General features: G+C 51.3%; 49 protein-coding genes, 1 tRNA gene and 3 pseudogenes (2 of these 53 running past the window's edge). 25 read left to right on the top strand and 28 right to left on the bottom strand.

All coding sequences use genetic code 11. The features are described from left to right. From E6P06_RS07080 to E6P06_RS07065, 4 genes are all read left to right on the top strand, one after another. On the top strand, window positions 1-215 hold the 3' end of the coding sequence (locus tag E6P06_RS07080) for a DUF445 domain-containing protein (protein WP_048233973.1). 1,066 nt of this gene lie to the left of the window's left edge; the window shows 215 of its 1,281 coding nt (coding positions 1,067-1,281); its start codon lies off the left edge, out of view; the stop codon is at window positions 213-215. A gap of 13 nt (window positions 216-228) precedes the next feature. Beyond that, window positions 229-693 carry a GNAT family N-acetyltransferase gene (locus E6P06_RS07075; RefSeq protein ID WP_003845592.1) on the top strand — a complete coding sequence of 155 codons (465 nt, stop codon included), beginning with the start codon at window positions 229-231 and terminating at the stop codon, window positions 691-693. A gap of 97 nt (window positions 694-790) precedes the next feature. Further along, entirely contained in the window at window positions 791-1,978 is a 1,188-nt protein-coding gene (locus E6P06_RS07070) for an MFS transporter (protein WP_139935068.1), read from the top strand. A gap of 190 nt (window positions 1,979-2,168) precedes the next feature. Beyond that, window positions 2,169-2,387 carry a hypothetical protein gene (locus tag E6P06_RS07065; RefSeq protein ID WP_044713035.1) on the top strand — a complete coding sequence of 73 codons (219 nt, stop codon included), beginning with the start codon at window positions 2,169-2,171 and terminating at the stop codon, window positions 2,385-2,387. A gap of 46 nt (window positions 2,388-2,433) precedes the next feature. Here E6P06_RS07065 and E6P06_RS07060 read toward each other — a convergent pair whose 3' ends face one another. The 5 genes from E6P06_RS07060 to uxuA all read right to left on the bottom strand — a co-directional run bounded on the left by E6P06_RS07060 (window position 2,434) and on the right by uxuA (window position 8,218). After that, a complete protein-coding gene (locus tag E6P06_RS07060) occupies window positions 2,434-3,441 on the bottom strand; it encodes a porin (RefSeq protein ID WP_008322158.1) in 1,008 nt (335 codons plus the stop codon). A 191-nt stretch (window positions 3,442-3,632) separates the two neighbouring features. Then, complete coding sequence (locus tag E6P06_RS07055; protein WP_044713039.1) at window positions 3,633-3,836, bottom strand: hypothetical protein; 204 nt, start codon at window positions 3,834-3,836, stop codon at window positions 3,633-3,635. 648 nt (window positions 3,837-4,484) lie between these two features. Further along, window positions 4,485-5,258 (bottom strand): Uxu operon transcriptional regulator, encoded by a 774-nt coding sequence (gene uxuR, locus E6P06_RS07050; RefSeq protein ID WP_003033268.1) that lies wholly within the window; start codon window positions 5,256-5,258, stop codon window positions 4,485-4,487. A gap of 221 nt (window positions 5,259-5,479) precedes the next feature. Then, the gene (locus tag E6P06_RS07045) at window positions 5,480-6,955 is read right to left on the bottom strand and encodes a fructuronate reductase (protein WP_003837172.1); all 1,476 of its coding nucleotides are present in this window, start codon (window positions 6,953-6,955) and stop codon (window positions 5,480-5,482) included. A gap of 78 nt (window positions 6,956-7,033) precedes the next feature. Then, on the bottom strand, window positions 7,034-8,218 hold the full coding sequence (gene uxuA, locus E6P06_RS07040; RefSeq protein ID WP_003837169.1) for a mannonate dehydratase: 1,185 nt from the start codon (window positions 8,216-8,218) through the stop codon (window positions 7,034-7,036). Between the two features lie 259 nt (window positions 8,219-8,477). Here uxuA and gntP point away from each other — a divergent pair, with 259 nt between their 5' ends. Then, on the top strand, window positions 8,478-9,821 hold the full coding sequence (gntP, locus tag E6P06_RS07035; protein ID WP_139935067.1) for a gluconate permease GntP: 1,344 nt from the start codon (window positions 8,478-8,480) through the stop codon (window positions 9,819-9,821). 54 nt (window positions 9,822-9,875) lie between these two features. Here gntP and E6P06_RS07030 read toward each other — a convergent pair whose 3' ends face one another. From E6P06_RS07030 to E6P06_RS07020, 3 genes are read right to left on the bottom strand one after another with little or no spacing between them, the layout of a single operon-like run. After that, complete coding sequence (locus E6P06_RS07030) at window positions 9,876-10,571, bottom strand: lactate utilization protein C (protein WP_003837166.1); 696 nt, start codon at window positions 10,569-10,571, stop codon at window positions 9,876-9,878. Beyond that, window positions 10,564-11,991 carry a LutB/LldF family L-lactate oxidation iron-sulfur protein gene (locus tag E6P06_RS07025; protein WP_003033254.1) on the bottom strand — a complete coding sequence of 476 codons (1,428 nt, stop codon included), beginning with the start codon at window positions 11,989-11,991 and terminating at the stop codon, window positions 10,564-10,566. Before E6P06_RS07025 ends, E6P06_RS07030 begins: the two co-directional genes overlap by 8 nt. Before the next feature lie 10 nt (window positions 11,992-12,001). Further along, window positions 12,002-12,721, bottom strand: a complete 720-nt coding sequence (locus E6P06_RS07020) for a (Fe-S)-binding protein (protein ID WP_003845579.1) — start codon at window positions 12,719-12,721, stop codon at window positions 12,002-12,004. 581 nt (window positions 12,722-13,302) lie between these two features. On the opposite strand from E6P06_RS07020, the gene E6P06_RS07015 reads away from it, so the two are divergent. Then, on the top strand, window positions 13,303-14,856 hold the full coding sequence (locus E6P06_RS07015) for an L-lactate permease (RefSeq protein ID WP_046670860.1): 1,554 nt from the start codon (window positions 13,303-13,305) through the stop codon (window positions 14,854-14,856). 494 nt (window positions 14,857-15,350) lie between these two features. On the opposite strand, the gene pdxY is transcribed toward E6P06_RS07015, so the two are convergent. From pdxY to E6P06_RS07000, 3 genes are all read right to left on the bottom strand, one after another. Next, window positions 15,351-16,208, bottom strand: coding sequence for a pyridoxal kinase PdxY (gene pdxY / locus E6P06_RS07010; RefSeq protein WP_106902675.1), 858 nt, complete (start codon window positions 16,206-16,208; stop codon window positions 15,351-15,353). Window positions 16,209-16,219: 11 nt separating this feature from the next. Next, window positions 16,220-17,485 (bottom strand): aromatic amino acid transporter, encoded by a 1,266-nt coding sequence (locus tag E6P06_RS07005; protein WP_139935066.1) that lies wholly within the window; start codon window positions 17,483-17,485, stop codon window positions 16,220-16,222. 190 nt (window positions 17,486-17,675) lie between these two features. Beyond that, window positions 17,676-19,046 carry a tyrosine phenol-lyase gene (locus tag E6P06_RS07000; protein ID WP_003837154.1) on the bottom strand — a complete coding sequence of 457 codons (1,371 nt, stop codon included), beginning with the start codon at window positions 19,044-19,046 and terminating at the stop codon, window positions 17,676-17,678. Window positions 19,047-19,823: 777 nt separating this feature from the next. On the opposite strand from E6P06_RS07000, the gene symE reads away from it, so the two are divergent. After that, window positions 19,824-20,186: an endoribonuclease SymE gene (gene symE / locus E6P06_RS06995; RefSeq protein WP_139935065.1), complete on the top strand. Its 363-nt coding sequence runs from the start codon at window positions 19,824-19,826 to the stop codon at window positions 20,184-20,186. A 52-nt stretch (window positions 20,187-20,238) separates the two neighbouring features. Here the strand turns inward: symE and E6P06_RS06990 are convergent, their stop codons facing one another. Then, window positions 20,239-20,874, bottom strand: a complete 636-nt coding sequence (locus E6P06_RS06990; RefSeq protein WP_139935064.1) for an HNH endonuclease — start codon at window positions 20,872-20,874, stop codon at window positions 20,239-20,241. A 140-nt stretch (window positions 20,875-21,014) separates the two neighbouring features. Here E6P06_RS06990 and E6P06_RS06985 point away from each other — a divergent pair, with 140 nt between their 5' ends. Further along, window positions 21,015-21,887, top strand: coding sequence for a phosphorothioated DNA-binding restriction endonuclease (locus E6P06_RS06985; RefSeq protein WP_139935063.1), 873 nt, complete (start codon window positions 21,015-21,017; stop codon window positions 21,885-21,887). Window positions 21,888-22,046: 159 nt separating this feature from the next. Here E6P06_RS06985 and E6P06_RS06975 read toward each other — a convergent pair whose 3' ends face one another. From E6P06_RS06975 to E6P06_RS06935, 9 genes are all read right to left on the bottom strand, one after another. Continuing rightward, window positions 22,047-22,844, bottom strand: coding sequence for a helix-turn-helix transcriptional regulator (locus E6P06_RS06975; RefSeq protein ID WP_110249216.1), 798 nt, complete (start codon window positions 22,842-22,844; stop codon window positions 22,047-22,049). Window positions 22,845-23,076: 232 nt separating this feature from the next. Beyond that, window positions 23,077-23,910, bottom strand: coding sequence for a DUF4942 domain-containing protein (locus E6P06_RS06970; RefSeq protein WP_110249234.1), 834 nt, complete (start codon window positions 23,908-23,910; stop codon window positions 23,077-23,079). Between the two features lie 114 nt (window positions 23,911-24,024). Continuing rightward, window positions 24,025-24,363 carry a TA system toxin CbtA family protein gene (locus tag E6P06_RS06965; protein ID WP_110249215.1) on the bottom strand — a complete coding sequence of 113 codons (339 nt, stop codon included), beginning with the start codon at window positions 24,361-24,363 and terminating at the stop codon, window positions 24,025-24,027. A 35-nt stretch (window positions 24,364-24,398) separates the two neighbouring features. After that, complete coding sequence (locus E6P06_RS06960; RefSeq protein WP_126957115.1) at window positions 24,399-24,701, bottom strand: type IV toxin-antitoxin system YeeU family antitoxin; 303 nt, start codon at window positions 24,699-24,701, stop codon at window positions 24,399-24,401. 32 nt (window positions 24,702-24,733) lie between these two features. Next, window positions 24,734-24,955, bottom strand: coding sequence for a DUF987 domain-containing protein (locus E6P06_RS06955; protein ID WP_110249213.1), 222 nt, complete (start codon window positions 24,953-24,955; stop codon window positions 24,734-24,736). A gap of 8 nt (window positions 24,956-24,963) precedes the next feature. Then, window positions 24,964-25,440, bottom strand: a complete 477-nt coding sequence (locus E6P06_RS06950) for a RadC family protein (protein ID WP_126957113.1) — start codon at window positions 25,438-25,440, stop codon at window positions 24,964-24,966. A gap of 15 nt (window positions 25,441-25,455) precedes the next feature. Further along, the gene (locus tag E6P06_RS06945; protein ID WP_139935062.1) at window positions 25,456-25,938 is read right to left on the bottom strand and encodes an antirestriction protein; all 483 of its coding nucleotides are present in this window, start codon (window positions 25,936-25,938) and stop codon (window positions 25,456-25,458) included. Between the two features lie 91 nt (window positions 25,939-26,029). Then, a complete protein-coding gene (locus tag E6P06_RS06940) occupies window positions 26,030-26,893 on the bottom strand; it encodes a GTPase family protein (protein WP_110249206.1) in 864 nt (287 codons plus the stop codon). A gap of 103 nt (window positions 26,894-26,996) precedes the next feature. Then, entirely contained in the window at window positions 26,997-28,184 is a 1,188-nt protein-coding gene (locus E6P06_RS06935) for a hypothetical protein (protein ID WP_110249205.1), read from the bottom strand. A gap of 595 nt (window positions 28,185-28,779) precedes the next feature. Between E6P06_RS06935 and E6P06_RS06930 the strand changes: the two genes are divergently transcribed. From E6P06_RS06930 to E6P06_RS06890, 8 genes and pseudogenes are all read left to right on the top strand, one after another. Beyond that, window positions 28,780-29,367, top strand: coding sequence for an inovirus-type Gp2 protein (locus E6P06_RS06930; protein WP_047359072.1), 588 nt, complete (start codon window positions 28,780-28,782; stop codon window positions 29,365-29,367). 102 nt (window positions 29,368-29,469) lie between these two features. Next, window positions 29,470-29,676 carry an AlpA family transcriptional regulator gene (locus E6P06_RS06925; RefSeq protein WP_047359073.1) on the top strand — a complete coding sequence of 69 codons (207 nt, stop codon included), beginning with the start codon at window positions 29,470-29,472 and terminating at the stop codon, window positions 29,674-29,676. A gap of 485 nt (window positions 29,677-30,161) precedes the next feature. Beyond that, window positions 30,162-31,286, top strand: a pseudogene (locus E6P06_RS06915) (IS3 family transposase). 266 nt (window positions 31,287-31,552) lie between these two features. After that, the gene (locus E6P06_RS06910; RefSeq protein WP_099530855.1) at window positions 31,553-32,476 is read left to right on the top strand and encodes an aminoimidazole riboside kinase; all 924 of its coding nucleotides are present in this window, start codon (window positions 31,553-31,555) and stop codon (window positions 32,474-32,476) included. A gap of 165 nt (window positions 32,477-32,641) precedes the next feature. Next, window positions 32,642-34,159, top strand: a complete 1,518-nt coding sequence (locus E6P06_RS06905) for a carbohydrate porin (RefSeq protein WP_110249103.1) — start codon at window positions 32,642-32,644, stop codon at window positions 34,157-34,159. A 137-nt stretch (window positions 34,160-34,296) separates the two neighbouring features. Next, entirely contained in the window at window positions 34,297-35,667 is a 1,371-nt protein-coding gene (locus tag E6P06_RS06900; RefSeq protein ID WP_000345204.1) for a sucrose-specific PTS transporter subunit IIBC, read from the top strand. Next, window positions 35,667-37,067, top strand: a complete 1,401-nt coding sequence (locus E6P06_RS06895) for a sucrose-6-phosphate hydrolase (protein ID WP_110249104.1) — start codon at window positions 35,667-35,669, stop codon at window positions 37,065-37,067. Before E6P06_RS06900 ends, E6P06_RS06895 begins: the two co-directional genes overlap by 1 nt. Before the next feature lie 29 nt (window positions 37,068-37,096). Continuing rightward, the gene (locus E6P06_RS06890) at window positions 37,097-38,101 is read left to right on the top strand and encodes a LacI family DNA-binding transcriptional regulator (protein ID WP_139935060.1); all 1,005 of its coding nucleotides are present in this window, start codon (window positions 37,097-37,099) and stop codon (window positions 38,099-38,101) included. A 165-nt stretch (window positions 38,102-38,266) separates the two neighbouring features. On the opposite strand, the pseudogene E6P06_RS06885 reads toward E6P06_RS06890, so the two are convergent. Both E6P06_RS06885 and E6P06_RS06880 read right to left on the bottom strand, forming a co-directional pair. Beyond that, window positions 38,267-39,137 (bottom strand): annotated as a pseudogene (locus E6P06_RS06885) (IS3 family transposase); the annotation flags it as partial. 67 nt (window positions 39,138-39,204) lie between these two features. Further along, complete coding sequence (locus E6P06_RS06880) at window positions 39,205-39,711, bottom strand: toll/interleukin-1 receptor domain-containing protein (RefSeq protein ID WP_226807884.1); 507 nt, start codon at window positions 39,709-39,711, stop codon at window positions 39,205-39,207. Between the two features lie 289 nt (window positions 39,712-40,000). Here E6P06_RS06880 and E6P06_RS06875 point away from each other — a divergent pair, with 289 nt between their 5' ends. From E6P06_RS06875 to E6P06_RS27940, 4 genes and pseudogenes are all read left to right on the top strand, one after another. After that, window positions 40,001-43,414: a DEAD/DEAH box helicase family protein gene (locus E6P06_RS06875; RefSeq protein WP_110249105.1), complete on the top strand. Its 3,414-nt coding sequence runs from the start codon at window positions 40,001-40,003 to the stop codon at window positions 43,412-43,414. Between the two features lie 60 nt (window positions 43,415-43,474). Next, complete coding sequence (locus E6P06_RS06870; RefSeq protein ID WP_110249106.1) at window positions 43,475-45,109, top strand: class I SAM-dependent DNA methyltransferase; 1,635 nt, start codon at window positions 43,475-43,477, stop codon at window positions 45,107-45,109. Then, a complete protein-coding gene (locus tag E6P06_RS06865; RefSeq protein ID WP_199991792.1) occupies window positions 45,106-46,320 on the top strand; it encodes a restriction endonuclease subunit S in 1,215 nt (404 codons plus the stop codon). Before E6P06_RS06870 ends, E6P06_RS06865 begins: the two co-directional genes overlap by 4 nt. 213 nt (window positions 46,321-46,533) lie before the next feature. Beyond that, window positions 46,534-46,785, top strand: a pseudogene (locus tag E6P06_RS27940) (5'-nucleotidase); the annotation flags it as partial. 119 nt (window positions 46,786-46,904) lie between these two features. On the opposite strand, the gene E6P06_RS06855 reads toward E6P06_RS27940, so the two are convergent. Beyond that, window positions 46,905-48,170 carry an integrase arm-type DNA-binding domain-containing protein gene (locus tag E6P06_RS06855; RefSeq protein WP_110249107.1) on the bottom strand — a complete coding sequence of 422 codons (1,266 nt, stop codon included), beginning with the start codon at window positions 48,168-48,170 and terminating at the stop codon, window positions 46,905-46,907. A 186-nt stretch (window positions 48,171-48,356) separates the two neighbouring features. Continuing rightward, window positions 48,357-48,441: transfer RNA gene (locus E6P06_RS06850), tRNA-Leu, on the bottom strand. 220 nt (window positions 48,442-48,661) lie between these two features. Between E6P06_RS06850 and E6P06_RS06845 the strand changes: the two genes are divergently transcribed. Together E6P06_RS06845 and E6P06_RS06840 are read left to right on the top strand one after the other, a co-directional pair. Continuing rightward, window positions 48,662-49,681: an NAD(P)-dependent alcohol dehydrogenase gene (locus tag E6P06_RS06845; RefSeq protein ID WP_040230316.1), complete on the top strand. Its 1,020-nt coding sequence runs from the start codon at window positions 48,662-48,664 to the stop codon at window positions 49,679-49,681. Between the two features lie 147 nt (window positions 49,682-49,828). Then, entirely contained in the window at window positions 49,829-51,331 is a 1,503-nt protein-coding gene (locus E6P06_RS06840; protein ID WP_003839633.1) for a helicase HerA-like C-terminal domain-containing protein, read from the top strand. A gap of 101 nt (window positions 51,332-51,432) precedes the next feature. Here the strand turns inward: E6P06_RS06840 and lptG are convergent, their stop codons facing one another. From lptG to E6P06_RS27935, 3 genes are all read right to left on the bottom strand, one after another. Then, complete coding sequence (gene lptG, locus E6P06_RS06835; RefSeq protein WP_003025875.1) at window positions 51,433-52,515, bottom strand: LPS export ABC transporter permease LptG; 1,083 nt, start codon at window positions 52,513-52,515, stop codon at window positions 51,433-51,435. Then, complete coding sequence (lptF, locus tag E6P06_RS06830; protein ID WP_003839630.1) at window positions 52,515-53,615, bottom strand: LPS export ABC transporter permease LptF; 1,101 nt, start codon at window positions 53,613-53,615, stop codon at window positions 52,515-52,517. Before lptF ends, lptG begins: the two co-directional genes overlap by 1 nt. Window positions 53,616-53,677: 62 nt before the next feature. Continuing rightward, on the bottom strand, window positions 53,678-53,728 hold the full coding sequence (locus E6P06_RS27935; protein WP_212723231.1) for a hypothetical protein: 51 nt from the start codon (window positions 53,726-53,728) through the stop codon (window positions 53,678-53,680). Window positions 53,729-53,881: 153 nt separating this feature from the next. Between E6P06_RS27935 and pepA the strand changes: the two genes are divergently transcribed. The 3 genes from pepA to E6P06_RS06815 form a co-directional block, all read left to right on the top strand. Then, the gene (gene pepA, locus E6P06_RS06825) at window positions 53,882-55,393 is read left to right on the top strand and encodes a leucyl aminopeptidase (RefSeq protein ID WP_003025870.1); all 1,512 of its coding nucleotides are present in this window, start codon (window positions 53,882-53,884) and stop codon (window positions 55,391-55,393) included. 118 nt (window positions 55,394-55,511) lie between these two features. Continuing rightward, window positions 55,512-55,955 (top strand): DNA polymerase III subunit chi, encoded by a 444-nt coding sequence (gene holC / locus E6P06_RS06820; RefSeq protein WP_003025862.1) that lies wholly within the window; start codon window positions 55,512-55,514, stop codon window positions 55,953-55,955. After that, window positions 55,955-57,671, top strand: the 5' portion of a protein-coding gene (locus E6P06_RS06815) for a valine--tRNA ligase (protein ID WP_139935059.1). The gene runs 1,139 nt beyond the window's last position; only the first 1,717 of its 2,856 coding nucleotides appear in the window; the start codon lies at window positions 55,955-55,957; its stop codon lies off the right edge, out of view. The genes holC and E6P06_RS06815 overlap by 1 nt, the downstream gene beginning before the upstream one ends.

Below are 57,671 nucleotides of genomic sequence, written 5' to 3'. Positions count from 1 at the left end.
AGGTAGCGCCAGAGTTCGCCACCTTCCTGACGCGCCATATTAGCGACACGGTGAAAAGTTGGGATGCACGCGATATGTCGCAGCAAATTGAGTTAAACATCGGTAAAGATTTGCAGTTTATTCGCGTCAACGGCACGTTGGTTGGCGGTTCAATCGGGCTGGTGTTATATCTGTTGTCGCAAATTCCGTCCCTGCTGACGCTGGCGAATTTTTAAGGAGAAAGATTCAATGACGATGAACATCCGCATTTTTTCCCTGCGCGAAACACCTGAAAAGCTGCACGAGATCACCGCTTACTTTCAGCAGCAATGGGCCTCAGAAGACTCCATGGCGGTATACGAGGATGCATTGCGCCGTTGTATTGGCGCAAAGAATCCGCTACCGCAGTGGTACTGGCTACAGGATGGCGGCAGCATTGTTGGCTGTGCTGGATTGATCACCAATGATTTTATTAGTCGCGGCGAACTGTGGCCGTGGCTATGCGCGCTCTATATCGATCCTCGCTATCGTGGTCACGGCCTGGCGTTTCGCCTGATCGAACATATTGCACAGCAGGCCAGACAGCTGGGTTTTACGCAGCTCCATCTGTGTACTGACCTGGAAGGTTTATACGAGAAAGCAGGGTTTTACTTTAACGGGCCGGGCTATCATCCGTGGGGGGAAGTCTCGCGGGTCTACAGCCGTAACCTTTGATGGCATTCAGCGTTACGCGGTTTTATTTTTACTTTTCATTATCATTTACGCATGTAATATAACAATCATCAGCTAACAGCGCGAAATGAGAGTCCGTATGTCCCAGGGAAGCCCAGATTCAAATCGCCATGCCATCAGTGTCGCGCTCTTTGGCATGCTGGTCTTAACGCTGGGCATGGGGATTGGACGCTTTCTGTATACGCCAATGCTGCCGGTGCTGCTGTCGGAAGGTCAATTTACGTTTGACCAACTCTCGTGGATTGCCAGCGCCAACTACGCCGGGTATCTGGCGGGAAGCCTGCTCTTCTCCTTTGGGCTCTTTCATCTCCCCTCACGCTTACGTCCGATGTTGCTAACGTCCGCGCTCGCTACCGCAGGGCTGATTCTGGCGATGGCCAGCTTTACACAGCCCGCGCTGGTGATGCTGATCCGCTTTCTGGCGGGCGTCGCCAGTGCCGGTATGATGATCTTTGGCTCAATGATCGTTCTGTATCATACCCGGCATCCCTTCGTGATTGCGGCGTTGTTCTCCGGCGTTGGCGCAGGCATTTTGCTGGGCAATGAATATGTCATTAGCGGTCTGCATTTTGCGCTGTCCTCGCACACGCTCTGGCTGGGCGCGGCGGCAGCCTCGGCTCTGTTCTTTGTGCTACTGGTTATACTCCTGCCATCTCGCGACCACGTGCTCCCCGCCGCGGCCCCGGTAAAAACAGAGCATCAGCCTATGTCCTGGTGGCTGCTGGCGCTGCTGTACGGGCTGGCCGGATTTGGCTACATCATTGTCGCCACCTACCTGCCGCTAATGGCGAAAAGCGCCGGTTCGCCGCTGTTGACTGCCCATCTCTGGTCGCTGGTCGGCATATCGATAATTCCGGGGTGTTTCGCCTGGCTGTGGGCCGCCCGACGGTGGGGAGTATTGCAATGCCTGACGGCGAATTTGTTGATTCAAAGCGCCTGCGTGCTCATGACGCTCGCCAGCGGCTCTTTGCCGCTGCTGGTGATAAGCAGCATGGGTTTTGGCGCAACGTTTATGGGAACCACTTCACTGGTGATGCCGCTTGCGCGACAACTTAGCGTACCGCGCAATATTAATCTGCTGGGCCTGGTCACTCTGACTTACGGCATTGGGCAAATACTTGGTCCGCTATTAACCAGCCTGCTGGGAAGCGGCGCACTGGCGATCGTTAACGCCACGGTGTGCGGCACCGTCGCGTTGTTTATTGCGGCACTTATCAGCCTCACGCAATTATACAAACAGCATTTCGCCTCGCCAAAAAGGGTATAACCGGCAACCTTCTAAAGAAGGTATATTCGGATTAGTCCGCAATTAAATATCAACATTTAATAAACCGCAAATAATCGGTAATTACCCACCAGACAATTTATAATTCCCGTCCATTCATTTATAAGCTCAATTTAAAATGCGTAAAAATGGACATATTAATTCAACATCAACACTATCTTCGGGAAAACACATGTCGTGGTTTAAAAGAATATTACTGGGGTTGATTATTTTGGCGGGTTTAATTGGCGCGCTAAAGGATTATAAAGACTTTGGCCTGTTTGGCGCACTGGGATTGTTTATTATCTTCCTGTTATCAACAACATTTTTATGGCAATGGGCATCTGGCAATGGCTGTTTAGCGGTGTACAGCAGGAAGAGAGTCAGCCGGTTTAAACGCCGGCAGATATAAAAAAGGCGTCTGAACCAGGACGCCTTTTTCATACCAGAACAAAAAGTTAGAACTGATAGGTCAGACCCGCAGCAACCTGGTTATCGCTGTCTTTACCATCGAGCAGGTTAATTTTGTAACCTACATCAGCCACGATGTTTTTGTTGAAGTAGTAGTCTGTACCCAGCGCGACGTATTCGGTCAGGTCATTATTGTTGTTATCACGCGCGTGGACGTAAGCCACGTTCGGACGCAGACCAAAATCAAACACATACGCGGCCATCGCTTCAAAGTGCTCAGCTTTGTCCGCATCCTGAATCAGGTTGTGGGACTCTCCGTACATAGTCGCTACATAGATAGCATTAGCATCATATTTCAGACCCGCGCCCCAGAACTCTGCGTTTTCGCCATTCCAACCTTTTTGTTTCTGCTGAGCAGTCACAGAACTGTTGGTATAGGCCGCAATTGCAGATATGCCAGAATCCGCAATGTTGTCATAACCCAGGGAGAAGCCGTAGCCATTGCCGTGTTGTTTCGTCGGATCCTTATTGGTATCGTCCTGACCCTGATATTGCGCGCCAACATTCAGACCATCAACGGCACCGAACAGATTTTTGGTGCGAAGTGTTGCAACGCCAGAAGTGCGTGTAGTAAGGAAGCGGTCAGTATTTTCAAAGGAGTCACCGCCGAACTCTGAGAGAGTATCAGTATAAGCTCCCACATCGTAAGCGATACCATAGTTGCGACCATAGTCAAAACTGACGTCATGACCATAATCCAGGCCAGCAAACGCCAGACGTGTATTAACGCCATTCTGCGAACCTTCTGCTTTAGCGGCATCAAACTGACTTTCAAATTGCCCGTAACCGGTCAGTTGATCGTTGATTTGCGTCTCACCGCGAAAACCCAGACGTGCGTAGGTTTCATCAGCATTAGTACCATCAGTCCAGGAATGGGCTGCTTTTACTTTGCCGTAGAGATCCAGCTTGTTGCCATCTTTATTATAAATTTCCGCTGCATGAACGGAGGTTACCCCTAATGCCATTACAGCTAATGCCACTACTGACTTTTTCATGTTATTACTCACTTTTAATTGTGAATTTGGCTATCAACTTTGTTATGCAGGCAGAATACCTGCATAACAAAGTCCCCTATGGATTAAGGGGCAATACCAATAACACACCAAAAAAATACCAATGAAGGTAATAATGAAGTGGCAAGACATAATTCATTTTTGGATTTTCAATCAAAACCGGACAGCGATAATTACTCGAGACTTTGACTCTCATTAACTGAGCGATGCAACATTAATGCTTCAGCAATAATATCTTGTTTACTTTTACGGGTTTCAAATGCCAGCGTTCGCACATATTCCCACAAAGAGGTATCGACACGGGCACTTAAAAGAACCATATCTTTTGATCGGGTCCCTCTGGGTTTTCGAATATCGGGATAGTCTCGAGATGGCATTTTCAACTCCTGAACGTAATAACACGCTTATGGCGATGAAATATGCAGTTAGTGTAAAAACATGTCAACGGCAAAATACAGGCATAATAGTAATGAAACTGTTAATAAAAAGCAGAAAAATGGAACGATATTTCAAATGAAAGATAACTTGATTATGGAATAATGTGTAATGCTAACTTTACGTTTATTGGCTTTTATTCATTTGATTAAAAAAGCATGAAACATTTACATCAACCATATCACTAATCAAAACATCATTATGACCAATAAGTTACGCATCGTTATTAATGTCTACATTTACGCGAACCGCTTGTTTTTATGTGTAGTTATGCCGGTAAACCTTATCCTGATTACTGCAGAGATCGCGTTGATTCTCACTTAACCCAGATCCGTTTTGTCTAAAAATAAGCATGGAAAGGTAAAAATAAGGTAAATGACACATTTTTTCGCATGCGAAAATAAGTTGTTTTTAATTGATTTAAATCAATTTGCACCGCACAAAGGGGACGAAAAAATGTTCATCCGAGGCGATGGAAACAATTTTTTACGTGACTTTCAGAACGTGAAAAGCGCCCCTGCCGGGCAATGAATGAGGATGCGGAAAACGCGGTGCGGGCCGCAATAGCCCGCGTATGAGAGAAAGGGAAATCAGGCGTTAACTTTATCCAGCGGCCAGGAATCAAACAGATAACCATCAAAATCAATGTCATCGACATTTGAAAACTCCAGCAGACGCTGTTTGACGTTTTCCAGATGCTGCCACATAGCCAGCTTGGCCGCGCGGGCATCTTTTTTGATTAATGCAGCCAGGATCTGTTTATGGTCGCCCATCCACTCTTTCCGGTAGTGGGTATCGTCGAGGTGGCTATGGAGCTGGATCCACATCGGGTTGTTCTCACGCCACTGCCATGACTGGCGAAACAGCTCTACCAGCATGCTGTTATGCGTGGCTTCAGCTATGGCGAGATGGAACTGCATGTCGCCGCTTTCAGAACCGTTCGGCTCGCTGGAAGCCAGCTCCCGCTCTTCCAGTTGCAACGCCTGGCGCATTTTGACGATATCTTCGCGGGTAGCCTGCAGCGCGGCAAATTCGGCAATGTTGCTTTCCAGCAGCTGTCGCGCCTGCAACAGTTCAAACGGGCCCGCATCATTGCAATGATTTGCATCCGTACTGTCGATAGTCTGCGCATCCGCATTGTCGAGCACGTAGATCCCGGCCCCGCGGCGCACGTCCACCAGGCCTTTAATTTCCAGCATGATTAACGCTTCGCGAACCACCGTGCGAGTGACATTGAGCATCTCGGCAATTTCACGCTCTGGCGGCAAGCGTTCACCGGGCTGGTACGGCGTCTGGACAATCAGATCGCGGATCATGGCACCCACTTCCTGGTAGGGTCTTTGCTGAGAAGTGTTCGATTTCATCGTGTTATGTCCGTCAGATGCGTCAATTCAGATCCGTAGGCCGGATAAGGCGCGAGCGCTGCCATCCGGCATCTGCGCCATTGCCTGATGGCGACGCTGACGCGGCTTATCAGGCCTACAAATAACGTTTTTTCGCCTGAACTATAGCATTTGCGGGAGGGCAAAAACAGAAAACGGGTCAACCAAACCAATATTTTGATTGACCCGTCATAGTTCGGAGGTTATGCGTCAGCGCTTAATGCCGCAACGCACTCACGTGCGCCGTGTTCACATAGCTGTTGATACGTCGCGATAATGGTCTCCACAAAGCCAGCGTTTTCCGCCAGGTCATGACCAAAAATGCCAGACAGCCCCAGCAGCGCCGTCACGCGCTCGGCGCCCTGGTACTGTTGGTTAATGTGCTGGAATTCAGCCAGCATAGGGTCGACAACATCAATGGCCTGCCCTTGCTCATCCACACCGTGGGTGTAACGCATCCAGCCCGCCACGCCCAGCGCCAGGTGACGCCAGCCGCTGGCATTTTGCAGGTGCAGACGCACCGGATCCAGCAGGCGCTGCGGCAGTTTCTGGCTGCCGTCCATCGCAATCTGCCAGGTACGGTGGCGCAGAGACGGGTTGCTGAAACGCTCGATCAGCAGTGTCGCGTAGGCGTTGAGATCGGTGCCTTCCGGCATCGAGAGCGTCGGCGCCTGCTCCTGCATCATCAGCGCAAACGCCGCTTTGCGGTACGCCGGATTGGTCATGGTATCGGCGATGGTTTCATAGCCGCCGAGATAGCCCAGATATGCGAGGAAAGAGTGGCTGCCGTTGAGCATGCGCAGTTTCATCATTTCAAACGGCACCACGTCGGCCACGAACTGTGCGCCAACCTTGTCCCAGTCAGGACGACCGTTGACAAAATTGTCTTCAATTACCCACTGACGGAACGGCTCACAGGCGATAGCACACGGATCGTAAACGCCCAACTGGTCGGCAATCTCCTGCAACGTTTCCGGCGTCGCCGCCGGAACAATGCGGTCGACCATAGTGCACGGGAAAGTCGCATTAGCTTCAATCCACTGCGCCAGCTGCGGGTCGCGCGCCTGCGCCAGCCCCAGTACTGCGACTTTCGCCACATGCCCATTTTCACGCACGTTATCGCAGGACATCACGGTAAAAGCCGCCAGCCCCTGCTCACGGCGCAGGTACAGCGCTTGTACGATGTAACCAATCGCCGATTTCGGCGCGGTCGGATTCGCCAGATCGTGTTTAATCAGCGGGTTATTGAGATCTAACTGACCGCTGGCCGCATCGGTGCAGTAGCCTTTTTCGGTGACCGTCAGCGAAACAATTGCCGTCTGCGGGCGCGCCATCGCCTGTAAAATACCGTCACAGCCGTCAAGATCCGGGTGCAGCGCTTCTTTCATTGACCCGATCACTTTCAGCACGGTGTTGTCCGCGCCTTTTTCCGCCACGGTATACAGCAGTTGCTGCTTGCGCAGATTTTCAATCAGTACGCAGTCGTTACCCGGCATCAGGTTAACTTCACAGATCCCCCAGTCGCTGTCAGTGGTTTCCAGCAAATGATGGGTGTACAGCGCCTGATGCGCGCGGTGAAAAGCGCCACATCCCAGGTGAACAATGCGGGATTGCAAGCGCGAGCGGTCCCATGCAGGGCGCGCAACCGGCAGGTCGCTATTGGCAATTGTCGTTGTCATCGTGAACTCCAGAACCCGTTGAAAGGCCAACGGATGAGAAAAGAAAAAGCCGGCCAGACAGGTGGCCGGCAACTCGCTTTAGCGGCTGAAGAAAGCGCGCTGGATAGCCATCTCAACGCCGCGCACTTCCGCCAGCCCTTTCAGGCGACCAATCGCGGAGTAGCCTGGGTTGGTTTTCTTTTTCAGATCGTCCAGCATCTGGTGGCCATGGTCCGGACGCATCGGGATCAGATCCTCTTTACCCTCGGCTTTACGGCGTTGTTCTTCTTCAACGATCGCTTTCACCACCTCGTACATGTCGACATCGCCATTAAGATGCGCCGCTTCATGGAAGGTTTTCGGGTTATCTTCACGCAGCGTGGAGCGCAGATGGGTGAAGTAAATGCGTGGGCCAAACTGTTTGATCATGTCGACCAGATCGTTGTCCGCCCGCACGCCATAGGAGCCGGTGCACATGGTGAAACCGTTCGCCATGCTGTTGACCGTATCGACCATCCACTGCATGTCTTCCACCGTGGAAACAATGCGCGGCAGGCCAAGGATCGGGCGCGGCGGATCGTCCGGGTGTACCGCCATGCGTACGCCAGCTTCTTCCGCCACCGGAATAATCGCCTTCAGGAAGACGGCGAAATTCTCACGCAGCGCGGCTTTGTCGATATCTTTGTAGCGCGCAAGATGCTGGCGGAACTGGTCGAGGGTGTAGCCCTCTTCCGCACCCGGCAGACCGGCGATGATGTTGCGGGTCAGACGCGCTTTGTCTTCATCGCTCATGGTGGCGAAGCGTTCATTTGCCTGAGCTATCTCTTCGGCGGTGTAGTCCGCTTCCGCGCCCGGACGCTGGAGGATATGCAGCTCAAAGGCGGCAAATTCAATCTGGTCAAAACGCAGCGCTTTGGAGCCGTCCGGCAGAACGTATTCCAGGTCGGTACGGGTCCAGTCGAGAACCGGCATGAAGTTGTAGCACACGGTACGAATACCGCACTGAGCCAGGTTACGCAGGCTTTGCTGGTAGTTGGCGATCCACTGCAGATAGTTGCCGGAACGGGTTTTAATGTCTTCGTGGATCGGCACGCTTTCGACGACCGACCAGACCAGGCCCGCCTGCTCAATAATGGCTTTGCGTTTTAGGATCTCATCAACCGTCCACACTTCCCCGTTCGGGATATGGTGCAAGGCGGTGACAACGCCTGTGGCACCCGCCTGACGTACATCCGCTAAGGTGACCGGATCGTTAGGACCATACCAGCGCCATGTCTGTTCCATGTTTTATTCCTCGTTACGTTATGGACTCGACGATATGGCACATAAATTCCTCCTTTTGGTATGACATGTCAACCTGAAGCTTAAAATTGGTTAACCAAATCACGATTTATTCTATTGAGATCGCCATTTTACGGCCATGTTGCTCAGTAAGAATGTAAACATGTAACGCAATGTGACATTCATCGCATCAATGGTTAACCAATATATGTAACATCTCAACCAAAATAATAATAGTTCAACCAATAAAGGTAGACGTTATATGCACGTTCTCAATATTCTGTGGGTCGTATTCGGCATCGGTCTGATGCTGGTGCTCAATCTAAGATTCAAAATAAACTCGATGGTCGCCCTGCTGCTGGCGGCGCTCTCGGTCGGTATGCTGGCGGGTATGGATTTAATGGAGCTGCTGCACACCATGAAATCCGGCTTTGGCAGCACGCTGGGTGAACTGGCGATTATCGTGGTATTCGGGGCGGTCATCGGTAAGCTGATGGTTGATTCCGGGGCGGCGCATCAGATTGCCCATACGCTGCTGGCGCGCCTCGGCCTGCGCTATGTGCAGCTGTCGGTAATCATTATTGGTCTGATCTTCGGCCTGGCGATGTTCTATGAAGTGGCATTTATTATGCTGGCGCCGCTGGTGATCGTCATTGCAGCAGAAGCGAAGATCCCGTTCCTCAAGCTGGCGATTCCTGCCGTTGCCGCCGCCACCACCGCCCACTCGCTGTTCCCACCACAGCCGGGTCCGGTGGCGCTGGTTAACGCCTACGGCGCGGACATGGGCATGGTCTACATCTACGGTATTCTGGTGACCATTCCGAGCGTGATCTGCGCCGGGCTTATCCTGCCGAAGTTCCTCGGCAACCTCGATCGCCCAACGCCGTCATTCATGAAGGCAGACGTACCGGTTGACCAGAATAACCTGCCATCCTTCGGTGTTTCTATCCTGGTGCCGCTGATCCCGGCGATCATCATGATCTCCACCACCATAGCCAACATCTGGCTGGTGAAAGGGACGCAGGCGTGGGAAGTGGTCAACTTCTTAGGCTCTTCACCGATTGCAATGTTTATCGCTATGGTTGTCGCCTTCGTGCTGTTTGGTACCGCGCGTGGTCACGACATGCAGTGGGTGATGAATGCCTTTGAAAACGCGGTGAAAAGCATCGCCATGGTGATCCTGATCATCGGCGCGGGCGGCGTACTGAAGCAGACCATTATTGATACCGGCATTGGCGATACCATCGGCATGCTGTTGTCACACGGCAATATCTCTCCGTACATCATGGCGTGGTTGATAACCGTGCTGATTCGTCTGGCAACGGGTCAGGGCGTAGTCTCAGCCATGACGGCAGCAGGGATTATTAGCGCCGCCATTCTCGACCCGGCAACCGGTCAACTGGTGGGCGTCGATCCGGCGTTACTGGTACTGGCAACGGCGGCGGGCTCCAACACCCTGACCCATATCAACGATGCCTCGTTCTGGCTGTTCAAAGGCTACTTTGACCTGTCGGTGAAGGATACGCTGAAAACCTGGGGTCTGCTGGAGCTGGTGAACTCCGTGGTTGGCCTGATTATCGTATTGATCATCAGCATGATTGCATAACGTCGATACCGCTCTGGCCCGCAGCGCCAGAGCGGTTATCCATCCTATCCTGCCTCAACAATCCTCAATAATCAGATACACCGCCTTCACCGGGCCATGCACTCCAACCACCTTGATAAGCTCAATATCTGCCGTCGAGCTGGGTCCACTGATGATGTTAATGCACGATGGCATACGCTCACCGGCCTGCGCCTTCTGATGCAGTTTTTCTGCCAGTTGCGCCACGCGCGGCAGGATAGTGCTTTTACGCAGCACGAAAATTGAGGATTCCGGCAACAGGCTCAGGGAACGCCCGCGCTCCGGCGCGGAAAACAGCACCACGCCGCCGGACTCGGTCAGGCCATACTCAGCATACACCACGCCCACTTTCGCCTTTTCAGCCTGGGTAATATTTTCGCTGCCACGCGCCGGATCCCAGACCACGGCGTTGCATTCCTGTTGCAAGCGTTCGGTAATGCCCAGTGCCGCCAGCCGGCTGTCGCCGCTCAGCACCACCGGCTGCTGACCCAATTCTTCGCACAGACGGAGCGCCGCGTCTGCGGCCTGATCTTCGCGAGTCAGCTCACAGCGAGCCAGCATCACTTCACTGGCAAACTGGACAAACGCATCGCAGCGCTGCTGCGGGCTAAGTTCGGTCAGGCGCTCGTTAGCATAGTTGTTAACCGGCGCGACATCCGCTTGCGGTTCGAAGCGCAGCGGGCGACCCAGCGCCTGGGCGATGGTATTTAAAAACGCGGTACGGTTATCCATTCTTTTTCTCCTGCGCCTGATGTTTCTTAAACCAGCTACGGAAGCTCTCGCCGTCGGCATCAGGCAGATCGCGCGCCTCCATCCAGTCACCAATCGCGCCAACCTTGAGCGGCGTTTTGCCGCCATTGATAAACCAGCTCGCCGCATGTGCGCCCGCCATCATCCCGACTTTCCACAGCCCCGGATGGCTATTGGCGTAGGCGAACATTTTGATCGCCCGTCGCTCGGCTTTCGGCGTAATGCCCTCCTCGGCCATCACCCGGCGATGACGCAGGATCAGTTTTGACAGCGGAATCTTAACCGGACAAACGCTGTCACAGGCCGTGCATAATGAACAGGCGTATGGCAGATCTTTAAAATCTTTATAGCCGCCGAGCAGCGGAGAGATCACCGCGCCGATAGGGCCGGGATAGATAGAACCATAACCGTGTCCGCCAATGTGGCGGTACGCCGGGCAGGTGTTCATACAAGCCCCGCAGCGGATGCAGCGCAGCACATCGCGAAACTCTGAGCCCAGCACCTGCGAGCGGCCGTTATCGACAATCACCAGATGGAACTCTTCCGGGCCGTCGACGTTATCCGCCTCGCGTGGGCCGGTCAGCCAGGTGTTGTAGCCCGTCAGACGTGCGCCCACAGCGCTGCGCGCCAGCATGGTGATCAGCACATCCACCTCGGCAAAGGTCGGCGCGATACGCTCCATGCCCATCACCGCAATGTGCGTTTTCGGCAGCGTGGTACACATGCGCGCGTTGCCTTCGTTGGTCACCAGACAAACAGAGCCGGTTTCCGCCACGGCAAAGTTACAGCCGGTAATACCGATTTCGGCACTGAGGAAATCCTCGCGGATCTTCTGGCGAATGAACAAGGTCATGGCTTCCGGAGTTTCCGGGCCGTCATACCCCAGACGTTCGTTCAGCACGCGGCGGATCTGGTACCGATCTTTATGAATAGCCGGGACCACGACGTGCGAAGGCGGATCCTGATCCAACTGCAGGATATATTCTCCGAGATCGGTTTCGATCACCTGAATTCCCGCATCCTGCAGCACATGGTTGACACCGATCTCTTCGGTCACCATCGACTTGGACTTCACCACCTTCTTCGCATTTTTACTCTGCGCAACCTGCAGAATATAGCGGGTGGCGTCTTCTTTGGTTTTGGCGAAATAGACGTGGCCGCCGTTTTCCGTCACTTTCTCGGAGAGTTGATACAGGTAAGCGTCGAGGTTGCTCAGAACGTGATCGCGGATCTGGCTGGCACGATCGCGCCAGTCTTCCCAGTGGCCTAGCTCATCAACCATTTTCTGCCGATTCGCACCAATACGCTCCTGCGCGTTGGCCACGGCTTTGCGCATGATCGGATCTTCGATCTGCTGACGAATGCGCAGTTTAAATTCTACATCGCTGGTTTTTATCGACATCTCTTTCCCCTCAGCGGCTCATCAGCACTTCAGCAATATGCATCACTTTGACCGGCTGGCCTTCGCGTTGCAGTCGGCCGCCAATATTCAGCAGGCAGCTGACGTCAGCGCCGATCAAAAACTCCGGCTTCGCATCCATCAGATGTAAAACTTTCTCTTTCACCATCTCGCCGGAGATCTCGGCCATCTTGACCGAGAACGTCCCGCCAAAGCCGCAGCAGGTGTCCTGATCGGCAAACGTCAACAGCTCCAGTCCGCGCACGTTTTTCAGCAGCGTGAGCGGCTCTTCCTTCACCCCCAGTTTGCGGGTCAGGCTGCACGAAGGGTGATACACAGCGCGGCCCTGCAGGCTGGCACCCACGTCCACCACGCCCAGTTTGTTGACGATAAAAGAGGTGAGATCCTGCATACGTCCGGCAACCTTCTCGGCGCGCAGCGCCCATTCAGGCTCATCCGCCAGATACGTCGGGTAGCTTTTTACCGCGTAGGTGCAGGAGCCTGCCGGGGAGATAATCGGATCGTCGTTGTCTTCCAGGGCGGCGATCAGGTTTTTCATCCCGGGGATCGCCTCTTTGATGTAACCGCTGTTGATGGCTGGCTGACCGCAACACCCTTGCTTCTCGGGGAAATTAACGCGACAACCCAGTTTTTCCAGCAGCAATACGGAGTCTCGTGCCATCCGTGATTTCAGTGCGTCACCAATACAGGTAACAAAGAAATTTACATTCACAATAACTACTCCATTGCTTCATTTCTGTTTATTGCGCTTGATATCGCGATATCAAACAAATGTTCATTCGTATTTCATGCCCAGTTTTTCTGTTTGCTGGTTTTACCAATACCTGGGTTCATGGTGATGCTCTGATCGTTTTCCTTTGATGACGACTCTCCTCTTCTTATATCAGGACAATCGCAAATGTCTGTATTTTCATTTGTATGACAAAACCAAATAATCCCCTAATCGACTCGCACATGCAATACCCTGGTTTATTTATTTCGGCCTCGCTCACATTTTTACATTGGAAACCACAGCGTTATTAACACCTTAGAAAACAGTTTCAGGTGATTACCACTGTTGTCACTACCATTATTAAAAAGTTTATTAAATAACTACTTATAGGTATTCAATCGGCACTTAAGTATATTTACCCGGCATTGGATTTTAATTAAAAGATTACAATAGTTACAAAACTACAAATCATAATTACTTTATTCACTGAAGCGATTCAGTTTGCATACTTTATTAGAACAGCAATGTAGCCTCCCCACCATAAATATAAATCAGGTTTAATGAACCAATTGGGAATAGCAATGAACGAATATTTTATGTTTGCCCTGGCACTCTCTCCGTTACTACTGATGGTATTTTTAATATTGAAATTGAAAATGCCCATCCATTATTCAGTACTGATCTCTTTGGTATTCACCGCTGCACTATCGGCAATATTCTGGGAAATGCCCGTACAAAATCTGAAAGCCGCGATAGGCTATGGCGCGCTGAAGGGATTATGGCCGATTGTGATCGTGATCCTCGGCGCTATCTTCAGTTATAACGTCATGCAGGCGACCAAAGCGCTGGATATTCTGCGCGATATTCTCGCCAGTATAAGCGAAGATAAGCGTATTCAGGTGCTGCTGATTTCATGGTGCTTTGGTGGATTTCTTGAAGCCGCGGCGGGTTATGGTACAGCGGTCGCCATTCCGATCGGCATTCTTATCGCACTGGGTTTCAATCCGCTGAAGGCGGCGATTGCCTCTCTGGTGGCAAATACCGTTCCCACTGCATTCGGCGCGGTCGGGATCCCGGTTTCTATTCTGGCGGAACAGGTTAACCTGCCGGTTTATACCTTAGGCGGAACCATTATTCTGCAGCTCGCGCTGTTTAATATCCTGCTGCCGTTTGTGATTGTCTGCATTATTGGCGGCGGCCTGAAAGCCATTCGCGGCGTATTTCTGATCACGTTGATTTGCGGTATTACCACGCTGATTCCGCAGTATTTTGTCGCTATTCATCTCGGTGCTGAATTACCCGCCTTTGCCGGTAGCCTGGTCAGCCTGTTTGCCGTGGCGATGGTTAGCCGTCTGCGTAAAGGGAAAACCGATCCCGAGTGGCGAATTGAAGTCAGCCATACCCGCGAAACCACGCCGCGCTCGGCAAAAGTGTTGTTCCGAGTTGGCTCTATTTATCTGTTTATTTTTGTGTTTATCCTGATGTGTTCGCCGCTTTTCCCGACGATAAAAGGCGCAGCCTCACAACTGGCCTCGGTGCTACATTTCACGTTGGCTGACGGCAAAACGATGGCGTTGAAAGTTGAATGGGTGACCACGCCAGGGATGCTGATCATCTTTGCGACCATTATCGGTGGTTTTATTCAGGGAGCGTCCGCACGCGGGATGCTGGAAGTATTTATCAAAACGATTTTCCAGCTTAAAAACTCTATCGTCGCGATTATGGCGATCGTCGCGCTGGCCACGGTGATGGATCTCAGCGGGATTATCTCCACGCTGGCACAGTCAATTGTCGATCTGACCGGCAGCTCGTACGTCTTCCTCGCTCCGGTGATTGGCGCGCTGGGCACGTTCGTTACCGGCAGCGATACCAACTCGAACATTTTGTTCGGAAAACTGCAAACCATTGCCGCCAGCAAACTGCATATCGATCCCAACTGGCTGGCGGCGGCCAACACTTCTGGCGCAACGGGCGGGAAAATGATTTCGCCGCAAAGCATCGCTATCGCGGTATCCGCCACAAAAATGGACGGTCAGGCCAACCAGATCATGTCTGGCACCATGAAATACTGCTGCGCCTATATCGTGATCCTCGGCTTAAAGGTTGGCCTCTTTTATTACTGGTTTATGGCGTAAGCCATTGTCAACCCCGTCAAATTTGCGGCAACCGTATTTGACGACGCGGTGACCAAAAAGGTTTACACCTCCCCGGAAACGGAACGAGGCGACAGACTTTACGATTTGTCGGCGCTGACTAAAATAGCGCCGATGTTTCAAATCGAGGATTGTTGTTATGTTGTTCTGGAAAAAGATGGTGAAGAAGTTCGACGCCTTTTCCGCGTTGATTCCACCACGCTACTTCCGCGTGTAATACTGGGCACTTATGCCTGATGGCGCTTCGCTTATCAGGCCTACGTTTCGCATTCATTTGTAGGCCTGCGTTTCACGCTCATTTGTAGGCCGGATAAGGCGCTAGCCGCATCCGGCAGCAGCGTAAAATGTTCACCCCTTTCTCTTACGCAGTCCGCACGCTCTTAACATCACAACCCAAATACGAAGCCATGCAAAACGGTAGACCAGCGGATGCTGAAACCTCAGCAATGTCAGAAACACAGAGCCCCCTTGCGGCTTCAGATCACCGTTGCCTGATAGCGAACCTGTGGGTCCATAATCTGGTGGCGCGCGTCTATCAGCCGCAGTTCATACGAATCATGCTCTTTCGTCAGCCGCATTACCGCGTCAACAACACTGGTGGTCCGCTCCAGCGCCAGCTTGTCCTCATAACCATTGAGCAGTGAGGCCAGCATCACGCTGCAAATCAGATCCCCAACGCCGACCGGCATTTTGGCAAAGGTATACAGCGGCCGGGCAATGTGTAACGTTTGTTCCGGCGTCACCAGCAGCATTTCAAACGCCTGTTTGTTCCGCGAACAGGCGCCGAGATGCTTCACCAGCACCTTCTTTACGCCCCACGACACCAGCTGCCGCGCCGCTTCCACCACCTCGTCAAAACTACGCAGTTGTCTGCCCGTCAGCACGCCCAGCTCATAGAGATTCGGTCCCATCATGTCGGCCAGTTGAATGGCGTCATCGACAAAAAATGACTCCACGCCCTGCGCGACAATGCAGCCTTTTTGCGGGTCGCCCATTACCGGATCGCAAAAATAGAGCGCCTGCGGATTACGCTGACGAATGGTGGTGACCGCGTGCTTCACCTCTTCACAATGGCGTTTATCTCCAAGATACCCGGACAATACGGCATCGCATTGCGCCAGCTTTTGCAGGTCATCCAACCCGCTGATGATCGCGCTCAGCTCGCCGTGCGGCATCGCCATACCCTGCCACATCCCATATTGGGTGTGGTTGGAAAACTGTACGGTGTAAAACGGCCAGACATCGATCCCCGAGAGCTGCATCGGCAACACAGCGGCTTTATTTCCGGCATAGCCATAAACGACCGACGACTGAACAGACAACACGTTTTTCATTTTGACTCCGTCTAACGAAACGTTGGCAGCAGACCAAATACGTCCAGAACAACCGTCAGATAGACAACCGCTCCGCAGACAATCACCAGGTTAAGCACGGTGTTATTACAGGGCGCGGTATAGCTGGCGGTTGGGAAACGTTTCCGCGCGGCTTTCACCAGGAACGGCGGCAGGATCACGCTCCAGATGGTAAAGGCCAGACCGGCGTAACCAATCGCGTGCACAAAACCGTTCGGGAAGAAGAAGCACACGGCGGCTGGCGGGAAGTAGGTCACCAGCGCGGTTTTCAGGCGGCCCATGCCGTCGTCCGGGAAGTGAAACAGGTCGGCGATGTAATCGAACAGGCCAAGCGTCGCCGCCAGCAGGGAACTGGCTACCGCGAAGTTGCCGAAAAAGGTGAGGATCAGATCCATATACCGGCTGGTGAACAGCCCGCTGATGGCATCGACAAACACATCGATATTGCCGCCTTTGGCGATAATCGGCGGGAATGAGGAACGGCTGATGTTACCCATCGTCACGCCCAGCCAGAAAATATACAGCAGCAGAGCAAACAGTGTACCGATGATAATCGAACGCGTAATATTCGAGACTCCGCTTGTGCCATACAGTTTGACCAGGCTCGGCACGTTACCGTGAAAACCAAACGAGATAATACAGAACGGCAGCGTCATCAGGATGTACGGCAGATACTGCGAATTGGGCAACGCCACCGCCACGCTGTCGATGAGTTTTGCCACTTCGATATGGCCAATCAGCCCGGAGAACGTGGCAAAGAACGCCACAAACTTACCGATAATCAGCACGGTAGTGATGCGTCCAACCAGCAGGGAGCTGTACCAGGCAATCGCGCCGACCAGCATACTGACTATCACCACCGAGATATTCGCCGGAAAGCGCACACCGCTGTATTTGAACACGGTTTGCGCCATCACCGCCGACGAACCGGAGATATAGGCATAGGTCAGAATATACAGCACAAAGCCGAAAGCGATACCAACCACGATATTCCACTTCCGGCCTAATAAATCCTGAGTAAAAGTATTAAAACTGGCACCGGCGCCATAATGCAGGTTAACTTCGACCAGCATCAGACCGGTTAATAACATCATGATGGCGATAAATAGAAGAATAACAGACGCACCGGGGAACCATACGCCGGCCATCGCAATCGGCAGGGAGAACATCCCGCCACCCACTACGGTCGCGATAACCAACATGGTTCCGCTAATCAGTCCGGGGGTACTACTCTGTCGCTCAATGGCATTAATATCCATGATAAATGTTCCTGTAGACTATTCGTTATAATTACAGCTGTCATTTGTACATCATGCGGATAATAAAAATGTCGGAGTCAGGGTTTACTTTTTTTTAGTTATGTCACGGTAACGGGCACCGCAAAGGTTTCCTGTTCATGGAAAAGGAATACAAAAAAGCCCCATCACGTGATGGGGCCATAACTATTTTTTAGATGTAATCAAAGCGTGCAGTAAAGAAACGCAACTGCTTCGGCTCGTAAATAAACTTCAGCCCGCGAATATCTTCTTTGTGCTGGTAAAGTTTAATAATACCGTCAGCCACAACATCCATATGTGCGTAGGTATAAACACGACGTGGAATAGTCAGACGCACGGTTTCCAGTTTCGGTCTGTGGTGTTCACCGGTCACGTTATTACGGCCCGCAGAGATAATTCCGCGCTCCATGCTGCGCACGCCGGTTTCCACATAGATGCTGGCAGCCAGACTTTGTGCCGGGAACTCATCTTGCGTCAGATGCTCGCAGAAGCGACGCGCATCGAGGAATACCGCATGACCGCCTACCGGTTCAACAATCGGTACGCCAGCGGCTTTCAGTTTGTCGCCCAGATAGCGAACCTGCTTCACGCGGTGCTCAATATATTCGTACTGCATGGCTTCGCGCAGGCCAATCGCCATCGCTTCCATATCACGTCCGGCCAGGCCGCCGTAAGATGGCATCCCTTCGTAGACCACGACTAACTCTTTGGCAGAAGAGAACATTTCGTCATCGTTCATGCACAGGAAGCCGCCGATGTTCACCAGACAGTCTTTTTTACCACTCATGGTACAACCGTCGGCGTAGCTGAACATCTCATGCACGATCTCGGCGATGCTCTTGTTCTCAAAGCCCTGCTCTTGCTCTTTGATAAAGTAGGCGTTTTCTACGCAGCGGGTAGCGTCGTAGAACACTTTAATGCCATGCGCTTCTGTCAGTTCACGCACCGCACGCATGTTAGCCATGGAGACCGGCTGCCCACCCGCGAGGTTAACCGTCACCGCCAGGCAGATATACGCAATATTCTCTGCGCCTTTTTCATCAATCAGCTTTTGTAATTTTTTAAGATCGATATCACCTTTAAACGCAATATTCAGACCGGCATCGTGCGCTTCGTCACGAACGATATCGACAAACACCGCACCATTTTTTTCCTGGTGATAACGGGTGGTAGTGAAATACATATTCCCGGCAACATATTGCCCAGGTTTAATAGCCAGCTGCGATAACAGGTTTTCTGCGCCACGCCCCTGGTGAGTTGGAACAATATGTTTAAAGCCAAACAGTTCCTGCACTGTTCTTTCCAGATGATAGAAGTTTTCGCTGCCCGCGTACGCTTCATCACCCATCATCATTCCGGCCCACTGCTTGTCGCTCATTGCGTTAGTGCCACTGTCTGTCAGCAGGTCAATATAAATATCTTTCGAATTTAACAGGAAAGTATTGTAACCCGCTTCCTGCATTTTCTTGAGGCGTTCATCACGCGGGATCATAGATACAGTTTCAACGCTTTTAATACGGAAGGGTTCTGCCGGATAATTCATTTTGTTTCTCCAGTAACAGTGGTCATGTACGTATTAATGTGAAGTAAATCATACCTGGTTCATCAACAAATCCTGATGAAATATAACTATTCGCCTCCTGAGTCAGGGGGAGAAATAATGTGGAGGCACTATGCAAGATTTGATTGATTATGGAAATAGCCCGGTCAACATTAATCACTGGCAATAATTTAAAAAGCTGTAAATGTGGGTGATGCAAATCACACGTCATTTTTTTACCCGTTAATATTCAACAAGTTTTTTTTGCGTTTCGATTTGTCATTCGTCGTAGTGTGTCTGCGGAGAGTGGAAATACTGAAAACATAACTTTCCAGGCTGGGCGCATAATGTATTGGTGAATGAGTACACCTCATTTTGTGAGAGTCGGATCACTTCACGGAGTGATATTTGTGATTCACATCACTAAAAGTGTAAAGCAAAGTGTACAAAACCGTGTTGTTTCAGAGTTTGCTATTTGCTTCAGTGAGTGAGATCGCATTTTTGGCCAGATGCCGACAGGCGTTTTTTTCTGGAACGTGGGGATATTCAGGCGTGTGAAAGGTAATGAATAAATACGATGAATAATACCGAATCTATTGTGATGAGTGGGTTTTCTATTTATTCCGAAAGCGTGCAATTCGCGCTTATTTCATCTTATTTACATCTGGACTTCCCCCAGGATACTGGCGTAATTTACAGGGGTTTTATTAGCGCGATGCGAAGGTGCGCCAACACCTCCGCATCACTAATCACAGTAACTATTTCACGAGAATAGCCATCATGACTGATACGCATTGTATTGCAGTTTCATTTGATCCAGAAGTCCAAGCCGCAGATAACCGTCGCCTGAAGGTGGGTTATGCGAGCCGTTATCCTGATTACAGCCGTATTCCGGTGAAGTACGTCCGGTTTCCGTCCATCGTGATGAAGGGCCAGTGGCTGAAAGCCGCCGGATTCGACACCGGCACCGACGTTGATGTGCGGGTAATGCAAGGCTGCATCGTACTCACCGCCCGCACCGCCGAACCCGAAGAGTCAGAACTGATGAAATCCCTGCGCGCCGTGGAAAAAATCTCCGCGCGTAAGCAAAAGCAGGTGCTGGAGTTTATCGGGGTAATTGCGGGGAAAGCGTTGAAGGGGTGAGTGTGTGATTGTCATTGTAATTGAGGCGCCTGCGGGCGCCTTTTTTGAGCGTTTAGCACAGCATATTTTTCAGTTCTTCTGGGGTATACGGCGGTAGGCGCCGATGCAGCATAGCATGACAATTTGGACACACGGGGATCAGGTCATTGATGGGATCAAGGCGGTAGTCTTCTTTAATTGCCGATAAGGGTACCAGGTGATGAACATGGATAAACCCTTCGGCAATCTTACCGTAGACCTTTGACATATCGATGCCACAGACTTTGCACTGACAACCGTGATGGCGAAGAGCTGCCTGTCGGGCGTTGCGGTCGCGCTCATAGCGATTCACGGTCACCTGAGTCGCTGCTCCTTCTATATATTCAGTTTGCGCTTCGAGTTCTTCAGGAAAGATCGTGTCGCTCACCGCCGCAGCACGCTTTTTATCCTGAACAATATGAAAACCTTGCTCAGTCAATAATCTGACGCATTTCGAACTGATACCGCCGGAGAAATCCTGAGGGGTAAACGCTTTGCCCGTCAAAAGCGTCGCCGCAATTCCGGCAATGGCTTTTGACGGATAGCGACGCCCCTGAAATTCCAGCTCGTAAAACCGTGCCTCTTTGAAACGATGTGAGAAGCCCGAGTCATAGGCGTGAATGGCCTTGATCACGTACTCACGCGGCAGCGTGTCAGGTAGTTCATTCATGGGGCTGGTTCCTTTAACCAAAGGCTTTCTGAAATAACGGCAAGCGATAAAGTGACGTCTATAGTTTATCGGCCTCACTCCTCTTGATCAGGTGATATTTTGCGAGCATCATCGCAATTATTTACCCGATAATGAAATCAATGACTTCCAGTAAAACCCTGCAACAGGCAATTGCCGACATCACCATCTGGCGTAAAGGCGAGCAGCGTGCGCCGCACAAGCCTCTGCTACTGCTTCATGTGCTGGCAGGTTATCAGCAGGGTCACGGTCGCCTGTTTGACTACGGTTCGGAAGTTCGCGACCCGTTGCATAGTCTGCTGGAGCGATTTGGACCACAGCGCGCGCAGTACCGCCCGGATATGCCTTTCTGGCGCTTACAGGGAGATGGGTTCTGGGAGCTACAAAACGCCGAGCATTGTTCAACATCCGGTAGCAGCAAACAGCCCCCTGCTGGGGAACTGGTAACGCACAACGTTGCCGGAGGTTTTGATGAACAGCATTTTGCCCTGCTGAAAAAGAGCAAAAGCCTCATCAACGCCCTGGCCCAGCAAATCCTCGAGGCGCACTTCACCGAAAGCATCCAGGAAGAGAGCGCGGATGAACTGGGATTTGATATCCTGCAAATCCGCAAACAGCGGGACCCATTGTTCCGCCAGCAGGTTCTGCGTGCCTATAACTATGAATGTGCCATTTGTGGTTTCAATATGCGCCACGACAGCACTTCAGTTGCGTTAGAAGCTGCCCATATCAAATGGAAACAGCACGGCGGCCCGTGCGAGACTTCAAACGGCCTGGCGCTGTGCGCAATCCACCATAAAGCCTTTGATAAAGGTTCGATTGGCCTGGATGAGAATATGCGAGTTCAGGTATCTCCCGCAGTAAATGGCAGCGGCATAGTGGGCAGACTATTCTGGGATTTTGCCGGGAAAGAGATTGCTCTACCGATGATGCGCGAAAATTATCCACAAGAAGGGTTTGTGGAGTGGCACAGGAAAGAGGTGTTTAGAGGGTGAGTGCGAAGGCCGGACTCGCACATTTAACTTAACCTCATGATTTAAAATAATTAATAAAAAACAATCAAATGTTATACCAACACAGATACCAACACATAATTTCATTGATTTTCGGCATCGAACCCGAACAAGTATGCAAGGTTAAGATGCCGACCTCTGTCAGTCATTATCTTCCTCAACCGAATCCAGTACATCGAGCGAGATTCGGACCATCGCAACAGAGCCAATACGGATGAAAGCATCCTCTCCATCCTCATCGGTTATCTGGTATCGCTCTGTTGATTCAGGCTCTAACTCCAAAGTATCAAACAATGCGTTCAACTGACCAATATCGTCAAATTCATCGTTCTCCGATACCTCGGACTCACAGCATAGCTCAATGACTGGGCCACCGTTCACCATTGTAATATGGACATTACCATAGCTTCCTTCATTAGTATCGCTGTCCTCGTCATCAGGGATAGGTGGAAAACCATCAAACAAGAATTGGTGGAAAATGACTTCTCGGACATTTATGGCATAACGATGCTGCTCTGAATCGAAAACAAAAAAACGCTCATGATCTGGGACAGTGCTTTCTTCAAAGTATGAGTAAAAACGACGCTTATCAGCCGGAGAAATGGGTAGTAGCAAATAATCTTTCTGCCCCCGTAACCAGAGCTTTACCGTCCAAAAGCGGCCATCCATCTCAATTCCGCTTGCGGCAATATCTTTCAGTTCGTCGCTGCTACGACTACCTTGATTACGCAATTTCTGTAGCAGGTTGTCACTATCAGGAAAAACAGCGTTCAACGGCTTTTTTAAAACAGCACTGATTGCTTGTGCCAGCCCTAACTTAGCCGCAACTTTCCCTGTTTCGATACGTTGAATCTGTTGCTGGCTGGTACCAACCATATCGGCCAATTCACGCTGAGTGATTGACAGTTGGGTACGAAGTTCTTTGATTTTGTTTTGCAAGATGGCATACCTCCGACATAAATGTGATGAATGCCATTAAAACACAATATTGAGTAAAAAACACAAAAATGAGTTTAATGGTGATAAGCAACACTCATTAATGTAAAAAGTACTCCCTCAACATTCTCCTTTTTATGCCGGAGACGTACGGTGTAGATAGCCCTATCAGGGAGCCCGTAATCTTTGAATCATATTTTTTGACCTTCCCCCCTGCTTATAAAAACATCACACTTCATCTTGCTGGCAAAGCCTTCGGATAGTGCTTTGCCACGATATCATTCATCTTTTCGATCAGATCCAAACGCTTAAACGTGATATGCCCACTCCCTTTCTGGAAATAGCGAATAATGAAGAGGTCGTCCTCAAATATCTGCGCACGAGGATTATCGCGGATAAAATCCATAAACCTGATGGATACATCATGTCGGCTATCTGGAATGGTTTGACCATCCAGTAGGCGGAGCATCCTTTCCAGATCGGCAAGCTGGTCGCGTCGCCAGCCCCAGTTCAGGCTATAGCCCCATCTGTCATGCTTCACCAGATTGTTGACGATAATCTTCTTACCGAAATAACAGGGATTATTGGTTTTGTAGTCCCAGCTTAACCCTTTAAATACATTGATAATCCCACGTTCGAAAACGTCTTGCTTATTGTGGTGAAGTTGTTCAAAGGTATTCAGGATGTTGGCTTCGCTAATAGCCGGGAGATCGCCCTCCTCTAGATTCTTCACCCACTGACTGCGGGCTTCGGCATCCATCAAGGCCAACATCCCGGATTTCAGCATCAGGTCACGCCAGATGCTACGGTCGATATTCCGGGTGATGACTGGCATCGCTTTGCCCACTGGTTGCATCAACCAGCAGTCAAAGGAGCCACCCTGTCTCATCGCCCAGTGATCCGCATTATTGCCACCAATCATGGAAGTCAGTCGGGAGATTTCTTCAAGTTGAAGAATCAGAGATTCAATTTCCTTAAGCGCGGTATCACGACCAGTAACAATACGTTCAATACTGGTCGAGCAAATTAGCTCACTATGAGCGGTTAATACTTCAGCTTCAGTTTGCATGATATTTTGTCCGTAAAAATCAAACGCGCCCGCCGGGAATGGCAGGCGCATTATGCAATGAGTAAATAAGGAAGAAAGATCGGGAATGTAATTCGGGAAGACGGCTCGCAAGATTCAGCGTGTCGAAGGATGATAGCTTTGCCGCAAAAGGCCGGTTGCTTGCCTTGCCCGTAAAATATCTACTGCCCGAAGATAAGGTGATTGCTTCTGACAGTTAAAACCTCTGCGATCGATACGAACCAGTTCGTACTTTTCCACCAGAAAGTTAACGGCATCAGCCAGCGTAATACCGGCGTTGATATGCTCCTGAATAACGTTCTCATCACTGAATGGTGTATCGTTCAGTGCCAAGCCGTAGTGTTGCTTCAGCAGGCGTGTAAGTAGCGTTTGCCAGACAAGTACTGGCGGCGGGCATGGCTTCGCCACCCGCTGATTTGCAGGAAGAGATTTCATAAAGTTGTTTCCGTAAAGGTTAAGGCTGGGGTTGGTCAGCGCTGAGTGGGATAGATGACTATATAGACATAGCCATAGGAACCCAGAGTATCTGCTTCACACGTGAGTTCGTCCTGGTACAGAGTGATGCAGTGCGCATGACGGGGATTCAGTTCATCGGTGGTCAGCATCGACTCCATCTGGCTGATAAAGTGCGGGAATGTTTCATCCAGCTTCCGGCATTCGGCGTCACTGAATTTACCAGTGATGCTGGCCCGGTCAGCCAGATAGTGCAGCCGGTTTCCTTCCTGTACCAGACGGGCCCCCAGGCGCGGTGTGATATCCCGCTGCAGCCCCATTTGATGTTGCCCATTGATAAACTCCTTTATTGTCAGTTCAGGGTAATACTCATCAGGCAGGTATACGGTCCGTTGCGGTCCTGGCGGCGTTCGGCGTACACAGCCAGGACTCCTGTGATATCCGGAACTTCCCTGCCGGTGTAATGGCAGACGCTACCGTGCCACTGATATTTGCCGGTGCAGAAACGAAAGATTCGGGACTCAGGATGCTGGCGGTATATCGTCATTGCCCGGCGTTTACTGATAATTTTCATGTAATACCTCACAGCAGACCGTGTTCAGCGAATGAATAGATTTGCCTGCCACCGACAATCAGGTGGTCAGGGATGCGGATATCAACCAGTTGAAGTACCTGAACCAGTCGCTGCGTGAGGGCTTTGTCAGCCTGACTGGGCGTCGTCTCGCCGGAAGGATGGTTATGCGCCAGTATCACCGCCGCCGCGTTGAAGTACAGAGCGCGCTTGACCACCTCCCGGGGATGCACCTCGGTACGGTTAATCGTGCCACTAAAGAGCGTCTCATGGGCGATAAGCTGGTTCTGATTATCCAGATACAGCACCCGGAACTCTTCCCGCTCAAGCACGGCCATATGCAGCCGCAACCACTCCCGGACGGCATGAGTGGAGGTGAAGGCTACCCCAGGCTCATGCAGGTGCCGCTCCAGAGCCCTGAGCGCCCGCTGAATGAGACGCCGGTCCTGTGGCGTCATTTCGTCAGGTAAAAAGGAAAGCTGTTTCATCCGTTGTTCCTCTGTTCAATCAATAATGCTCAGAATGGCGTGAGCTTCGGGATGCTGCAGGGCATAGTCCCGCAGGCGGTAATAGTGCGCGGTCATGGCATCGCACCCCGTGCGACAGGCGTGGTGGCTAAACTCAATCAGGCAGACAGCAATGCCTGCTGCTTCAGCACTCATGTCCGCGCCATTGCCATTCATACCGTTGAACAGATGCCATTTATCGTCACTGTCAGCATCAGGGGCCATAAACGCGCCGCCATTGCTGAGCGTGTAAAAGGACCAGATACCACCGCTGTACTCATCACAGAAGCGGTCCATCCAGACGAAAATGCGGGGTTCCAGCGTTATCCATTGTGGGGTATAGGTGTAGCGTTCACTGCGGGACTCGTGTTTGTCCTCGCTAAATACGCTGGGCACCACGCGAAACAGCTCTTCACGGGTTAACGGACGGTCACGACGAATAAGATTTGCAGCACCAAAGCGCGAAGCCAGACGGGTCATAAACAGACTCCTCATAACGGGGGAAACAAATAAAAGAAAGCCCTGTCGCACAGGCGACAGGGCTCGGAAAACTACTGGCAGGATTTAATATTCAGAAGAAGAAGTTCCAGATGGTACGGGCGACCGACACCACGGTGTCGCGCACCGCGCGTATGACTGCCCGTACCGGAGCCGGTATCAGCGGCAGGGCACTCACCGTATCCAGCGCCGCGCCGACGGTTTCACCAAAATCGTCACGCGCTTTTTTCTGGACTGTCGCTGTGCGAAAGGGAGACTGCAGTTGCGCGACCACCGGGCTGCTGGCTTCACGAGGCAGGCAACGGATCATCCGTTCGGCCATTATCCGCAATCCCCACTGCAGCCGGACCGACACCGCACACACGGGATGCACGGGCTGAAACAGTTCATGCAACAGACAGATTTTTCGGCTGATATTCTGCTTCTGCTCCGTGGACAACAGCCCCCCACAGCTGGTGGGTTCAACCTTGTCGGACTGGCTGATAACAAACAGCACCTTATGCCGGTAAGCCTCACCAATTACCTGATGATAAAAATGCTCATCCACCGCCAGTGCCCGGTCATCGGCCTTAATCAGCCACAGCACCAGGTCGAGCCGGGGAAGCTGTTCACGGTACAGTGCAGCATACCCGGTATCGCGGGCACTACTTTCCCCCACGCCAGGCAGGTCAACGATGGTCATAACTCGCTCACCGACCTGCAGACGAAAGCGCAGTGGCTCACGGGTGCAGGCAGCCACATCGCTGACGGGTGATACTTCCCCGGCAAACAACGTATTACAAAGGCTGCTCTTGCCCGCGCCGGTTTTCCCCATAATGCCTATTACAGGCTCGTAGTGGGCTAACTGATTTATCTGCAGCAGAATGCGTTCAGATACCCACTGGGGCAGGCCGGAAAGCGGTTGTATAAAGGTCTGCAGAACTTCTTTTTCGTGCATCGTCATTCCTCTGAAGAATTAAAATGAAAACGGCAGTACCCGAAAGTTCTGCCGTCACATCAGGGCTGTTCACGAGGATGATATATATCTGAATATTTTTTGATTAATCGTTTTTTACAGATTTCATTTTCTTATAAGCATCATCAATATATGCTTTAAGTAAGGTATTTGATTCAATGCCTGTCGCATCCTGCAACGCAAGTAATTTCTTTTTAGACTGTGCTGTCAGTTTAATCCCTGACATGTCCTTTGCATTCTTCTCCCGATGTCTTTTTTGGATCCAGGCGTTTCTGGCTCGAGCCAGAAAGTGTTGCTTATTTTTGTCTGCATCCAGTTCGAAACTATATGATTCATTTTTGATGAAAGCGTGCTGTTCTTTGCTCCAGCCAGCCCAGTTATCAAATGTCGCCAGAAGAAAATCATTCATTTGTTTTCTGGTGGCAGGAGATACATCGCAACCAATAAAGCTCTTTTGCATATAATCCCACAGCCAGAGGAGATTATCCTCATCATCAAGATCAATCCATGAAAAAGGTTGAGGGTAATTGCCAAATTCAGTACGCCATGACTTATAAAGGCGATCGATGACTTCTATTTTATCATTAACGCTCATAGCCAGATTATCAACGAAAGTCATGCTTGAAGAAATATAGCTTTCTTCAGAATCGTATAATGAATTTAGCGATTGGAAATTAACACCGTTAGCTACATGAGAAACTACATCCTTTATGGCTGAAGGGCCATTATCAAGAGTAAAACCCTGAACGTTAATTGTATTTATTGCTTTTTCTCTGTTTAAGTCTGCAATCAACTTTTTCACGCCTTTAACATCTTCCACGCATGCCTTATCATTTTTTGAATCAACATCAATTTCCCATTGACTCGTTGACTGCGTTATAAGTGCATCATCTTTAATGATCGGAGTTGATATCAATAAACCCTCTGCGAAATTGATGCCTGAATTATTTAACCTGGAAGTAAGTAATATATCGTTACTGACAAGCCAAAAGTATGAATAACATGCAGCACGTCTGCTTGATTTCATCCAGTCAAAATACTTATCAGGAACAATATTGATAGCAGCATGCTTTTTCATCTCTCTGATTATTTTTTTTCGCTCTTTAAGATTTTTACAGAGAGAGTTTAAAGCTGTGTTAATTTCATCAGCATACTGAGCAGCAGAGTGGTAACTTTTTGTTGTATTGGTGTCAATCCTTATCCCATACCTAACAGCCAGGTACCCCAGGTACTGGTTGTATCTCCTCAAACGCCTGTAGTCCATCAATGCCATACCGTTCCCCTGTCACGTTTATCGTGCATTCTGATGTATCAAAATCACCCGTCAATCAACCATGAAAAACATAATTTAACAGTAATAAAAATGCTTTAAAAGCATAATTATTTAGTAATGATAATCAGGCTGTTTTTTACAGCATAAGTGCGTTTTAATGGGGTTAATTAGGTTATCTGAAGAGCATGACAAATTTACACAATGTCAGTAAACTATCCTGATTACAGAAATGGCGATTTTTTACAGGAAAAACCTTTCATTTGCCCTGATAAGTGACACTGTCGTATCGCAAGTGATGATGTATCCGGAAGGAGATGAAACGGGCAGAGACTTGCCAGGGCAGCTGCGTGTCGCACAGCGACTTCACTCAGAGAGGTGAATGAAAATGAAAGGTAAACAGGTGTTGATTAATGTTGGCTATTAATTTGGGTTAATTAGTATAATTAATAATGAAGTCACCTGAAATATACTACATCTTTACTCTGTTCCATAATCTTCTGCCTCACTCTCACCACTGCATATATTCAAACTTGTAAAAGGGTGATAATTTACATACAACGCAAATCCTCTGAGCATAAACAGCGAGGATTGAGCCATGCATTTCCCCTACCCCAGTAACACCCGTTATGATATTAACTGGTTTTTATACTCTCTCATTAACAGTCATCTGAATGATATGCTACACCGATACTCAAGGGTACTGGGTGTAAGGATTGATTTATTCTATATAAAGTCGACTTCCAGATTTCGTCAGAGCACTTACAGAACAATTGAGTCAGACGTGCGGAAATTAATGAAAAAAACAGAATCCTGTTCGTTCGTAACTGGTTACTTCTGGGTCATTGAACGTACACCAGATCATGGTTTTCATGCACATGTTATATTCTATCTCGATGGTCATCATACACAAAAACCATTTCCGCTGGTACAGAGAGTTAGTGAGTTCTGGAGAGAGATAACAAATGCAGAGGGTTATTATAACTGGAGCAATTACAAGAAAAATTATCAGGCTGATATTAACCGAAAAATTAACCATTCGGATATCAAGAGCATTAATGAATTAAGATACATCATCAGCTATCTTGCTAAAGAGGAACAAAAAAATGGGATGTATATCTGGGGAAGTAATGAGGTTCCTCCGCCAAGTGGGTTAGGCAGACCCAGAAATAGCGATAGTCTTTAGCGTGGTTTATTTTTTACAGAGCCAACAGTTGATGTGGAGGAGCGAGTAGTAATAATTACTAACACCCGCTCCGGTTAACAGATATTACCGGGACACATCGACATGCTAACTAAACCTGCTTTACTGGACGATCAGTTTATTGACATGAAATTCATCACTCAACTTACTGGCCTTAGCGATAAATGGTTCTATAAGCTAATACAGGATGGCTTATTCCCGAAGCCAATTAAGTTGGGCAGAGCTTCCCGATGGTTAAAAAGCGATGTGGAAGAGTGGTTGCATTATCGTATTTGCGAATCCAGGAAATAATTCCGCCTGCTAAACTGCACATAAAATCATCTTTACCAAAAAGTAAGCTCACTTTGATTATCCACAAATTAATATCTCCTAAGAGTATTCCCTGAGGATCAGAGATGCATGAATCTGCTTACACTCAGCATTAATGAATTCCACTCATAGTCTCTATCCTCTTGCCTAGGATTATCAGTATTCTAAATACCTGTTAATATGCGTTTATCTTTTCATGTCCAACGGATCACCATGCTTAATCAACAGGCACGTACACAGTCGGCTACAGCTAAAAAAACGGCCACTCGTTTCTGCTCATTCTCAGCGCTCTGATGGCTGTTACCTCTTTATCAACCGACATCTATCTGAATAGACCCGGGTTTCGTAGACACTTTTTTGCCTCATTGTGGACTGACCCCACCCCGGTAGACGATCCTGCCCTATAGTTGGACTGACCCCACCCCGGTAGACGATCCTGCCCTATAGTTTGAGCATAGGAGGAGCGTATGGGCACACCACGATTTACACCTGAATTTAAGGAAGAAGCCGTCCGTCAGATAACGGAGCGCGGTTATTCTGTTGCTGAAGTATCCGACCGTCTGGGCGTTTCTGCGCACAGTCTCTACAAGTGGCTACGGGCTATCAAGCCTGATAACAGCGAACAGCATGCCCGGGATTTACTGGAAGCCAAAAGCGAGATCCTGAAGCTCGGGGCACAGCTGAAGCGCACTGAGGAAGAACGGGATATTCTGAAAAAGGCCGCGCGGTACTTTGCAAGGGAGCCCGACTGAAGTACCGCTTTATCAATGAGCACCGCACTGTATGGGGTGTCATGACGATGTGTCGGGTGTTGTGCGTTGCCCGGGCCGGGTTTTATGCGTGCGGTCTCTGCGCGGGATAAAGATAACCAGCGTCTGCTGACGCTCATCCGCGATTCATATTCCCTGAGCGGTGGCGTCTATGGCTATCGTCGGGTTCATGGCGATCTGAATGAGATCGGTGAAACCTGCGGCAAAAACCGGGTGGGCCGTATTATGCAACTGAACCGGATTAAAGCCGTGCGCGGCTATAAAGCTCCGCGTCGTATCGCTGGCCGACCTTCAGTGGTTGCGCCTAATCGTGTGCAGCGTCAGTTTACCGTTGTCCGCGCCAATCAGGTCTGGGTCACCGATATTACTTATATCCGCACCTGGCAGGGCTGGCTGTATCTGGCGGTGGTTATCGATCTCTTCGCCCGTAACGTGGTTGGCTGGTCGATGAAGCCCACTCTCTCTCGCGAACTCGCGCTGGACGCTCTGATGATGGCCGTGTGGCGTCGAAAACCGGACGGCGAGGTTATCGTACATAGCGATCAGGGCAGCCAGTACGGCAGTGACGACTGGCAGCGCTTCTGCCGGGCCAATAACCTGGCACCGAGCATGAGCCGGCGTGGCAACTGCTGGGATAATGCGGTGGCCGAATCGTTCTTCAGTTCGCTGAAAAAAGAACGGATCAGAAAACGTATCTATAAAACCCGGGATCTGGCCCGGGCCGATATCTTCGATTACATTGAAATCTTCTACAACCGGGCCCGGCGTCACAGCCACCTCGGCGGCGTCAGTCCGGAGGCCTTCGAACAGGCCTCGTCGTGAGGACAGGAAATGTCTACTGTTGTGGGGTCAGTCCAAAATAAGATAAAACATAATAATTTCATCAAGTTGTATGGTAATTTATCCAGGATCCATTTGTGTCCAGGACGTAAGTCTTCACAGCTGTCGAATCAATTCTATTTCGTAAGGCGGCTCACGTTTTTATGCCCTGAGCAGCGCTTTTCCGGCTGGAACATTCCACCCACTCATTCATTGTGATTTAATATGCTAAACCGGTTTAATTAAGTTTAGCCTTGGAGGGTTTTAGCATGAAAGCAAAAGTTTGGGTTCTGGGCGACGCAGTGGTGGACCTGCTACCGGAGAGTGAAGGGCGCTTGCTACAGTGCCCTGGAGGCGCGCCGGCTAACGTGGCGGTAGGGGTTGCCCGCCTTGGCGGCAACAGCGGATTTATCGGCCGCGTCGGCGGTGACCCGTTTGGCCGCTACATGCGTCATACCCTGCAACAGGAGCAGGTCGACGTCAGCCATATGTATCTTGACGATCATCACCGCACGTCCACTGTGGTGGTCGACCTTGATGACCAAGGTGAACGCACCTTTACCTTTATGGTACGCCCCAGCGCTGACCTGTTCCTGGCTGAAGAAGACCTGCCACAGTTTGCCGCCGGACAGTGGTTGCACGTCTGCTCCATCGCGCTCAGCGCCGAGCCCAGCCGCAGTGCTACCTTCGCGGCTATGGAGAACATCAAGTCTGTCGGCGGTCGGATCAGCTTTGACCCTAATATTCGTCCTGATCTCTGGCAGGATCAGGCTTTGCTGCAAGCCTGCCTCGATCGCGCTTTGTCCATGGCAAACGTGGTAAAGCTATCGGAAGAGGAGCTGGTCTTCATCAGCGGCAGTAAAGATTTAGCATACGGAATCGCCAGCGTAACAGAGCGCTATCAGCCGGAATTGCTACTGGTGACGCGGGGCAAAGCGGGGGTGCTTGCCGCTTTTCAGCAGAAGTTTACCCATTTCAGCGCTAAACCGGTTGTCAGCGTGGATACCACCGGTGCGGGCGATGCGTTTGTCGCCGGACTGCTTGCCAGCCTTGCTGCCAACGGGATGCCGGCGGATATCAATGCCCTGGAGCCAACGCTCGCTCTGGCGCAAACCTGCGGTGCCCTGGCAACCCTGGCGAAAGGCGCGATGACTGCCCTGCCATACCAGCGCGATCTACACCGCCAGATTTGATCCTAAATACCGTCGTACGCGGTCCACTTTGTTGCATCCATCACACTTATTAAACCGGTTTAGCAAAATCAATTTCAAAATGTTAAATGTCGTGCTTAACATAGCAACTAAACCGGTTTAGCAAAAACACACAATTTTTTATTTTCCTTTTGGGATGCAATCAATATGTTCAGAAAAAGCACACTCGCGGTTCTTATCGCTTTGCTAACCGGCGCCGCCTCAGCCCATGCACAAACGGATCTCAGCAGTATCGAAGCCCGTTTAATTGCGCTGGAAAAACGCTTACAGGATGCCGAAAACAGAGCGCAAACGGCAGAAACCCGCGCAGAGTCGGCAGAGAAGAAAGTACAGCAGCTCACGACACAGCAACAAAAAACCCAGGACAGCACTCAGGAAGTGGCTCAGCGTACCGCCAAACTGGAGAAAAAAGCCGATGAGAAAAGCGGGTTTGAGTTCCACGGCTACGCCCGCTCCGGGGTGATAATGAATGACTCCGGTGCCAGCACCAAATCCGGGGCCTATATGACGCCAGCAGGGGAAACCGGCGGGGCTATTGGACGTCTGGGAAACCAGGCCGATACCTATGTTGAAATGAATCTTGAACATAAGCAGACCCTGGATAACGGGGCAACGACCCGCTTCAAAGTCATGGTCGCCGACGGTCAAACCACTTATAACGACTGGACGGCAAGCACCAGTGATTTGAACGTTCGTCAGGCCTTTGTTGAACTGGGTAACCTGCCCACCTTCGACGGGCCGTTTAAAGGCTCAACCCTGTGGGCCGGGAAACGCTTTGACCGGGATAACTTTGACATTCACTGGATCGACTCGGATGTCGTGTTCCTCGCCGGTACCGGCGGCGGTATTTACGACGTCAGGTGGAACGACAGCGTTCGAAGCAACTTCTCTCTTTACGGGCGTAACTTTGGCGATATTGCTGATACCAGCAACAGCGTGCAGAACTACATCGTCAGCATGAACAATTTCATCGGTCCGGTGCAGGTGATGGTCAGCGGGATGCGGGCAAAAGACAACGACGAACGCCAGGATACTAACGGTAATCCGGTCAAAGGCGATGCGGCAAATACCGGCGTGCATACGCTGCTCGGATTGCACAACGACAGTTTTTACGGCCTGCGTGAAGGTGCCAGCAAAACCGCCCTGCTCTACGGTCACGGTCTGGGTGCAGAAGTTAAAGGTGTCGGCTCTGATGGCGCGTTACGCTCGGGGGCTAACACCTGGCGCTTCGCCAGCTACGGCACCACGCCACTGAGCAAGAACTGGTTTATCGCCCCGGCGATACTGGCACAAACCAGTAAAGACCGTTATGTCGATGGCGACAGCTACCAGTGGGCGACGCTGAACATGCGCCTGATCCAGGAGATCAATCAGAACTTCGCCCTCGCTTATGAAGGCAGCTACCAGTATATGGATCTCAAACCTGAAGGTTATAACGATCGCCATGCGGTAAACGGTAGCTTCTACAAGCTCACCTTCGCCCCGACCTTTAAGGTTGGCGACATCGGTGATTTCTTCAGTCGTCCTGAAATCCGTCTTTATACCTCATGGATGGACTGGAGCAAAAAACTCAATAATTACGCCAGCGATGACGCGCTGGGTAGCAGTGGGTTTAAATCGGGCGGCGAATGGTCGTTCGGGATGCAGATGGAAACCTGGTTTTGATGGTTAACACCTGGCGACAGTAACCGCCGGGGCGACAAAATACGTTTCGTCGCCCCGGACACAATAACAACGAAGAGAATGCGCCCCGGCTACCACGGGACGACAACTCGAAAATCAATACGCATTCAGAGGGTACTATGGATTTTGAACAGATTTCCCGCTCGCTACTTCCGCTTCTGGGAGGCAAGGAAAATATCGCCAGCGCCGCGCACTGTGCCACACGCCTGCGCCTGGTGCTGGTCGATGACTCACTGGCCGATCAGCAGGCCATCGGCAAAATTGATGGGGTGAAGGGCTGTTTCCGTAACGCCGGACAGATGCAGATTATCTTCGGCACCGGGGTGGTGAACAAAGTCTACGCCGCCTTTATCCAGGCGGCAGGGATTGGCGAATCCAGCAAATCGGAAGCTGCCGACATTGCGGCGAAAAAACTGAATCCTTTCCAGCGCATTGCCCGCCTGTTGTCGAACATCTTTGTGCCGATCATCCCGGCTATCGTCGCCTCCGGCCTGTTGATGGGCCTTCTGGGGATGGTTAAAACGTACGGCTGGGTCGACCCGGGTAACGCCATCTACATCATGCTGGATATGTGCAGCTCAGCGGCGTTTATTATTCTGCCGATTCTGATTGGCTTCACCGCCGCCCGCGAGTTCGGTGGTAATCCTTATCTTGGCGCGACGCTTGGCGGCATCCTGACTCACCCGGCGCTCACCAACGCCTGGGGTGTGGCCGCCGGTTTCCACACCATGAACTTCTTCGGCCTTGAGATTGCCATGATCGGCTATCAGGGCACGGTGTTCCCGGTGCTGCTGGCGGTGTGGTTTATGAGCATCGTTGAGAAACAGCTGCGTCGCGTGATCCCCGATGCACTGGATCTGATCCTGACGCCGTTCCTGACGGTGATCATTTCCGGTTTTATCGCCCTGCTAATTATCGGCCCGGCTGGTCGCGCGCTTGGCGACGGTATTTCGTTTGTCCTTAGCACCCTGATTACCCACGCCGGTTGGCTGGCCGGACTGCTGTTTGGCGGTCTCTATTCAGTTATCGTCATTACCGGTATTCACCACAGCTTCCACGCCATCGAAGCGGGACTGCTGGGCAACCCATCCATCGGCGTCAACTTCCTGCTGCCGATTTGGGCGATGGCCAACGTCGCTCAGGGCGGTGCTTGTCTGGCGGTGTGGTTCAAAACGAAAGATGCCAAAATCAAAGCCATTACCCTGCCCTCGGCGTTTTCTGCCATGCTCGGCATCACCGAAGCGGCGATTTTTGGTATTAACTTACGCTTTGTAAAACCGTTTATCGCAGCCCTGATTGGCGGCGCGGTGGGCGGCGCGTGGGTGGTATCCATGCATGTTTACATGACCGCGGTGGGCCTGACGGCTATCCCTGGCATGGCTATCGTGCAGGCCAGCTCGCTGCTGAACTACATTATCGGGATGGTTATCGCCTTTGGCGTCGCCTTTGTCGTCTCCCTGGTACTGAAATACAAAACGGACGCTGAATAATGTCACATCCATCACGCCTGCCTGCGATTTTGCAGGCTGTTATGCAGGGCCAGCCGCGCGCGCTGACCGACAGCCACTATCCCCGCTGGCACCATGCGCCGGTGACCGGGCTGATGAACGATCCCAACGGCTTTATTGAATTTGCCGGACGTTATCACCTGTTTTATCAGTGGAACCCGCTCGCCTGCGATCATAAGTTCAAGTGCTGGGGGCACTGGAGCTCTGCCGACCTGCTGCACTGGCAACATGAGCCGATCGCGCTCATGCCGGATGAAGAGTATGACCGCAACGGCTGCTACTCCGGCAGCGCCGTGGATAGTCACGGCACGCTCACCCTGTGCTATACCGGCAACGTAAAATTTGACGACGGCAGCCGAACCGCGTGGCAGTGCCTGGCGACGGAAAATGCCGACGGCACGTTTACCAAACTCGGCCCGGTATTACCGCTGCCGGAGGGCTATACCGGCCACGTGCGTGACCCGAAAGTCTGGCAGCACGAAGGTCGCTGGTACATGGTGCTGGGCGCACAGGATTTGCAAAAGCGTGGCAAGGTGTTGTTATTCAGCTCAGCGGACCTTCATGAGTGGACGAGTCAGGGCGAAATCGCCGGTTATGGCATCAATGGCCTGGACGACGCGGGCTATATGTGGGAATGCCCGGACCTGTTTGCCCTCGGCGACCAGCATGTCCTGATTTGCTGCCCGCAGGGCGTGCCTCGTGAGAAAGAGCGCTATCTCAACACCTACCCGGCAGTGTGGATGAGCGGCGATTTCGACTACCACCGCGCGGCCTTCGAGCATGGCGAACTGCACGAATTGGACGCAGGGTTTGAGTTCTACGCCCCGCAAACCATGCTTACCAGTGATGGCCGCCGTCTGCTGGTCGGCTGGATGGGCGTGCCGGAGGGCGAAGAGATGCTTCAACCGACCCTCACCAACGGCTGGATCCATCAGATGACCTGCCTGCGTGAGCTGGAGTTTATCGATGGTCAGCTATACCAACGTCCTCTACGAGAGCTGAGCGCCCTGCGCGGCGAAGCGCACGGCTGGGCAGGGAACTCCCTGCCGCTGGCACCGATGGAAATCGTTCTACAAACCACTGGGGACGATATTTTGAGCCTCGATTTTGACGGCGCATTAACCCTTGAACGCGATGCCAGCGGGATCCGCCTGGCCCGACCCAGTCTGGCCAGCGACGAGAAGCATTATCGTTACTGGCGCGGAGACGTCCGCTCGCTGCATATTTTCATCGACCAGTCTAGCGTGGAGATTTTCATCAACGGCGGCGAAGGAGTGATGAGCTGCCGCTACTTCCCGGCCTGTTCAGGGCAGCTAATGTTCTCCGGCATCACACCGGACGCATTCTGCTACTGGCCGCTGCGAACTTGCATGGTAGAATAAGCGTTTTGCCTCAAGCTCATGGCGTCGTAATGAAAACTAAACGCGTAACCATTAAAGATATAGCCGAACAGGCTGGCGTCTCAAAAGCGACCGCCAGCCTAGTACTGAACGGTCGTGGCAAGGAGCTGCGTGTGGCGCAGGAAACGCGTGAGCGAGTACTGGCGATTGCCCGTGAGCAGCACTATCAGCCAAGCATTCACGCCCGCTCGCTGCGCGACAACCGCAGCCACACCATCGGACTGGTGGTGCCGGAGATCACCAACCACGGCTTTGCGGTCTTTTCACATGAGCTGGAAATGCTGTGCCGCGAAGCAGGCGTCCAGCTATTGATCTCTTGTACTGATGAAAACCCCGGTCAGGAGAGCGTGGTGGTCAATAACATGATTTCCCGCCAGGTTGACGGTCTGATCGTCGCTTCATGTATGCACAACGATGCCGACTATCTTAAGCTCAGCCAACAACTGCCAGTAGTGCTGTTTGACCGTTGTCCTAATGAAAGCCTGCTGCCGCTGGTGATGACTGATTCGATTACCCCAACGGCGGAACTGATTTCCCGCATTGCACCTAAGCATAGCGATGAGTTCTGGTTTTTAGGCGGTCAGTCGCGTCTGTCGCCTTCACGCGATCGTCTGACCGGCTTCACGCAGGGTTTGGCTCAGGCGGGTATTGCACTGCGCCCGGAATGGGTGACTAACGGTAACTACCACCCGAGCTCAGGCTATGAGATGTTCGCCGCACTCTGCGCGCGACTTGGGCGGCCGCCTAAGGCGCTGTTCACTGCCGCCTGTGGACTGCTCGAAGGGGTACTGCGCTATATGAGCCAGCACCATTTACTCGACTCAGATATCCATCTGACGAGCTTTGACGATCACTATCTTTATGATTCGCTGTCGCTGCGTATCGATACCGTACAGCAGGATAACCGCCAGTTGGCCTGGCACTGCTATGATCTGATAAGCCAATTGATCGAGGGCGATACGCCCGAAACGCTACAACGCTACCTGCCCGCAACGCTGCAGTTTAGGCATCAGTAATAACTGAGCATTTTTGAATACCCTACAGAGGTGAAATCTGGTGCGAATCCAACAATCAAAAATCAATATTTGTAGTGATGTGATGCGGAAAGGTCTTCACTGCATCAGTAATCACACCAATCGGGTTAAACGGCAAACTGAGTGGTGGTAAAGACTGACACCGGCATTATTACTGTCACTGTGGAACATCACTCCGGCGGGTTTACCGCGAGCTTCCCACGCAATTTCCAGCGCTTTGATGTCAGCTTGCTGTCCGGTGAGAATGACATTGCCCAACCCTCAGGTTTCCTTGCGAACAGATCGAGAACAACAGCAAGGTAAGCCCAACGCTTGCCTGTCCAGATATACGTCACATCGCCGCACCACACCTGATTCGGTTCTGTCACTGCAAACTGTCGCTCAAGGCGATTCGGGATAGCGGTGTGTTCATGACCACCACATTTATACCGGTGGGTTGGCTGCTGACAACTCACCAGACCCGGTTCTTTCATGAGCCTTCCGGCAAGCCAGCGTCCCATTCTGAAGCCTTTCAGGGTTGCCATAATCGCGATACTTCTTGCGCCAGCAGAGCCATGGCTGATGTTATGCAGTTCCAGAACCTGACTGCGTAACACAGCTCGCCTGCCGTCTGGCTTTTCGGGGCTTTTTCCCCAGTATTTGTAGCAGCTGCGATGAACCCCGAACACGTGGCAAAGTGTGACCACAGGATACTGCGCTCTGAGTTTCCTGATTAATGAGAACTGTTCAGGGAGTCTGGCATCAAGAGCGCGGTTGTAGCCTTTTTTAATATGTCGTTTTCCATTTCAATGCGTTGTAGTTTTTTCTTCAGCTCACGTATTTCAATCTGTTCCGGGGTTATAGGGGAGGCTTTAGGTATTTTGCCCTGTCGTTCATCCCGCAACTGCTTTACCCATCGCGTCATGGTAGAAAGACCCACATCCATAGCACTGGCCGCAGCTGCAACGGTGTAGTTCTGATCAAGGACCAGTTGAGCGGATTCGCGTTTAAACTCTGCGCTGAAATTTCTTTTTTTCATTGAGGCACCTGTAATGTTCTGAGGTGAGCATATCACCTCTGTTCAGGTGGCCAAATTCAGTGTGCCACTACAGATCAGTAAAATTCTTTGGTAGAGAAAGATTGCTCGAGCGCGGTATAAAGACGGTATCCGTTGCCTGAATTGCCTGAAGCATCGGATTAGCCGAAGCTGGGGCGTGCACAATCTGCAGCGGCTTTTTCGCATCCAAATTGGCAATGGCTCGGGAAACAGCATCGGAGACCTGAGCGTAACCCTCATCATGACTGGCAAACCTGCTTATAGCTTTACCGTCGATTGTCGCTGCCATGATGCTGCCGAATGGCAACTGATGCCAGGCACACTCTCTTAAAATCACCGGAATGACTACCGCCTCGCCTTTTTTATGCCGCTCCAGTGCGTTGGTCATCTCTACCTGATAACAATAGTCAGAAGCGATGAAATCACTGCTAATTAGCAACAGGATAATATCTGCCTGCGAAAAATAGTGGTAGATCTGATGTTCAAACTCTTGCCCAGGAACGATTCGGCGATCGTGCCATGTGGTGATTTTCCCCATTCGCTTCAGCGGGGACAGATGTTTCTCTAGCTCATTGCGTTGTGCTTCATCCGCATGAGAATAGGAAAAACGAGAGTAGTCATAAGGGTGAAATGCTCCTGAACCGTTACTGTATTTAAAGCTATTCTGTGCCCACGGTATAAAAAATCACGCTATTGACTGTAATTAATAGATGCTTGATCTCTTTAAAGTTGTTACATCAGCTCATTCATAGCCACCGTATGCCATCCGGCTCACTTCGTCAGCCAAAATAGTGTGATATTCTTTCCAGAAATCCTGTTGTATCCACGACATAAGGCGATGATTGATGGAGCAGTCTCTCAATTTTGAAATGTTGCGCAGCCAGTGGCCGGAACTGGCAGAACTCGCGTGTATGGCGGAACGCTATGTTCACTCCGATCCGGAAAGCTGTCTGGTCAAGCTGCGCAACTACACCGAATTGATGGTACGTTGGTTATACCGCCAGGAACGGCTGCCTGAAGGCATCAAAGCAAATCTGTATGATTTAATGAACGCCGATGTCTTTACCAGCATGATGCCGGAAGCCATCATCATGAAAATGGATGCGCTACGTATACACGGCAACCGCGCCGCGCACGGCGGACGTATCAAAGCCAAAGATACGTACTGGCTGCTTAAGGAAGCGTATTTATTAGGGGTCTGGCTGTATGTTCGTTATGCCCACGGTAATGTTGATAACTGCCCCAAATTCTCTCTCCCTCCGTTAACACAATCTTCAGGTCGTGCAGATGAAAAACGTCTGGAAGATGCAATCAGGGCTCAAGATGAAAGCCGTGAGCGCGAACTGGCGCTACAACGCGCACTACAGCAAGAGCAGGAAAAGGCCGAACACCTGACTCAGCGCCTGAATGAAGCCAGAGCTCGCAACCAGCATGTTGCAGATATCCTCTCTATTGATGAAGCGGAAACCCGTCGCCGCCTGATTGATTCTCGCCTGCTTGCCGCCGACTGGAATGTAGGGGAAGAGCTTAATTATACCGATCAGGTTACGCAGGAACACCCCGTTAAAGAACAACCTACTGCAACCGGTGACGGTTATGCGGATTATGTCTTGTGGGATGAGGCGCATAAACCGCTGGCGGTGGTGGAAGCAAAAAAAACCAGCATCAATGCCGAGCAAGGACGAATTCAGGCCCGACTGTATGCCGACTGGTTGGAAAAAGAATATGGTCAGCGTCCGGTCATCTTCTACACCAACGGCTACGATATCTGGCTGTGGGACGACCATAAAACCCATGGTTATCCTCCGCGTCGGGTATTTGGCTTCTACAGCAAGGAAAGCCTGCAATACCTAATTCAGCAGCGTGAAACCCGTCTACCGCTGAATAGTGTCCCACACGTTAAAGATAACGAAGGTAAGGCCGTTGCCGGACGTTTGTATCAACTTGAAACTATTGCCCGCGTCAGCGAACGGTTTACCAACAAGTACCGGCAATCGTTAATTGTTCAGGCTACTGGTACAGGCAAAACCCGCGTAGCGATTGCACTAAGCAAACTAATGATTGATGCCCGCTGGGTAAAACGCGTCCTGTTTCTTTGTGACCGAAAAGAGCTACGTAAACAGGCGGCGAATGCCTTCAATCAGTTCACCAATGAGCCGCTGTATGTGGTCGGGAAATCGAAGAAAGCAGACAGGCAGAATGCTAGGATCTACATCGCCACCTATCCCGGCATGATGAAAATCATGGACCATTTTGATGTCGGTTATTTTGATTTGATCATCGCCGATGAATCCCATCGTTCGATCTATAACGTTTACGGCGATCTGTTTAAGTTTTTTGATGCCCTCCAGATTGGCCTGACGGCCACGCCGATCGACATGGTGAGTAAAACCACTTTCGGCCTGTTTGGTTGTGAAGGACGTATCCCTACCGCCAACTACAGCCTGGAAGATGCCATCGCCGATAATAATCTGGTTCCCTATGAAGTTGTTACGCACACCACAGAATTCCTGCGCGAAGGCATCAAACGGGAGAAGTTAAGCGACACACAAATCCGCGAACTGGAAGAACAGGGTATAGATCCCAATACGCTGGAATTTGATGGTAAGGCGCTGGATGAGGCAATTTATAACAAAGACACCAACCGCTATATCCTGCGTAACCTGATGGAAAATGGCCTGAAAGATCGGGACGGCCAGCTGCCAGGTAAAACCATCATTTTCGCCCGGAACCACAAACACGCACTGTTGTTAAATGAATTGTTCGACGACATGTACCCGCAGTTTGCCGGACGCTTCTGCCAGGTCATCGACAACTACGATCCCCGCGCCGAGCAACTGATTGACGATTTTAAAGGGCTGGACGAAAGCACCAACAAAGAGCTGACAATCGCTATCTCCGTTGACATGCTTGATACCGGCATTGATGTACCGGAAATTGTGAATCTGGTCTTTGCCAAACCAGTCAAATCGAAAGTAAAGTTCTGGCAGATGATTGGCCGTGGTACACGCCTCTGTTCAGGGCTATACGGCAATGATGAAAACGGCAAACCGCTGGATAAACAGAAATTCCGCATCTTCGATCACTGGGGCAACTTTGAGTATCACGAGTTGCATACCGAAGAGGCCGAAGTCACAGCGACAAAATCGCTGGCGCAAAAACGCTTCGAAGCGTGGGTTATGCTGGGGGCTGCTGCACAACGTAAGTTCGACAAACAGGCGGTAGATTTAGTCGCTCACCAGCTCCGCGAGCAGATCAACGCGCTGGATGAAAAGTCGATTGCCGTACAGGAAAAGTGGCAGCAAAAAGCGCAGTACAGCGATGAAAAAGTGCTGCGCCAGCTTTCCCCGAAAACACTGCAGGATCTGCTATCTGTCCTGGCCCCGCTGATGCAGTGGCTGGACGTGCGCGGGCAAAGCGATGCCATGCGTTTCGATATGGATATTCTGGCGGCGCAAACTGCCCGTTATAGCAACCCGGAAGAGCTGGATGTGCTCTGGCCGGTCATCGTCGAAAAAGTGGAGCGCCTGCCGCCGCATCTGGCGCAGGTACAACAGCAGGGGCAACGGATTAATCAGCTTCATGATTTAAGCTGGTGGAAGCAGGCCAGCCTGGAAGAGTTGGAGGATATCCGCATTCACCTACGCGGCATCATGCACCTGATGGAAAAAGATCCGACGCCCCGTCCCAGCTCGGTGCAGGTGGATATCACTGAAGATGCAGGCCAGATTCGAACGGAAACCCGCAAAACCAACGTTCGTTCCATTGATTTCAAACTTTATCGCCAGCAGGTTCAGGGCGCATTAGAGCCACTGTTCCAGCAAAACCCGGTGCTGAAGAAAATCCGCAATGGCGAACCGGTAACGCAAAGTGAACTGGATGAACTGGCAAAATTGGTGCTGATACAGAATCCTAACGTCGATATTCGGGCGTTGAAAGAGTTCTACCCGCAAGCAACCGCCAGCCTGGATAAATTGTTACGTACCATTATCGGTATGGACAGTGACGCGGTGGAGGTGCGTTTTGCACAATTCGCTGCCGATAACAGCCTGAGCAGCCCGCAATTGCGTTTCCTTTCGCTGCTGAAAAATCATATCCGTGATTGCGGCACTATCGAGATGAAGCAACTCTTTGAACAGCCGTTCACGCATATTCACCAGGGTGGCGTCGCGGGCGTATTCCCAGACGTGGCACAAATAGCCCGATTACAAAAGATAGTCGAAGAGCTGGGTGTTGTGACCGATACAGTGACGGTATAATACGTTCATGACAAGCCCCGGCAGCGGGGCTTTTGTATTTTTAACAGGGTAAACTTAACAATGATCACCGGTGACTTAAAAAGTAAAATCGACGGACTGTGGGAAGATTTCTGGGTGGGAGGTATCACCAACCCGCTGACCGTTATCGAACAAATCACCTACCTGATGTACTCCCGGATGCTGGACACCCAAGAACAACGAGATGAAAAACGTAAACAAATCGCAGGCGTTGATTTTAAACCACGCTTCGCGCCAGAACAGCAGGAGTTCCGCTTCAGCTACTACAGCAATCTCGGCTCGGATGAAATGATGGACGTGGTGCGCGACGGCGTATTCCAGCATTTCCGTCAGCTTGGGCAAGCGGATAAAACGAAGGCCACGCTGCTGGACAACTTTATGAAAGATGCCCGTCTGGAGATCGTCAAGCCTTCGTTGCTGACCAAAGCGGTAGAGGTCATTAAAAACCTGCCGCTGGATCGTGGCGACACCAAAGGCGACCTTTACGAATACCTGTTAAGCAAGCTGACTACCGCCGGGATCAACGGCCAGTTCCGCACTCCGCGTCACATCATCCGTACCATGGTTGAGATGATGGAACCTAACCCGGCACGTGGTGAAACGATTTGCGATCCGGCCTGTGGCACCGGTGGTTTTCTGGCTGCAAGCTATGAATATCTGCTGGAAAAATATAGCTCACTGGAATCGATTCATGCCGAGATTGGCAGCAACGAACGCGGTGAGTTGGAAGAGCAAAAAATCTTTACTGGCGATCTGCTGACGCCGTGGCGTGACCATGTGGATAACAAAATGTTCCATGGCTACGACTTCGATACCACCATGCTGCGTATTGCCGCGATGAACCTGATTATGCACGGCGTGGAAGAGCCGGATATCCACTATCAGGACACCATGAGCCAGAGTTTCAGCGCTAACTTCCCACAGGCCAGCAAAAACGCCTTTAACCTGATCCTTGCGAACCCGCCGTTTACCGGTTCACTGGATGAGGAAGATATCGACTCCACACTGTCGGCGATGGTGAAAACTAAGAAAACCGAGCTGTTGTTCCTGGCGCGGATTCTGCAAATGCTGAAAGTGGGCGGACGCAGTGCGACCATTGTGCCACAGGGCGTGCTATTTGGCTCCAGCAAGGCGCATCAGTCTCTGCGTCAGGCGTTGGTGGAAAATAACCAACTGGAAGCGGTAATCAACCTACCTTCCGGCGTATTTAAACCTTACGCAGGTGTCGTGACGGCGATCCTAATTTTTACCAAAGGCGGTCAGACGGATGAGGTCTGGTTCTACGATCTGCACAATGACGGTTATAGCTTGGATGACAAACGTAACCCGATAAAAGATAACGATTTACCACATCTGCTGGCAAGCTGGAAGCACTACCGTGCTTTACGTGGTTTACCGGTAGATAACTTTATGGGCGAGAAATTTTCCTCGTTGCTGAAACAGCAGTACCCAGAAGGGATTGATGTTGGTGTTGACTTTAAAGATCGCACCCAAGCGGCCTTTGTGGTGCCGAAAGAGGATATTGCCGCGCAGAAATACGATCTTTCCATCAATCGTTATAAAGAGGTGGTGTATCAGGCTGAGGAGTATGAAGATCCGAAGGTGATACTGAAGCGGTTGATGGGTCTGGAGAAAGAGATTCTGGCGGGTCTGGATGAGTTGGAGGGGATGCTGTGAGTTGGCCGATGGTAAATTTAGGTAACATTGGGAAGTTCAAAGCAGGTTTTGGATTCCCTATAGAGTACCAAGGAAAAAAAGAAGGGGATTACCCTTTCGCTAAAGTTGGTGATATATCAGCTATAGTAAGAAGCGGTCATAAAAATATTTCTCATGCTGGGAATTATATTGACAAAGATATACTTGGCAATTTAAAAGCTAAAACCATACCCAAAGGAACTATTGTTTTTGCAAAAATTGGAGAAGCGATTAAGCAAAATTTTCGAGCTATTACTACCGTAGAAATGGTAATAGATAACAATGTAATGGGGCTAGTTCCTGATAATAATCTCGTTGATACTAATTATCTATTTTATTTTATGCGATCACTAGATCTTTACCAATTTTCTGGTGCAACTACCATTCCAGCATTACGTAAATCAATGCTAGAAAATATTCAAATACCATTACCACCATTGAGTGAACAAAAACGTATCGCTGCTATTCTTGATAAAGCAAATGATATACGCCAAAAACGCGAACAAGCCATTGAACTGGCTGATGATTTTTTGCGTGCTACGTTTCTGGAGATGTTTGGCAACCCTGTGTCTAATCCAAAAGGGTGGAAGGTAAAACCTTTAAAAGAACTCTCTGTAAGAATAGCTAGTGGTTCTACACCTAAAGGTGGGAGCAAGGTTTATGTTGATAAAGGTATTACCTTTTTTAGAAGCCAAAATATTTGGAAAAATGATATCAGGCTAGATGATGTCGCGTACATTGATGAAAAAACCCATAATAGTCTAAAAAAAAGTAGTCTAAAACATAAAGATATATTGATGACTAAAACGGGGCGATTCAACACAGAAAACAGTAGCCTTGGTCGTGCCGCTTTGTTTTTAGGTGATGATGACAGTGCAAACATCAATGGACATGTTTATTTGATAAGATTAAAGGCAGGGGTTTTACATGAATTTATTGTATATATTTTGACTTCGAATGAATATCGTGAACATATTCGTGAGGTTTGTGTTGGTGGAATAGATAAAAGACAACTGAATAAGGATCATATCGAAGATTTCCCTATTATCTGTCCGCCAGATGATCTCCAAATGGAGTTTATGAGGAAGGTAAATTCCATTCAAAAAATACGCTCAAATGCTATGACTGGGTTAAAAGAGGTTACCCCTCTATTTAACACACTCAGCCAAAAAGCTTTTTCTGATGGATTTTAAAAAGTGGGTATGTTCGGTGAAACTCAGATAAATCTACCACCGGTAGCCACCAGTTTGAATCTGGTACGATTTGGCGATCTGTACCACACTAATTATCTTTTTAGTGCACACCATACTGGTAGTATACTGTAGCAAAATTAGAGTCTAGTAGGGGCTAGAAAGGAGTAACCTAGCCTCTGCTATTCTGCTAAAAAAACAGCAAAACTTTAGGGTCAATTACTAACCCGTGTTGAATATTCACCTGTCAGCATTGTATTGCACTGATGACGGCCAGAAATAGCCCATCAGAAATACACGTCATTAAAACGCTGAGAGGCTGGGGAGATATGTCGATGAGTTTTTTCTCGGAGGTATGGAGAAAACAAAAGTTCTGAAGCGTTTAAACTACGTATTTTCTTTGATGATCAGAATGTCCACTTATATTCTACGGCGAAGGTGGTCCGAAAGATTACTAAAAGTGAATGATTTGTTTTACCGAGATACTTACATGATAACAATGGTAAAAATACAGCGACCAACCAGTCCTAAGCGGGCTGGTTGGTCTTTTTAATTTAAACATCAACCGAGAAATAAAGACATTCAACTCACACGCCATTACCCCGATTGATCTTCGCATAGTCAAACGGCGTAATCGCTCTCACCCGATTCGCATCCAGAAAATCAGCCCACCACTGCAACATCAGCTTGCGCTCATCCAGATGTTCTGCTTTATGGATATACGCCGCCCTCACCGTATTGCGTTCCATATGGCTCATCTGCCTTTCCACCGCATCCTTCGACCATAGTCCTGACTCAATTAACGAACTACAGGCCATTGTACGGAAGCCGTGGCCGCAAACCTCAACCTTAGTATCATATCCCATCACCCGTAGCGCACTGTTTACGGTATTTTCACTCATTGGCTTACGCGGATCATGATCGCCAATAAAAATCAGCTCATGTTCACCACAAAACTGTTTTATCTGCTTCAGGATCGCCAGCGCCTGCTTTGAAAGAGGTACCAGATGCGGTGTACGCATCTTTGAGCCTCGCTGAGAATGTTTCACATCAGGAATAGGCTCTCGCTCAGGCGGGATGGTCCACATTGACGTTTCAAAATCGATCTCTGACCAACGAGCAAAACGCAGCTCACTGGACCGAATAAAGATAAGCAGAGTGAGTTCTGTCGCCCAGCGGGTTAGCGGTCTGCCGGTATAGCCGTCTACTTTCTCAAGAAACTCAGGGATGCGCTTTAATTCCAGCGCCGGGCGATGTTGTCGATTACTGGAAGCAACCGCCCCAGCCATCTCTTGTGCTGGGTTATAATCAATTAACCCACTTTGCACTGCATAACGCATGATGGCCGTAGTGCGTTGTTGAAGACGGGCAGCAACCTCAAGACGTCCAGACATCTCCACGGCTTTAATGGGTGCTAATAAATCACGCGTTTTTAACTCAGTGATATTACGCTCACCAAGCACTGCGAAGAGATTATCTTCTAGGCTTTTTAGCACACGATGGGCGTGATCTTCAGACCACTTTTTATTGGTGCCATGCCACTCGATCGCCACCTCTTTGAAGGTTCGTGCTTTACTCTGTTCAACCTTATCATTTTTCTTTTTGTCTCCCGGATCGACGCCATTCGCTAGCAGCTTACGCGCTTCGTCACGACGTGCTCTGGCATCCGCCAGTGTGATTTCAGGATAAACCCCAAGTGCCAACATCTTTTGCTTGCCGTCATAACGGTACTGCAAACGCCAGTACTTAGAACCATTAGGATGGACAAGCAGGTGCATACCGCTGCCATCGGTCAGTTTGTATTGCTTATCCGTTGGCTTGGCTGTTCTGACCTTGATATCTGTTAACGCCATGCTTATCCCCTCCCTGTTGGTACAAGCATTATCGAATCGGAAATACCATCATCTATACCAACATGTGTTGGTAGATGTACGTTGATGTTGGTTGACCTTGAGAGAGTTAATATAGCGGGAAAGGTAGATAAATACTGGACTTTAGACATAAAAAAAGACCTCAATTGAGGTCCATTTACATGCTTTTGGTGCCGAAGGCCGGACTCGAACCGGCACGTATTTCTACGGTTGATTTTGAATCAACTGCGTCTACCGATTTCGCCACTCCGGCACGGAAGGGATGCGGAAAACGTTGTGGATTATACCTGTCGTGCGCCACCATGCAAGCGCCAGCGTGTGTCTGGCTCGCTAAGTGTTGAAAATTTCAGCATTACCTTTCTTACCTGTAACCATCATCACAGTTTACCCGCTTCTTAATCCCCCCTTCTGCGAAGCGTCCCGTTTCCCCATGCTCTACACTTCCAGTTCAACACCACACTGAGGGAAACACGATGTCGATGATAAAAAGCTACGCTGCAAAAGCGGCGGGCAGCGAACTCGAACTCTATGAATATGATGCGGGCGAGCTTAAGCCGGAAGATGTCGAAGTCCAGGTCGATTACTGCGGTATCTGCCATTCCGATTTGTCGATGATCGACAACGAATGGGGGTTCTCTCAGTATCCGCTGGTTGCCGGGCATGAGGTGATTGGTCGCGTGGCGGCGCTCGGCAGCGCGGCGCAGGATAAAGGTCTGAAGGTTGGTCAGCGCGTCGGTATTGGCTGGACGGCGCGCAGTTGCGGGCACTGCGACGCCTGTATCAGCGGTAATCAGATTAACTGCCTGGAAGGCTCCGTTCCCACTATTCTCAATCGCGGCGGCTTTGCCGAGAAGCTGCGGGCCGACTGGCAGTGGGTGATCCCGCTGCCGGAGAGTATCGATCTGGCGGCCGCTGGCCCATTATTGTGCGGCGGCATTACGGTGTTCAAACCGCTGCTGATGCACCATATCACCGCCACCAGCCGCGTCGGGGTGATCGGTATCGGCGGGCTGGGGCATATCGCCATTAAGCTGTTGCATGCGATGGGCTGCGAAGTGACCGCGTTCAGCTCCAATCCGGCGAAAGAGCAGGAAGTGCTGGCGATGGGAGCGGATAAGGTGGTCAACAGCCGCGATCCGGATGCGCTAAAAGCGCTGGCGGGCCAGTTCGATCTCATTATTAACACAGTTAACGTCGATCTCGACTGGCAGCCCTATTTTGAAGCGCTGGCCTACGGCGGTAACTTCCATACCGTCGGCGCAGTGCTGAAGCCGCTGCCGGTACCGGCATTTACCTTAATTGTCGGCGATCGCAGCATCTCCGGTTCGGCGACCGGTACGCCATTCGAGCTGCGCAAGCTGATGAAGTTTGCCGGGCGCAGCAAGGTGTCGCCTACCACCGAGCTGTACCCGATGTCGCAAATTAACGAAGCAATCCAGCATGTGCGTGACGGCAAAGCCCGCTACCGCGTGGTGCTGAAAGCCGACTTCTGATCGTCTTTGCCGGGAGGCGTAAGCTTCCCGGCTATTCTCCCCGCTATTCCAGGCAGGTAAAATTCTCCTCACAATCTCCGCAATTTAGCGGTGAAGAGTGCGTCACGGTTGCCTATACTCCAGGCAGGATAAATGGAGGAAATCTCAATGAGCGCACCCCTGCTAATTGCCCGCACGCCGGACACCGAACTGTTTTTACTGCCAGGCATGGCCAACCGTCACGGGCTGATTACCGGCGCGACCGGGACCGGTAAAACCGTCACACTACAAAAGCTGGCCGAATCGCTGTCCGGGATTGGCGTACCGGTATTTATGGCCGATGTGAAAGGTGATTTAACCGGCGTGGCCGAGGAAGGACAAGCCTCTGAAAAGCTGCTCGCCCGCCTGAAAAACATCGGCATTACCGACTGGCAACCGCATGGTAATCCGGTCACGGTGTGGGATATCTTCGGCGAAAAGGGTCACCCGGTGCGAGCCACGGTATCTGACCTCGGACCGCTGCTGCTGGCCCGTCTGTTGAATCTCAACGACGTTCAGTCCGGCGTGCTGGATATTATCTTCCGCATTGCCGATGACCAGGGCCTGCTGCTGCTCGATTTCAAAGACCTGCGGGCCATTACTCAGTACATCGGCGATAACGCTAAATCCTTCCAGAATCAGTACGGCAATATCAGCAGCGCTTCGGTCGGGGCTATCCAGCGCGGACTGCTGTCGCTGGAGCAGCAGGGAGCGGCACACTTCTTTGGCGAACCGATGCTGGACATCAAAGACTGGATGCGTACCGACGCCAGCGGCAAAGGGATGATTAATATCCTCAGCGCCGAGAAGCTCTACCAGATGCCCAAACTGTACGCCGCCAGCCTGCTGTGGATGCTCTCAGAACTGTACGAACAGTTGCCGGAAGCGGGCGATCTGGAGAAGCCAAAACTGGTGTTCTTCTTTGATGAAGCGCATCTGCTGTTCAACGATGCCCCGCAGGTGCTGCTGGATAAAATCGAACAGGTGATCCGTCTGATCCGCTCGAAAGGGGTCGGCGTGTGGTTCGTCTCGCAAAACCCGTCGGATATTCCGGACAACGTGCTTGGTCAGTTGGGGAACCGCGTGCAGCACGCCCTGCGCGCGTTCACGCCGAAAGATCAGAAAGCAGTGAAAACCGCGGCGCAAACCATGCGCGCCAACCCGGCATTTGATACCGAAAAAGCCATTCAGGAGCTGGGAACCGGCGAGGCGCTGGTGTCGTTTCTGGACGCCAAAGGCAGCCCGTCGGTGGTTGAACGGGCGATGGTGATTGCGCCGTGCTCACGGATGGGACCGGTGACGGACGACGAGCGCAACGGGCTGATTAATCACTCTTCGCTGTACGGCAAATATGAAGAAGATATCGACCGAGAGTCCGCCTATGAACGTTTACAGCAAGGCGTGCAGGCCAGTACCGAGCAGCAAAATACGCCTCCCGCCAACGGTAAAGCGGTCGAGGTGGATGGCGGTATCCTCGGTGGATTGAAGGATATTTTATTTGGCAGCACAGGGCCGCGCGGCGGCAAGCGTGATGGCGTGGTACAGAGCGTGGCGAAAAGCGCGGCGCGACAGGTTACTAATCAGATAATCCGCGGCATGTTGGGGAGTTTGATGGGCGGGAGAAAACGCTAGCCCGTATTACGTTGCCGGATGGCGGCTTAACGCCTTATCCGGCCTACGGGTCCGGAGTAGGCCTGAAAAGCGCAACGCCATCAGGCCTACGATTACTGTGATTACGATTTACGCAGCATCAGCCACAGGCTTATCAGGAAGAAGCTGGCGCTTGGCAGCAGCGCACCGATAATCGGCGGAATGCCGTACACCAGCGTCAGCGGGCCAAAGATTTGGTCCAGCACATAGAACACAAAACCGAAGCTAATCCCCGTCACCACACGCACACCCATCGGGACGCTACGCAGCGGACCAAAGATAAACGACAGCGCCATCAGCATCATGACCGCCACTGACAGAGGCTGGAAGACTTTGCTCCACATATTGAGCTGGTAGCGTCCGGCATCCTGGCCGCTCGACTTCAGGTACTTCACATAGTTATGCAGACCGCTAATCGACAGCGCGTCAGGATCCAACGCCACGACGCCGAGCTTGTCGGGCGTCAGGTTGGTTTTCCAGGTGCCGCTCACCGTTTGCGAACCGGTGATTTGTTTCGGATCGGTCAGGTTGGATTCATCCACCTGCGACAAACGCCAGACCTTCTGCTCCGGGTCAAACGTCGCGCTCGCAGCGTAGCGTACAGACTGCAGACGGCGCTTGTCGTTAAACGAGTAGATGCTAATCCCGCCCAACTCGGCCTCGCCTTTCACCCGCTCGATGTAGACAAAGCTGTCACCGTCTTTCGCCCACAAACCCTGCTGGGTAGAGAGCAGCGAGCCGCCGTACATCTGCTGCGCACGGTAGTTACGCGCCATCTGTTCACCCTGCGGTGCGACCCATTCGCCAATGGCCATCGTCAGCAGCACCAGCGGAATCGCGGTTTTCATCACCGACAACGCCACCTGCATACGGGTAAAGCCAGAAGCCTGCATCACCACCAGTTCACTGCGCTGGGCCAGCATGCCCAGCCCCAGCAATGCTCCCAGCAGCGCCGCCATCGGGAAGAAGATCTGGATATCTTTCGGCGCACTGAGCAGGGTATACAGCCCGGCGCCCATCGCATCGTAGCTCCCCTGCCCGGCTTTTTTCAGCTGGTCAACGAACTTGATGATCCCGGAGAGCGACACCAGCATGAACAGCGTCATCATGATGGTGGTGAAAATGGTTTTACCGATATAGCGGTCAAGTACACCAAAAGGCTGCATTATACCGCTCCTTTACGCATAAAACGGGCACGCAAGCGGCGCATCGGCACCGTATCCCAGAGGTTAAGCACAATCGCCAGCGCCAGATAAGCCAGGTTAACCACCCACATCCAGAACACCGGATCCAGCTTACCTTTACCACCGTTCGACTTCAGCGATGTCTGAACCAGGAAGAACAGCAAATAGAGCAGCATTGCTGGCAGCATCGACAACACGCGACCCTGACGCGGGTTTACCACGCTCAGCGGTACAACCATCAGCGCCATCATAAATACGGTGAATACTAACGTGATACGCCAGGTCAGCTCCGCGCGGGCGCGATCGGTGTCGGTCGCCAGCAGCGTACGCATGGTCATCTGTTCGGTATCGTTTGGATCCAGCGCCACGGCCTGATGGCCGATAATCGCCTGATAATCCTGGAAGTCGGTAATGCGGAAATCGCGCAGCAGCGCGGTACCTTCAAAGCGCGTCCCCTGGTTTAGCGTCACAACCTGAGAGCCATCGCGCAATTGGGTAAGATGTCCGGAATCGGCTACGACGACCGAAGGACGAGCGTTGCCTTTCGGGCGGATTTGCGCGAGGAACACGTCTTTGAAGTTGCTGCCGTCAACGCTTTCGATAAACAGCACCGAACTGCCGTTGGTCGCCTGCTGGAATTGCCCCTGAGCAAGCGCCGCCATACCGGGGTTCGCTTTCGCCTCCGCCAGGACTTCGTCCTGATGTCTGGAGGACCACGGTCCGGCCCACATCACGTTGACCGCCGCAATAATACTGGTAAACAACGCCAGCACCATCGCCGCTTTAACAAGCACAGCCTTGCTCAGCCCACAGGCATGCATGACCGTAATTTCACTTTCGGTATACAGTTTGCCCAGCGTCATCAGCAGCCCGAGGAACAGGCTTAAGGGCAAGATAAGTTGCGCCATTTCTGGCACGCCCAGCCCCAGCAGCGAGAGCACCAGATTTGCCGGGATATCACCGTCAACAGCCGCACCAAGGATCCTGACCAACTTTTGACAAAAGAAGATCAAAAGCAGGATGAATAGGATCGCAAGTTGGCTTTTGAGCGTTTCCCGAACCAGATATCTTATGATTATCACTTTAAATACGCCCGTAAAAACCCGTCTTTTGCCGGAATTTAGCTTGTTTCATGGCTTAAACGTCATTTATTCTCTTGAGTCGTCGAAATCGTCGCTAAGATCATTATACTCAACGGATCCACCTCTCAGAAATTGTTCTGACGTGCCAATGCCGTAATAACGTTAAGATTAACACGAAGTCACCGCAACAGCGGGTATGAGTTACGAAAGCTTGCAATTCTATCCGTAGCCACCGCCGTTGTCTTTAAGATTCAGGAGCGTAGTGCATGGAGTTCAGTGTAAAAAGCGGTAGCCCGGAGAAACAGCGGAGTGCGTGCATCGTCGTGGGTGTCTTTGAACCACGCCGCCTCTCTCCGATTGCAGAGCAGCTCGACAAGATCAGCGACGGGTACATCAGCGCACTGCTGCGTCGTGGCGAACTGGAAGGCAAACCGGGTCAAACCCTGTTGCTGCACCATGTTCCTAACGTTCTGTCTGAGCGAATTCTCCTTATTGGTTGTGGCAAAGAGCGCGAACTTGATGAGCGCCAGTACAAGCAGGTCATTCAGAAAACCATCAATACGCTGAATGATACTGGCTCAATGGAAGCCGTCTGCTTTCTGACTGAGCTTCACGTCAAAGGGCGTAATAACTACTGGAAAGTGCGCCAGGCCGTTGAGACGGCACAGGAAACGCTGTACAGCTTTGACCAGTTGAAGACCAACAAAAGCGAGCCGCGTCGCCCGCTGCGTAAAATGGTCTTCAACGTGCCGACCCGCCGCGAGCTGACCAGCGGTGAGCGTGCGATCCAACACGGTCTGGCAATCGCCGCTGGCATTAAAGCGGCGAAAGATCTCGGCAACATGCCGCCAAATATTTGTAACGCTGCCTATCTGGCTTCTCAGGCGCGTCAGCTGGCAGACAGCTACAGCAAAAATGTTGTAACCCGCGTGATCGGCGAGCAGCAGATGAAAGAGCTGGGTATGCACTCTTATCTCGCCGTCGGTCACGGTTCGCAGAACGAGTCGCTGATGTCAGTCATCGAGTACAAAGGCAATCCGTCCGAAGACGCGCGTCCGATTGTGCTGGTCGGTAAAGGGTTAACCTTCGACTCCGGCGGTATCTCCATCAAACCTGCCGAAGGCATGGATGAGATGAAGTACGACATGTGCGGCGCAGCGGCAGTGTACGGCGTAATGCGCATGGTGGCCGAGCTTCAGTTGCCCATCAACGTCGTCGGCGTACTGGCGGGCTGCGAAAATATGCCGGGTGGCCGCGCGTATCGCCCAGGCGACGTGCTGACCACTATGTCTGGTCAGACCGTTGAAGTGCTCAATACCGACGCCGAAGGCCGTCTGGTGCTGTGCGACGTGTTAACCTACGTCGAGCGCTTTGAGCCGGAGGCGGTGATTGACGTTGCGACCCTGACCGGCGCGTGCGTGATTGCTCTGGGCCATCACATCACTGGCCTGATGTCGAACCACAACCCGCTGGCGCATGAGCTGATCGGTGCGTCCGAGCAGGCTGGCGACCGCGCGTGGCGTTTGCCGCTGGGTGATGAATACCAGGAGCAGTTAGAGTCTAACTTTGCGGATATGGCGAACATCGGCGGACGTCCTGGCGGCGCCATCACCGCTGGCTGCTTCCTGTCACGCTTTACCCGTAAGTACAACTGGGCGCACCTGGATATCGCTGGTACCGCATGGCGTTCAGGGAAAGCCAAAGGCGCAACCGGTCGTCCGGTCGCGTTACTGTCGCAGTTCCTGCTCAATCGCGCGGGTTTTAACGGCGAAGAGTGATGTAAAACGCCGGGTGGCGGCTTCGCCTTACCCGGCCTACAACGTCACTCAACCGTAGGCCGGGTAAGCGTAGCGCCACCCGGCTTTGCATTTAAATCCACCACAAGAAGCCCCATATATGAAGAATGCGACGTTCTATCTTCTGGACAACGACACACAACAAGATGGTTTAAGCGCCGTCGAGCAACTGGTGTGTGAAATTGCCGCAGAACGTTGGCGGGCTGGCAAGCGCGTGCTTATCGCCTGTGAAAACGAAAAGCAGGCTCTTCGACTGGATGAAGCCCTGTGGGCAAGACCGGCAGAAAGCTTTGTTCCGCATAATCTGGCGGGCGAAGGCCCCAGAGGCGGCGCGCCGGTAGAGATTGCCTGGCCGGAGAAACGCAATAGCAGCCCGCGCGACCTGCTCATCAGTTTGCGCGTTGGCTTTGCAGATTTTGCCACCGCTTTCACAGAAGTGATAGACTTCGTTCCTTACGAAGATTCTTTGAAACAATCGGCACGCGATCGCTACAAAGCTTACCGCGTGGCTGGTTTTAACCTGAATACGGCAACCTGGAAATAATGGAAAAGACATACAACCCACAAGATATCGAACAGCCGCTTTACGAGCACTGGGAAAAGCAGGGCTATTTCAAACCTAACGGCGATGAAAGCAAAGAGTCCTTCTGCATCATGATCCCGCCGCCGAACGTCACCGGCAGTTTGCATATGGGTCATGCTTTCCAGCAAACCATCATGGATACCATGATTCGCTACCAGCGCATGCAGGGTAAAAACACCCTGTGGCAGGCTGGTACCGACCACGCGGGTATCGCTACCCAGATGGTGGTTGAGCGTAAGATTGCCGCTGAAGAAGGTAAAACCCGTCATGACTACGGTCGCGAAGCGTTTATCGATAAAATTTGGCAGTGGAAAGCGGAATCCGGCGGCACCATTACCCGCCAGATGCGCCGTCTGGGCAACTCCGTTGACTGGGAGCGCGAGCGTTTCACTATGGACGAAGGTCTTTCCAATGCCGTGAAAGAAGTCTTTGTTCGCCTGTACAAAGAAGACCTGATTTACCGTGGCAAGCGTCTGGTCAACTGGGACCCGAAACTGCGCACCGCTATTTCTGACCTGGAAGTGGAAAACCGCGAGTCTAAAGGCTCGATGTGGCACATCCGCTATCCGCTGGCCGACGGCGCGAAAACCGCAGACGGTAAAGATTACCTGGTCGTCGCCACCACCCGTCCGGAAACCATTCTGGGCGACACCGGCGTGGCCGTGAATCCGGAAGATCCGCGCTATAAAGATCTGATCGGCAAATTCGTTATTCTGCCTCTGGTTGACCGCCGTATTCCGATCGTCGGCGACGAACACGCCGATATGGAAAAAGGCACCGGCTGCGTGAAGATCACGCCTGCGCACGACTTTAACGACTATGAAGTCGGTCGTCGTCACGCCCTGCCAATGATCAACATCCTGACCTTTGACGGCGACATCCGCGAAACCGCGGAAGTGTACGATACCAAAGGCGAAGAGTCTGACGTTTACTCCAGTGAAATCCCGGCTGAGTTCCAGAAGCTGGAACGCTTTGCCGCGCGTAAAGCGATCGTCGCTGCCATTGATGCGATGAGCCTGCTGGAAGAGATCAAACCTCACGATCTGACCGTTCCTTACGGCGACCGTGGCGGCGTGGTTATCGAACCGATGCTGACCGACCAGTGGTACGTCCGTGCCGACGTGCTGGCAAAACCGGCGGTTGAAGCGGTTGAAAACGGCGACATTCAGTTCGTACCGAAGCAGTACGAAAACATGTACTTCTCCTGGATGCGCGATATTCAGGACTGGTGTATTTCCCGTCAGCTGTGGTGGGGTCACCGTATCCCGGCATGGTATGACAACGACGGCAACGTATATGTTGGCCGTACCGAAGATGAAGTGCGTCAGGAAAACAACCTCGGCGCCGACGTTGCGCTGCGTCAGGACGAAGACGTTCTGGACACCTGGTTCTCCTCCGCGCTGTGGACCTTCTCTACCCTGGGCTGGCCGGAAAATACCGACGCGCTGCGTCAGTTCCACCCAACCAGCGTTATGGTTTCCGGCTTCGACATTATCTTCTTCTGGATTGCCCGCATGATCATGATGACCATGCACTTCATCAAAGATGAAAACGGCAAGCCGCAGGTTCCGTTCCATACCGTCTACATGACCGGTCTGATTCGCGACGACGAAGGCCAGAAGATGTCCAAATCCAAGGGCAACGTTATCGACCCGCTGGATATGGTCGACGGTATCT

It is taken from the genome of Citrobacter sp. CF971 (assembly GCF_006385635.1).
Lineage (GTDB): Bacteria > Pseudomonadota > Gammaproteobacteria > Enterobacterales > Enterobacteriaceae > Citrobacter > Citrobacter freundii.
This window is presented reverse-complemented; position numbering and strand designations above follow the sequence as displayed.

What these genes read in the sequence shown, in the direction of transcription:
- E6P06_RS06930 (WP_047359072.1), top strand. Translation starts at nt 28,780, where the DNA reads ATGCATTTCCCCTACCCCAGTAACACCCGTTATGATATTAACTGGTTT.
- uxuR (WP_003033268.1), bottom strand. Translation starts at nt 5,258, where the DNA reads ATGAAATCGAACACTTCTCAGCAAAGACCCTACCAGGAAGTGGGTGCC.
- E6P06_RS06940 (WP_110249206.1), bottom strand. Translation starts at nt 26,893, where the DNA reads ATGCACGAAAAAGAAGTTCTGCAGACCTTTATACAACCGCTTTCCGGC.
- E6P06_RS07030 (WP_003837166.1), bottom strand. Translation starts at nt 10,571, where the DNA reads ATGGATAACCGTACCGCGTTTTTAAATACCATCGCCCAGGCGCTGGGT.
- pepA (WP_003025870.1), top strand. Translation starts at nt 53,882, where the DNA reads ATGGAGTTCAGTGTAAAAAGCGGTAGCCCGGAGAAACAGCGGAGTGCG.
- E6P06_RS06900 (WP_000345204.1), top strand. Translation starts at nt 34,297, where the DNA reads ATGGATTTTGAACAGATTTCCCGCTCGCTACTTCCGCTTCTGGGAGGC.
- E6P06_RS07075 (WP_003845592.1), top strand. Translation starts at nt 229, where the DNA reads ATGACGATGAACATCCGCATTTTTTCCCTGCGCGAAACACCTGAAAAG.
- E6P06_RS06905 (WP_110249103.1), top strand. Translation starts at nt 32,642, where the DNA reads ATGTTCAGAAAAAGCACACTCGCGGTTCTTATCGCTTTGCTAACCGGC.
- E6P06_RS06990 (WP_139935064.1), bottom strand. Translation starts at nt 20,874, where the DNA reads ATGAATGAACTACCTGACACGCTGCCGCGTGAGTACGTGATCAAGGCC.
- E6P06_RS07045 (WP_003837172.1), bottom strand. Translation starts at nt 6,955, where the DNA reads ATGACAACGACAATTGCCAATAGCGACCTGCCGGTTGCGCGCCCTGCA.
- E6P06_RS06910 (WP_099530855.1), top strand. Translation starts at nt 31,553, where the DNA reads ATGAAAGCAAAAGTTTGGGTTCTGGGCGACGCAGTGGTGGACCTGCTA.
- E6P06_RS06970 (WP_110249234.1), bottom strand. Translation starts at nt 23,910, where the DNA reads ATGCAAACTGAAGCTGAAGTATTAACCGCTCATAGTGAGCTAATTTGC.
- E6P06_RS07005 (WP_139935066.1), bottom strand. Translation starts at nt 17,485, where the DNA reads ATGGATATTAATGCCATTGAGCGACAGAGTAGTACCCCCGGACTGATT.
- E6P06_RS06965 (WP_110249215.1), bottom strand. Translation starts at nt 24,363, where the DNA reads ATGAAATCTCTTCCTGCAAATCAGCGGGTGGCGAAGCCATGCCCGCCG.
- E6P06_RS06925 (WP_047359073.1), top strand. Translation starts at nt 29,470, where the DNA reads ATGCTAACTAAACCTGCTTTACTGGACGATCAGTTTATTGACATGAAA.
- E6P06_RS06875 (WP_110249105.1), top strand. Translation starts at nt 40,001, where the DNA reads ATGGAGCAGTCTCTCAATTTTGAAATGTTGCGCAGCCAGTGGCCGGAA.
- symE (WP_139935065.1), top strand. Translation starts at nt 19,824, where the DNA reads ATGACTGATACGCATTGTATTGCAGTTTCATTTGATCCAGAAGTCCAA.
- E6P06_RS07070 (WP_139935068.1), top strand. Translation starts at nt 791, where the DNA reads ATGTCCCAGGGAAGCCCAGATTCAAATCGCCATGCCATCAGTGTCGCG.
- E6P06_RS06870 (WP_110249106.1), top strand. Translation starts at nt 43,475, where the DNA reads ATGATCACCGGTGACTTAAAAAGTAAAATCGACGGACTGTGGGAAGAT.
- lptG (WP_003025875.1), bottom strand. Translation starts at nt 52,515, where the DNA reads ATGCAGCCTTTTGGTGTACTTGACCGCTATATCGGTAAAACCATTTTC.
- E6P06_RS07055 (WP_044713039.1), bottom strand. Translation starts at nt 3,836, where the DNA reads ATGCCATCTCGAGACTATCCCGATATTCGAAAACCCAGAGGGACCCGA.
- E6P06_RS06845 (WP_040230316.1), top strand. Translation starts at nt 48,662, where the DNA reads ATGTCGATGATAAAAAGCTACGCTGCAAAAGCGGCGGGCAGCGAACTC.
- E6P06_RS06960 (WP_126957115.1), bottom strand. Translation starts at nt 24,701, where the DNA reads ATGGGGCTGCAGCGGGATATCACACCGCGCCTGGGGGCCCGTCTGGTA.
- gntP (WP_139935067.1), top strand. Translation starts at nt 8,478, where the DNA reads ATGCACGTTCTCAATATTCTGTGGGTCGTATTCGGCATCGGTCTGATG.
- E6P06_RS06985 (WP_139935063.1), top strand. Translation starts at nt 21,015, where the DNA reads ATGACTTCCAGTAAAACCCTGCAACAGGCAATTGCCGACATCACCATC.
- uxuA (WP_003837169.1), bottom strand. Translation starts at nt 8,218, where the DNA reads ATGGAACAGACATGGCGCTGGTATGGTCCTAACGATCCGGTCACCTTA.
- E6P06_RS06945 (WP_139935062.1), bottom strand. Translation starts at nt 25,938, where the DNA reads ATGACCCGTCTGGCTTCGCGCTTTGGTGCTGCAAATCTTATTCGTCGT.
- E6P06_RS07025 (WP_003033254.1), bottom strand. Translation starts at nt 11,991, where the DNA reads ATGTCGATAAAAACCAGCGATGTAGAATTTAAACTGCGCATTCGTCAG.
- pdxY (WP_106902675.1), bottom strand. Translation starts at nt 16,208, where the DNA reads ATGAAAAACGTGTTGTCTGTTCAGTCGTCGGTCGTTTATGGCTATGCC.
- holC (WP_003025862.1), top strand. Translation starts at nt 55,512, where the DNA reads ATGAAGAATGCGACGTTCTATCTTCTGGACAACGACACACAACAAGAT.
- E6P06_RS06955 (WP_110249213.1), bottom strand. Translation starts at nt 24,955, where the DNA reads ATGAAAATTATCAGTAAACGCCGGGCAATGACGATATACCGCCAGCAT.
- E6P06_RS07060 (WP_008322158.1), bottom strand. Translation starts at nt 3,441, where the DNA reads ATGAAAAAGTCAGTAGTGGCATTAGCTGTAATGGCATTAGGGGTAACC.
- E6P06_RS06840 (WP_003839633.1), top strand. Translation starts at nt 49,829, where the DNA reads ATGAGCGCACCCCTGCTAATTGCCCGCACGCCGGACACCGAACTGTTT.
- E6P06_RS06950 (WP_126957113.1), bottom strand. Translation starts at nt 25,440, where the DNA reads ATGAAACAGCTTTCCTTTTTACCTGACGAAATGACGCCACAGGACCGG.
- E6P06_RS06890 (WP_139935060.1), top strand. Translation starts at nt 37,097, where the DNA reads ATGAAAACTAAACGCGTAACCATTAAAGATATAGCCGAACAGGCTGGC.
- E6P06_RS06855 (WP_110249107.1), bottom strand. Translation starts at nt 48,170, where the DNA reads ATGGCGTTAACAGATATCAAGGTCAGAACAGCCAAGCCAACGGATAAG.
- E6P06_RS07000 (WP_003837154.1), bottom strand. Translation starts at nt 19,046, where the DNA reads ATGAATTATCCGGCAGAACCCTTCCGTATTAAAAGCGTTGAAACTGTA.
- E6P06_RS07065 (WP_044713035.1), top strand. Translation starts at nt 2,169, where the DNA reads ATGTCGTGGTTTAAAAGAATATTACTGGGGTTGATTATTTTGGCGGGT.
- E6P06_RS06935 (WP_110249205.1), bottom strand. Translation starts at nt 28,184, where the DNA reads ATGGCATTGATGGACTACAGGCGTTTGAGGAGATACAACCAGTACCTG.
- E6P06_RS07015 (WP_046670860.1), top strand. Translation starts at nt 13,303, where the DNA reads ATGAACGAATATTTTATGTTTGCCCTGGCACTCTCTCCGTTACTACTG.
- E6P06_RS06895 (WP_110249104.1), top strand. Translation starts at nt 35,667, where the DNA reads ATGTCACATCCATCACGCCTGCCTGCGATTTTGCAGGCTGTTATGCAG.